Source organism: Paenibacillus jiangxiensis (assembly GCF_046098255.1).
Classification (GTDB): Bacteria; Bacillota; Bacilli; order Paenibacillales; family Paenibacillaceae; genus Paenibacillus; species Paenibacillus jiagnxiensis.
Genome location: NZ_JBJURI010000038.1, coordinates 1 through 57,671, shown reverse-complemented (window position 1 = coordinate 57,671; position 57,671 = coordinate 1). Strand labels below are relative to the sequence as shown.

General features: G+C 50.7%; 60 protein-coding genes, 1 pseudogene and 1 riboswitch (1 of these 62 running past the window's edge). Of the genes and pseudogenes, 3 read left to right on the top strand and 58 right to left on the bottom strand.

Translation table 11 applies throughout. The features are described from left to right. The 35 genes and pseudogenes from lysS to pth form a co-directional block, all read right to left on the bottom strand. Positions 1-516, bottom strand: the start of a protein-coding gene (gene lysS / locus ACI1P2_RS27455; protein WP_355325951.1) for a lysine--tRNA ligase. It extends 1,014 nt beyond the left edge of the window; 516 of the gene's 1,530 nt are visible here — the first part of the coding sequence; it begins with the start codon at positions 514-516; the stop codon falls past the left edge of the window. 105 nt (positions 517-621) lie between these two features. Then, the gene (greA, locus tag ACI1P2_RS27450; protein ID WP_355325948.1) at positions 622-1,098 is read right to left on the bottom strand and encodes a transcription elongation factor GreA; all 477 of its coding nucleotides are present in this window, start codon (positions 1,096-1,098) and stop codon (positions 622-624) included. A 275-nt stretch (positions 1,099-1,373) separates the two neighbouring features. Continuing rightward, entirely contained in the window at positions 1,374-2,366 is a 993-nt protein-coding gene (gene dusB / locus ACI1P2_RS27445; protein WP_355325945.1) for a tRNA dihydrouridine synthase DusB, read from the bottom strand. Between the two features lie 3 nt (positions 2,367-2,369). Then, on the bottom strand, positions 2,370-2,600 hold the full coding sequence (locus tag ACI1P2_RS27440; protein ID WP_355325942.1) for a helix-turn-helix domain-containing protein: 231 nt from the start codon (positions 2,598-2,600) through the stop codon (positions 2,370-2,372). Beyond that, positions 2,552-3,100 (bottom strand): 2-amino-4-hydroxy-6-hydroxymethyldihydropteridine diphosphokinase, encoded by a 549-nt coding sequence (gene folK / locus ACI1P2_RS27435; RefSeq protein WP_355325939.1) that lies wholly within the window; start codon positions 3,098-3,100, stop codon positions 2,552-2,554. Before folK ends, ACI1P2_RS27440 begins: the two co-directional genes overlap by 49 nt. An 11-nt stretch (positions 3,101-3,111) precedes the next feature. After that, positions 3,112-3,474: a dihydroneopterin aldolase gene (gene folB, locus ACI1P2_RS27430; protein ID WP_355325936.1), complete on the bottom strand. Its 363-nt coding sequence runs from the start codon at positions 3,472-3,474 to the stop codon at positions 3,112-3,114. A 75-nt stretch (positions 3,475-3,549) separates the two neighbouring features. After that, a complete protein-coding gene (gene folP, locus ACI1P2_RS27425; protein WP_355325933.1) occupies positions 3,550-4,407 on the bottom strand; it encodes a dihydropteroate synthase in 858 nt (285 codons plus the stop codon). Continuing rightward, on the bottom strand, positions 4,404-5,291 hold the full coding sequence (locus tag ACI1P2_RS27420) for an aminotransferase class IV (RefSeq protein WP_355325930.1): 888 nt from the start codon (positions 5,289-5,291) through the stop codon (positions 4,404-4,406). The genes folP and ACI1P2_RS27420 overlap by 4 nt, the downstream gene beginning before the upstream one ends. Continuing rightward, on the bottom strand, positions 5,292-5,867 hold the full coding sequence (gene pabA / locus ACI1P2_RS27415; RefSeq protein ID WP_355325927.1) for an aminodeoxychorismate/anthranilate synthase component II: 576 nt from the start codon (positions 5,865-5,867) through the stop codon (positions 5,292-5,294). A gap of 26 nt (positions 5,868-5,893) precedes the next feature. Beyond that, positions 5,894-7,441 carry an anthranilate synthase component I family protein gene (locus ACI1P2_RS27410; RefSeq protein ID WP_355325924.1) on the bottom strand — a complete coding sequence of 516 codons (1,548 nt, stop codon included), beginning with the start codon at positions 7,439-7,441 and terminating at the stop codon, positions 5,894-5,896. Between the two features lie 109 nt (positions 7,442-7,550). Further along, the gene (cysK, locus tag ACI1P2_RS27405; RefSeq protein WP_355325921.1) at positions 7,551-8,489 is read right to left on the bottom strand and encodes a cysteine synthase A; all 939 of its coding nucleotides are present in this window, start codon (positions 8,487-8,489) and stop codon (positions 7,551-7,553) included. A gap of 260 nt (positions 8,490-8,749) precedes the next feature. Then, on the bottom strand, positions 8,750-9,229 hold the full coding sequence (locus tag ACI1P2_RS27400) for an RNA-guided endonuclease InsQ/TnpB family protein (RefSeq protein WP_355325918.1): 480 nt from the start codon (positions 9,227-9,229) through the stop codon (positions 8,750-8,752). A gap of 7 nt (positions 9,230-9,236) precedes the next feature. Then, positions 9,237-9,293, bottom strand: a pseudogene (locus ACI1P2_RS27395) (helix-turn-helix domain-containing protein); the annotation flags it as partial. A gap of 272 nt (positions 9,294-9,565) precedes the next feature. Continuing rightward, entirely contained in the window at positions 9,566-10,516 is a 951-nt protein-coding gene (locus ACI1P2_RS27390; RefSeq protein ID WP_355325915.1) for a peptidylprolyl isomerase, read from the bottom strand. Between the two features lie 37 nt (positions 10,517-10,553). Continuing rightward, positions 10,554-11,438 carry an Hsp33 family molecular chaperone HslO gene (gene hslO / locus ACI1P2_RS27385; RefSeq protein ID WP_355325912.1) on the bottom strand — a complete coding sequence of 295 codons (885 nt, stop codon included), beginning with the start codon at positions 11,436-11,438 and terminating at the stop codon, positions 10,554-10,556. A 148-nt stretch (positions 11,439-11,586) separates the two neighbouring features. After that, entirely contained in the window at positions 11,587-12,354 is a 768-nt protein-coding gene (locus ACI1P2_RS27380) for a type III pantothenate kinase (protein ID WP_355325908.1), read from the bottom strand. A 243-nt stretch (positions 12,355-12,597) separates the two neighbouring features. Then, positions 12,598-14,631 (bottom strand): ATP-dependent zinc metalloprotease FtsH, encoded by a 2,034-nt coding sequence (gene ftsH, locus ACI1P2_RS27375; RefSeq protein ID WP_355325905.1) that lies wholly within the window; start codon positions 14,629-14,631, stop codon positions 12,598-12,600. A 97-nt stretch (positions 14,632-14,728) separates the two neighbouring features. Next, entirely contained in the window at positions 14,729-15,268 is a 540-nt protein-coding gene (gene hpt / locus ACI1P2_RS27370; RefSeq protein ID WP_355325902.1) for a hypoxanthine phosphoribosyltransferase, read from the bottom strand. A 44-nt stretch (positions 15,269-15,312) separates the two neighbouring features. Beyond that, positions 15,313-16,776, bottom strand: coding sequence for a tRNA lysidine(34) synthetase TilS (tilS, locus tag ACI1P2_RS27365; protein WP_355325899.1), 1,464 nt, complete (start codon positions 16,774-16,776; stop codon positions 15,313-15,315). Between the two features lie 44 nt (positions 16,777-16,820). Further along, positions 16,821-17,759: a serine/threonine protein kinase gene (locus tag ACI1P2_RS27360; protein WP_355325896.1), complete on the bottom strand. Its 939-nt coding sequence runs from the start codon at positions 17,757-17,759 to the stop codon at positions 16,821-16,823. Continuing rightward, complete coding sequence (locus tag ACI1P2_RS27355; RefSeq protein ID WP_355325893.1) at positions 17,743-18,492, bottom strand: vWA domain-containing protein; 750 nt, start codon at positions 18,490-18,492, stop codon at positions 17,743-17,745. Before ACI1P2_RS27355 ends, ACI1P2_RS27360 begins: the two co-directional genes overlap by 17 nt. 142 nt (positions 18,493-18,634) lie before the next feature. Further along, positions 18,635-21,139, bottom strand: coding sequence for a stage II sporulation protein E (gene spoIIE / locus ACI1P2_RS27350; RefSeq protein ID WP_355325966.1), 2,505 nt, complete (start codon positions 21,137-21,139; stop codon positions 18,635-18,637). A 378-nt stretch (positions 21,140-21,517) separates the two neighbouring features. Further along, positions 21,518-22,012, bottom strand: coding sequence for a S1 domain-containing RNA-binding protein (locus tag ACI1P2_RS27345; RefSeq protein WP_355325890.1), 495 nt, complete (start codon positions 22,010-22,012; stop codon positions 21,518-21,520). Between the two features lie 122 nt (positions 22,013-22,134). After that, entirely contained in the window at positions 22,135-22,467 is a 333-nt protein-coding gene (locus ACI1P2_RS27340) for an FtsB family cell division protein (protein WP_355325887.1), read from the bottom strand. Between the two features lie 3 nt (positions 22,468-22,470). Then, complete coding sequence (gene yabQ, locus ACI1P2_RS27335; RefSeq protein WP_355325884.1) at positions 22,471-23,049, bottom strand: spore cortex biosynthesis protein YabQ; 579 nt, start codon at positions 23,047-23,049, stop codon at positions 22,471-22,473. Beyond that, positions 23,046-23,330 (bottom strand): sporulation protein YabP, encoded by a 285-nt coding sequence (gene yabP / locus ACI1P2_RS27330; protein ID WP_355325881.1) that lies wholly within the window; start codon positions 23,328-23,330, stop codon positions 23,046-23,048. The genes yabQ and yabP overlap by 4 nt, the downstream gene beginning before the upstream one ends. Positions 23,331-23,462: 132 nt before the next feature. Then, positions 23,463-23,741, bottom strand: coding sequence for an RNA-binding S4 domain-containing protein (locus ACI1P2_RS27325; RefSeq protein ID WP_305756803.1), 279 nt, complete (start codon positions 23,739-23,741; stop codon positions 23,463-23,465). Then, complete coding sequence (locus tag ACI1P2_RS27320) at positions 23,741-24,013, bottom strand: HU family DNA-binding protein (protein WP_355325878.1); 273 nt, start codon at positions 24,011-24,013, stop codon at positions 23,741-23,743. Before ACI1P2_RS27320 ends, ACI1P2_RS27325 begins: the two co-directional genes overlap by 1 nt. Positions 24,014-24,577: 564 nt before the next feature. Continuing rightward, positions 24,578-26,077, bottom strand: a complete 1,500-nt coding sequence (gene yabN / locus ACI1P2_RS27315) for a bifunctional methyltransferase/pyrophosphohydrolase YabN (RefSeq protein ID WP_355325875.1) — start codon at positions 26,075-26,077, stop codon at positions 24,578-24,580. Between the two features lie 105 nt (positions 26,078-26,182). Beyond that, a complete protein-coding gene (locus ACI1P2_RS27310) occupies positions 26,183-27,943 on the bottom strand; it encodes a putative polysaccharide biosynthesis protein (protein WP_408976363.1) in 1,761 nt (586 codons plus the stop codon). A gap of 149 nt (positions 27,944-28,092) precedes the next feature. Next, positions 28,093-28,635 carry a stage V sporulation protein T gene (gene spoVT / locus ACI1P2_RS27305; RefSeq protein WP_355325872.1) on the bottom strand — a complete coding sequence of 181 codons (543 nt, stop codon included), beginning with the start codon at positions 28,633-28,635 and terminating at the stop codon, positions 28,093-28,095. A 458-nt stretch (positions 28,636-29,093) separates the two neighbouring features. Next, positions 29,094-30,242: a peptidylprolyl isomerase gene (locus ACI1P2_RS27300; RefSeq protein WP_355325869.1), complete on the bottom strand. Its 1,149-nt coding sequence runs from the start codon at positions 30,240-30,242 to the stop codon at positions 29,094-29,096. After that, a complete protein-coding gene (gene mfd / locus ACI1P2_RS27295) occupies positions 30,229-33,753 on the bottom strand; it encodes a transcription-repair coupling factor (protein WP_355325866.1) in 3,525 nt (1,174 codons plus the stop codon). The genes ACI1P2_RS27300 and mfd overlap by 14 nt, the downstream gene beginning before the upstream one ends. 120 nt (positions 33,754-33,873) lie before the next feature. Beyond that, positions 33,874-34,104: an anti-sigma-F factor Fin family protein gene (locus tag ACI1P2_RS27290; protein WP_355325863.1), complete on the bottom strand. Its 231-nt coding sequence runs from the start codon at positions 34,102-34,104 to the stop codon at positions 33,874-33,876. 95 nt (positions 34,105-34,199) lie between these two features. After that, positions 34,200-34,760, bottom strand: a complete 561-nt coding sequence (gene pth / locus ACI1P2_RS27285) for an aminoacyl-tRNA hydrolase (RefSeq protein WP_355325860.1) — start codon at positions 34,758-34,760, stop codon at positions 34,200-34,202. Between the two features lie 108 nt (positions 34,761-34,868). Here pth and ACI1P2_RS27280 point away from each other — a divergent pair, with 108 nt between their 5' ends. After that, positions 34,869-35,072 (top strand): hypothetical protein, encoded by a 204-nt coding sequence (locus tag ACI1P2_RS27280; RefSeq protein ID WP_355325857.1) that lies wholly within the window; start codon positions 34,869-34,871, stop codon positions 35,070-35,072. 77 nt (positions 35,073-35,149) lie between these two features. On the opposite strand, the gene ACI1P2_RS27275 is transcribed toward ACI1P2_RS27280, so the two are convergent. The 13 genes from ACI1P2_RS27275 to ACI1P2_RS27215 all read right to left on the bottom strand — a co-directional run bounded on the left by ACI1P2_RS27275 (position 35,150) and on the right by ACI1P2_RS27215 (position 47,898). Further along, a complete protein-coding gene (locus ACI1P2_RS27275; protein WP_355325854.1) occupies positions 35,150-36,103 on the bottom strand; it encodes a ribose-phosphate diphosphokinase in 954 nt (317 codons plus the stop codon). 114 nt (positions 36,104-36,217) lie between these two features. Beyond that, positions 36,218-37,615, bottom strand: coding sequence for a bifunctional UDP-N-acetylglucosamine diphosphorylase/glucosamine-1-phosphate N-acetyltransferase GlmU (gene glmU, locus ACI1P2_RS27270; RefSeq protein WP_355325851.1), 1,398 nt, complete (start codon positions 37,613-37,615; stop codon positions 36,218-36,220). 312 nt (positions 37,616-37,927) lie between these two features. Then, complete coding sequence (gene spoVG / locus ACI1P2_RS27265; protein ID WP_305756792.1) at positions 37,928-38,212, bottom strand: septation regulator SpoVG; 285 nt, start codon at positions 38,210-38,212, stop codon at positions 37,928-37,930. Positions 38,213-38,379: 167 nt separating this feature from the next. Next, positions 38,380-39,204, bottom strand: a complete 825-nt coding sequence (purR, locus tag ACI1P2_RS27260; RefSeq protein WP_355325847.1) for a pur operon repressor — start codon at positions 39,202-39,204, stop codon at positions 38,380-38,382. Positions 39,205-39,298: 94 nt separating this feature from the next. Then, the gene (gene ispE, locus ACI1P2_RS27255) at positions 39,299-40,153 is read right to left on the bottom strand and encodes a 4-(cytidine 5'-diphospho)-2-C-methyl-D-erythritol kinase (protein ID WP_355325844.1); all 855 of its coding nucleotides are present in this window, start codon (positions 40,151-40,153) and stop codon (positions 39,299-39,301) included. Positions 40,154-40,295: 142 nt separating this feature from the next. After that, positions 40,296-40,481, bottom strand: a complete 186-nt coding sequence (locus tag ACI1P2_RS27250; protein WP_355325841.1) for a small, acid-soluble spore protein, alpha/beta type — start codon at positions 40,479-40,481, stop codon at positions 40,296-40,298. A 152-nt stretch (positions 40,482-40,633) separates the two neighbouring features. After that, the gene (gene veg / locus ACI1P2_RS27245; protein WP_355325838.1) at positions 40,634-40,903 is read right to left on the bottom strand and encodes a biofilm formation stimulator Veg; all 270 of its coding nucleotides are present in this window, start codon (positions 40,901-40,903) and stop codon (positions 40,634-40,636) included. Positions 40,904-41,307: 404 nt separating this feature from the next. Beyond that, a complete protein-coding gene (yabG, locus tag ACI1P2_RS27240) occupies positions 41,308-42,198 on the bottom strand; it encodes a sporulation peptidase YabG (protein ID WP_355325960.1) in 891 nt (296 codons plus the stop codon). Between the two features lie 86 nt (positions 42,199-42,284). Then, entirely contained in the window at positions 42,285-43,169 is an 885-nt protein-coding gene (gene rsmA, locus ACI1P2_RS27235) for a 16S rRNA (adenine(1518)-N(6)/adenine(1519)-N(6))-dimethyltransferase RsmA (protein WP_355325835.1), read from the bottom strand. A 5-nt stretch (positions 43,170-43,174) separates the two neighbouring features. Further along, complete coding sequence (gene rnmV, locus ACI1P2_RS27230; RefSeq protein WP_355325832.1) at positions 43,175-43,720, bottom strand: ribonuclease M5; 546 nt, start codon at positions 43,718-43,720, stop codon at positions 43,175-43,177. A 127-nt stretch (positions 43,721-43,847) separates the two neighbouring features. After that, positions 43,848-44,987 (bottom strand): ubiquitin-like domain-containing protein, encoded by a 1,140-nt coding sequence (locus ACI1P2_RS27225; protein ID WP_355325829.1) that lies wholly within the window; start codon positions 44,985-44,987, stop codon positions 43,848-43,850. A gap of 281 nt (positions 44,988-45,268) precedes the next feature. Next, a riboswitch (cyclic di-AMP (ydaO/yuaA leader) is annotated at positions 45,269-45,525 on the bottom strand. Between the two features lie 186 nt (positions 45,526-45,711). Beyond that, complete coding sequence (locus ACI1P2_RS27220) at positions 45,712-46,503, bottom strand: TatD family hydrolase (RefSeq protein WP_355325826.1); 792 nt, start codon at positions 46,501-46,503, stop codon at positions 45,712-45,714. Positions 46,504-46,617: 114 nt separating this feature from the next. After that, the gene (locus tag ACI1P2_RS27215; RefSeq protein ID WP_355325957.1) at positions 46,618-47,898 is read right to left on the bottom strand and encodes an HD domain-containing protein; all 1,281 of its coding nucleotides are present in this window, start codon (positions 47,896-47,898) and stop codon (positions 46,618-46,620) included. Positions 47,899-48,224: 326 nt separating this feature from the next. Here ACI1P2_RS27215 and ACI1P2_RS27210 point away from each other — a divergent pair, with 326 nt between their 5' ends. Next, entirely contained in the window at positions 48,225-48,479 is a 255-nt protein-coding gene (locus ACI1P2_RS27210) for an AbrB/MazE/SpoVT family DNA-binding domain-containing protein (RefSeq protein ID WP_018888060.1), read from the top strand. 130 nt (positions 48,480-48,609) lie between these two features. On the opposite strand, the gene rsmI is transcribed toward ACI1P2_RS27210, so the two are convergent. From rsmI to ACI1P2_RS27160, 10 genes are all read right to left on the bottom strand, one after another. After that, positions 48,610-49,503 (bottom strand): 16S rRNA (cytidine(1402)-2'-O)-methyltransferase, encoded by an 894-nt coding sequence (gene rsmI, locus ACI1P2_RS27205; protein ID WP_355325824.1) that lies wholly within the window; start codon positions 49,501-49,503, stop codon positions 48,610-48,612. A 36-nt stretch (positions 49,504-49,539) separates the two neighbouring features. Continuing rightward, complete coding sequence (locus ACI1P2_RS27200) at positions 49,540-50,325, bottom strand: tRNA1(Val) (adenine(37)-N6)-methyltransferase (RefSeq protein ID WP_355325821.1); 786 nt, start codon at positions 50,323-50,325, stop codon at positions 49,540-49,542. Between the two features lie 72 nt (positions 50,326-50,397). After that, the gene (locus tag ACI1P2_RS27195; RefSeq protein ID WP_408976362.1) at positions 50,398-50,742 is read right to left on the bottom strand and encodes an initiation-control protein YabA; all 345 of its coding nucleotides are present in this window, start codon (positions 50,740-50,742) and stop codon (positions 50,398-50,400) included. A 66-nt stretch (positions 50,743-50,808) separates the two neighbouring features. Further along, positions 50,809-51,609 carry a PSP1 domain-containing protein gene (locus ACI1P2_RS27190; protein ID WP_355325815.1) on the bottom strand — a complete coding sequence of 267 codons (801 nt, stop codon included), beginning with the start codon at positions 51,607-51,609 and terminating at the stop codon, positions 50,809-50,811. 118 nt (positions 51,610-51,727) lie between these two features. Beyond that, entirely contained in the window at positions 51,728-52,723 is a 996-nt protein-coding gene (gene holB, locus ACI1P2_RS27185) for a DNA polymerase III subunit delta' (protein WP_355325812.1), read from the bottom strand. 136 nt (positions 52,724-52,859) lie between these two features. Next, positions 52,860-53,303, bottom strand: a complete 444-nt coding sequence (locus ACI1P2_RS27180; RefSeq protein WP_355325809.1) for a YaaR family protein — start codon at positions 53,301-53,303, stop codon at positions 52,860-52,862. 180 nt (positions 53,304-53,483) lie between these two features. Then, positions 53,484-53,813 carry a cyclic-di-AMP receptor gene (locus ACI1P2_RS27175; RefSeq protein ID WP_355325804.1) on the bottom strand — a complete coding sequence of 110 codons (330 nt, stop codon included), beginning with the start codon at positions 53,811-53,813 and terminating at the stop codon, positions 53,484-53,486. A gap of 83 nt (positions 53,814-53,896) precedes the next feature. Continuing rightward, positions 53,897-54,538, bottom strand: coding sequence for a dTMP kinase (gene tmk / locus ACI1P2_RS27170; protein ID WP_355325802.1), 642 nt, complete (start codon positions 54,536-54,538; stop codon positions 53,897-53,899). Positions 54,539-54,736: 198 nt separating this feature from the next. Next, positions 54,737-56,245: an aminotransferase class I/II-fold pyridoxal phosphate-dependent enzyme gene (locus ACI1P2_RS27165; protein WP_355325799.1), complete on the bottom strand. Its 1,509-nt coding sequence runs from the start codon at positions 56,243-56,245 to the stop codon at positions 54,737-54,739. A gap of 128 nt (positions 56,246-56,373) precedes the next feature. Next, the gene (locus ACI1P2_RS27160) at positions 56,374-56,559 is read right to left on the bottom strand and encodes a sigma factor G inhibitor Gin (protein WP_355325796.1); all 186 of its coding nucleotides are present in this window, start codon (positions 56,557-56,559) and stop codon (positions 56,374-56,376) included. A gap of 299 nt (positions 56,560-56,858) precedes the next feature. Here ACI1P2_RS27160 and ACI1P2_RS27155 point away from each other — a divergent pair, with 299 nt between their 5' ends. Beyond that, positions 56,859-57,383, top strand: coding sequence for a hypothetical protein (locus tag ACI1P2_RS27155; protein WP_355325793.1), 525 nt, complete (start codon positions 56,859-56,861; stop codon positions 57,381-57,383). The last annotated feature ends 288 nt before the right edge of the window (positions 57,384-57,671 follow it).

Here is a 57,671-nt window from a genome sequence, read left to right as displayed (position 1 = left end):
ACGCTGGCGGTAGCGCAGCTCCACGTCCTTCAAGCCATGGTATTTTTCCGGCAAAGGATACAGAGACTTGGAGAGAACCTCCAGATCCAGCACCTTGACGGTCGTTTCGCCTGTTTTGGTTTTAAATAGAACCCCTTTAACACCGACAATGTCACCCAGGTCCAGAATGGTGAACGCTTTATATTTTTCCTCGGCAACGGTATCCTGACGAACATAAATTTGAATTCGTCCGCTCAGGTCCTGAATATGAGCGAAGCTGGCTTTACCCATACCGCGTTTGGCCATAATGCGGCCCGCGATGCTGACTTCGACATGCTTTTCGTCAAGCTCTTCCTTGGTCAAAGCATCGTACTCACTCAGAAGCGCCCCCGCTTCACCTGTTCTGATGTATTTGCGGCCAAACGGGTCAATCCCGAGCGCACGCAGCTCGTCCAATTTGGCACGGCGAATCTGCAGCAGCTCACTTAATTCCTCGCGGCTCTCCTGCGGTTCTTGGTTCATGTTTTCATCCGACATTGTAAGCTTTCATCTCCTTCTTCTAAGTAGCGGAGCTATCCGCTATATATCCTAGAGAAAAAAGCTTCCCTAAGGAAGCTTTTTTGTTAACTAAAATCAGTTGCCTTATTTTTTGATATCCACAATTTTATATTGGATGACGCCTGCAGGCACATTTACGTCAACGATCGTTCCCTTTTTCTTGCCCAAAATCGCTTTGCCAACGGGGCTTTCATTGGAAATTTTATTTTGAAGCGGATTGGATTCGGCTGTGCCGACAATCGTATATTCCACGATATCCCCGAACTCCAGATCTTCAACCGTAACGATTGCACCGACTCCTACGGTATCCGTGTCAATCTCATCGCTGTTAATAATGCGTGCGTTGCGCAGCATTTTCTCCAACGTAATAATACGGCCTTCGATAAACGCCTGCTCATTCTTGGCATCTTCGTACTCGGAGTTCTCGCTGATGTCACCGTAACCGATGGCTATTTTGATCCGCTCCGCGACTTCGCGGCGCTTAACCGACTTCAAGTTCTCAAGCTCGTCTTCAAGCTTCTTGAGACCTTCCTGTGTCAGAATGACTTCTTTATCGCTCATCTCAACCGATTCTCCTGTCATGGAAAAAGTTAAATGTGCATAAGGATGCACGCTGTTTACACACTATATGCCGATCTGGGAGAATGAGAACATTCCCTGCTGCTGTAAGGGTGATACTTGCATCAAAGCAGCTCAATCAGAATTTTATACTGAAAGATTATATGGCAAGCATATGGAAAAGTCAATTAAACCCAGATGTTTACCCCCTATGCTTTTATCAAGAGGTAAGTTCACCGCCAGCCAAATGAAACAGCCTGCTCCATCCGACTGCACGATCAGGATACAAGAGTCGCCGGGTTGTCGAGCTCAGCAACGAAGTTTACTAAAATTTGCACCATTTCATCGCGCTTTGTTTCTTCCATTACCATGTCTTTCACACGCGCTGAGCCTTTCAGCCCTTTCAGGTACCAGGCCAGATGCTTGCGCATTTCCCGCACAGCCACCGCTTCGCCCTTCAAAGCAACGAGACGGTCCATATGCAGGATGGCCACACGGATTTTCTCTTCTGCTGCAGGGTCAGACAGGAGCTCCCCGGTCTCCAGGTATTGAATCGTACGATACAGCATCCACGGATTGCCGAGAGCGCCCCGTCCGATCATGACACCGTCGCATCCCGTTTCATCCAGCATACGGCGGGCATCCTCTGGTGTCACGACATCACCGTTGCCAATAACGGGAATGGAAACCGATTCCTTCACCTGCTTGATGTAGCTCCAATCCGCATGCCCGGTATAAAGCTGCTCACGGGTACGCCCATGAACGCTGACGGCCTTACCGCCCGCACGCTCCACTGCCTTGGCGTTCTCGACCACATAAATGTGCTCGCTGTCCCAGCCGATCCGCATTTTGACCGTAACAGGTTTATTGACGGCGTCCACTACAGCAGACACCATTTCGTAAATTTTATTCGGGTCCAGCAGCCAGCGTGCGCCCGCATCACATTTGGTGACTTTGGGAACAGGGCAGCCCATATTAATATCGATAATATCAGCATTGGTCTCCTGATCAACAACTTTGGCAGCTTCCACAAGCGATTCCCGGTCACCGCCGAAGATTTGCAGGCTGAGCGGCTTTTCCCGCTCATCCACGTACAGCATCTCGCGGGTGCGCTTATTGCCGTGAACGATGGCTTTGTCGCTGACCATCTCAGCGCAGACAAGCCCGGCTCCGAATTCCTTGGCGATCAGGCGGAATGCCGGGTTGCATACACCGGCCATGGGAGCGAGCACGACCTGGTTTTTCATTTCAATATCGCCGATTTTCAGCATAACTCAATTTTCACTCCTTTTTACATGTTCCGTATGAGGTTGAAGCTCTTGAGTTGTTATTCCCAGGGCCTGTGCAATCGTATCTAATATATCTTGTTCGGCCATCCGGTTACCGCGCTCGATGGATCCCAGCACGGCGAGGGATATGCCTGTTCTATCGGCCAGCTCCTGCTGGGTGAAGCCCTTCAGCTTCCGGAAGGCGCGGAGGCGCTGCGCCAGCTGCAAGTTTTCCAACGCTGTATGCCGTCCTTTCCATCCAGTTTTCTCATTGCTGACTGTACGATTTCTGTTAAACCAGACAGATCGTTTTCAATCAGAATGTCTGCTAAAGGAATCAGGACAAAGGCCCGCTCCTCCATCCTCGGATGAGGCAGCTCCAGCTCAGGGGTCTGAAGCGTAACCCCCTCCACAAACAGCAAATCCAGATCAACCGTCCGGGGGCCCCATCGTATGCTGCGCACACGGCCAAGCTCCTGCTCAGTATGCAGCATACAGCGGAGCAGCTCCTGCGGGCTTAATGTGGTTCTTACGGCAATAGCCATATTTATAAAAGAAGGCTGATCCACATAGCCCACCGGTTCCGTCTCATAGAGATCGGAGCAGCGCAGCACCAGAATATCCGGATGAGCATCCAGACGCCCGATCGCTTCGAGCAGGGTATGCTCGCGGTCCCCCAAATTAGCCCCTAAAGCAATATAAGCCTCTGATGGCTCAGAGGTCGTATGAGCATTCATGTCGCCCACCTTCACTTTCTTGTCCGATGGAGCTCCACAGTGACACCCTTGAAATGAATATCAAAAGGCGGATGCGGCTTCGTGACTTTAACTGTCAGTGCATTGACACTAGTATAAGTGTCCAGTAGGGAAGATGCAATACGTTCTCCTAAGGCTTCAATTAATTGGAACGATTGCTTTTCCACAATGCCCTTGACCAGCTCATGCACTTCGGCATAGTTCACGGTTTTGCCCAAATCGTCGTGTTCACCGGCTTCCCGCAAATCCATGCTTAACTCCAGATCGATATAAAACCGTTGGCCCAGCTTGCGCTCTTCGGGGAACACCCCGTGATAACCGTAATATTCCATGCCCTGGAGTATCATTTTATCCATACACTAACTCCTCCGCCTTTTAAAGGTTCGATTATTTTGCACGACTAATCTTTTATTAATACATATTTTCTAGGTTTATCTTCTCTGCAGCTCGGGAGATACATACAGCATGGCATCACACATCTGTACCGTACGCCGGATCAGACGTACATCATGCACCCTCACAATCTGACAGCCCTGGGCAATGCCAAAGGCGACCGTGGCAGCCGTGCCTTCCACTACGTCGTCAACCGGAAGATCTAGCACGGTACGGATAAATTTCTTGCGGGACGTCCCCAGCAGCAGCGGGTATCCCAGTCCACCCAACTTGTACAGAGAGGCCATCGTCCGCAGATTCTCATGAAAATCTTTGGCAAAGCCTATGCCCGGGTCCAGAATAATCTGTTCCGGCCTTACACCGGCATCTTCAGCGATTCGAACGCTCTCCAGCAGGTCGGACTGTATGTCTGCCATTAAATCCGTGTAATCGCGGTTGGTGCGGTTATGCATCAGAATGACCGGACAGCCATGGGCCGCGGCCACTCCCGCCATATCGGGATCAGCCTTGAAGCCCCATACATCATTAATCATATGGGCTCCTGCTTCAAGCGATTGCCGAGCCACCTCCGCCTTGTAGGTATCAATGGACAGCGGAATATGCGGCGCTTCGCGGTGCAGCGCTTCCACTACGGGAATCACGCGCGACAGCTCCTCGTCCAGGCTGACCGGTTCATGTCCGGGACGCGTTGATTCGCCTCCGATATCGATGATATCTGCCCCGTCCTCCATAAGCTCCAGGGCATGCCGAACCGCCTGTTCTACCGTATTGTGGTGCCCCCCGTCGGAAAAAGAGTCCGGTGTTACATTGAGAATGCCCATAATCAATGTTGAGTCACCCAATGACAGTTGAATATCCCCACATCCATAGTTGCGCTTGTAAATAATCGGATTCATACATTAACCCCTGCTTTCTGATGATAGGCCTTGAGAAGAAGCTCTGTAACCGGGCCATACTTTCCGCTCCCGACCTGCCTGACCTCCCCGTGCGGTTCAACCAGCCTAATCACGGGGGTGATTTCCTGAACCGAGCCTGTCAAAAACACTTCATCCGCCTCAATGAGATCATTCCAGGTATACAACCCCTCCAAGGCATGTTTTCCACAGCTGCGCGACAGCTCAAGAACAAATTCGCGGGTGATGCCCCCCAGTGCTCCTGTCGACAGCTCCGGTGTATGCAATACCCCATCCTTGACAAAAAAGAGGTTGCTTACAATCCCTTCACATAAAAAACCATCAGCAGTCAGCATCAGACCCTCCGCCGGAAGGGGAGAAGCTCCCTCGTATCCGGCCAGCTCACGTTTGGCCATAATATTGTTCATATAATGCAGCGATTTCAACCGCACCCCGCTCTCCGGGGTGTTGCGGCGGGTATGAAGCAGGTACAGCGCTTTGCTGCGCTTGGCCGGGTCAGGAGAAAGCAGAGGTAATGCACGCACAAATAAAATGTGATTTGGACGGCTGTAGCTCCCGGCAGGCAGGCCAAACGCCTCCTCTCCCGCCGAAACCGTATACCTGATATAGGCGTCCTCTAAGCCGTTGGCCTCCATTAAGCGGCTGATTAGCTCTGCCAGCCCTTTTTCATCCACTTCAAACGGAATGTCAAGCATTCTGCAGCCCTCGGACATTCTGCGCAAATGCCGGTCGAGCAAAAAAGGCTGGCGGTTATATGTACGAAAAGTCTCGAACAGGCCCATACCGTACAAAAAGCCGTGATCACTTACGTGAACCACGGCAGCGGCGGCATCGGTCAAAACACCGTTCATTCCGATATATTTCATTCAGGCGCCCACTTTACGCTTCAGGAAGTTGCGCAGAATTTGATGACCGTGATCCGTAATGATCGATTCCGGATGGAACTGCACGCCTTCCACATCGAATTCTGTGTGCCGCAGGCCCATAATTTCGCCTTCCGCCGTTTCGGCAGTGATCTCCAGGCAATCCGGAAGATTGCTTCGCTCCACCAGCAGTGAATGGTAGCGGGTAGCCGTAAACGGAGACGGAAGCCCTTCGAAGACCGAGCTGCCATGATGCAGAATCGGTGATGTCTTGCCATGCATAAGCCGCTCCGCTCGGATGACATTGCCGCCGAATGCCTGTCCGATGGCCTGGTGTCCGAGGCATACGCCGAAAATCGGAATTTTTCCCTTAAAACGCGAGATGACATCAAGCGTAATTCCCGCCTCGTTGGGGGTGCAAGGCCCCGGCGAGAGCAGGATATGATCCGGAGCCATGTCCTCAATCCCCTGCAAATCAATTTCGTCATTGCGTTTGACCGTAACTTCCTCACCCAATTCACCCAGATATTGCACCAGGTTATACGTAAAGGAATCATAATTATCGATCACCAGTATCATGTTCCGTCATCCCCCTGTTCGTGTCACTAGCTTGAAGCGGATTCTTCTTCACTGTACTGTACAGCCTTCATGACGGCTTTGGCTTTATTGCGCGATTCCCTGTATTCCCGGTATGGATCAGAATCGATAACAATGCCGGCGCCGGCTTGTATATATGACATGCCGTCCTTGACGGCGAGCGTTCTAATAATAATATTTAATTCCATATCGCCGTTATAGTCAATCCACCCCATGGATCCGGTATACGGACCACGGCGGACCGGCTCCAGCTCCTCGATAATTTCCATCGTGCGGACTTTGGGCGCTCCAGTAATTGTTCCTCCGGGAAACATGGCTGCAATGACATCGATCGCATTGCGACCCTTAGCCAGCCGGCCTTCCACCTGCGAAACGAGATGCATGACATGCGAATAGTATTCTACTGTCATCAGTTCCGGAACGTGAACGGTGCCATACTCGGCGATCCGGCCGATATCATTGCGCTCCAGATCAACGAGCATAATATGCTCGGCCCGCTCCTTCTCGCTGCTCAGCAGCTCCTCCGCCATCGCCGCATCCTCGGCAGGCGTCCGCCCGCGCCGCCTTGTCCCCGCGATCGGCCTGGCAGCCACCCGGCCTCCGTCCAGCTTCACAAGCAGCTCAGGCGAGCCGCTCGCCAGTGTGAAATGGGGAGTCCGAAGCATTCCCATGTAGGGAGACGGGTTCAGCAGACGCAGCCACTCATAGATGTCCTCAGGCATGGAAGTCAGCCTTCGCTGCTGGCGGAGCGACAGATTGACCTGGAACACATCGCCCTGGCCAATATACTCCTGGATGCGCTGTACCGCCTGTTCAAATTTGTCCTGCGGAAAGGCCGCTTCCCAATCCTCCAGCCCGGCATGGCCCCCGGCGTCCGGGTCCGCGCTGATCCGGCTTAGACGGACCTCCCTGCGAAGGTTTCCGGTCTCGCCCTTGAACAACTCCTGCCATAAGCCCAGCATCCCTTCCGTGCGTTGTACCGCTTCATGATACAACTCCGGAAGCCGAGCTTCCTGTGCAGCGGGCGGAACCGGAGTATGAACGGCACAGTAAAGCCTCCGCTCCTGATGATCATAGATCCATATCTCATCCATCCGCATCCACACATAATCCGGCAGGCCGGTATCATCCGCAGCAGACACAGGGAGGCGCTCCAGGGAACGGGCTACGTCGTAGGCGAGAAAACCTGCAAAGCCGCCGTGGAAAAACGGAAGATGCTCTAGTCGCGGCGCTTTGAAAGGGGCTGTCCATGCCCCCAGGACCTGCAGGGGCGGGCCCGTTAATCTGCCTTCCTTCCCGTTGTCGAGCTCGACCCACTTCGCTTCCTCGTCTTTGCCAGTCAGAACTGCCTCAGGCCTCAATCCCAAGTAGGTATAACGCCCCTCTTTTCCGCTCTCCAGCACAAAAGAATAGGGAGAAGCCGCCTGCCAGGCCTCCGTCCATTCCGCAGGAAGTCCTTCCTGCCAATCGGTTTCTGCAATCAACGGCAGCATGGTCCAGCCTTCCTGCAGCCATGCCTGCCAATCCGAGATAGGTATGGTCATCTTTTTTATCATTCAAATAAATCCCCTGTTCTGTGCTGCATCTTGTAATATTGTCCGCTTTGAGTATCCAAAAAAATCCCCCGCCCCTGCCCTGCAGGAGTGAGGGATTTCATCATGACAATTATGCTTCAAAATTGTATAAAGGAGTACTGAGGTAACGTTCGCCGTTACTTGGAACAATGACAACCACACGTTTGCCTTTGCCCAATTCTTTAGCCACCTTCAGACCTGCGAAAATAGCTGCTCCCGAGGAGATACCGGACAGGATGCCTTCCTCTTTGGCCACCTTGCGAGCCGTTTCAAAGGCTTCCTCGTTCTCGACATGAATGATCTCATTATAGATATCCTGATTTAGAATCTCAGGGATAAAGTTCGCTCCGATGCCCTGGATTTTATGAGGACCTGGTTTGCCGCCTCCCAGAATAGGGGAAGCTGCCGGCTCGACCGCTACGATTTTAATATCAGGGAATTCCTGCTTCAGCACTTCTCCAGCACCACTGATCGTACCGCCTGTGCCGATACCTGCTACAAAGGCATCTAGCGAGCCGCCGATGGATTGAATGGCTTCCACGATCTCCGGACCTGTAGTTTCGCGGTGAATTTTTACGTTAGCCTTGTTTTTGAACTGCTCAGCAGCGAAGTAATCCGGATTTTCGCTCAGAAGCTCTTCCATTTTCTTAACCGCACCGTTCATGCCTTCGGATCCTGGTGTCAGCACAAGCTCCGCTCCGTAAGCGCGCAGCAGATTGCGGCGCTCCAAGCTCATCGTTTCAGGCATAACAATAATGGCTTTGTAGCCTCTGGCTGCCGCTACCATCGCCAGGCCGATGCCCGTATTGCCGCTGGTTGCCTCAATAATCGTTCCGCCCGGCTTAAGAACACCTTCCTTCTCCGCTTCATCGACCATACTGATAGCGATGCGGTCCTTTACACTGGATCCAGGATTCTGATATTCCAGTTTTACATAGATTTCCGCGCTGTCTTCCGGCACGATGCGGTTCAGACGGACAAGCGGTGTTCCTCCGATAAGTTCTGTAACGTTATTGACGACTTTAGGCATACTAAGTACCTCCTTGGCAGATGGCTATATTTTCACTTCTGATTTCCGAGTAAATAGGTAGGTTTTACTAGTAATCATATCAATCCAGCCCGGATTTGTCAACCATGCTTCTGTGAATGTTCCCACCGCCTGAAGAGGCGGGGGCTTCTTGTTTCGACGATCGCTGCCTTTCTGTAGGAAAGGTCTGACTGGATCTCCACAAGCGTTCGATGCGGCACGCATCCCGTTCGGGGCAAACCCTCCCTACGGTATTCGGTCCATCACGCTACGATGTTCAAAGCCCGCTGCAAAATGACCTGGGCCGAAACGATGTCCCTGTCCTGCACCAATCCGCATTCTTCGCATTCATGAAGCCGGATGGCCAACGTTTTGGGAACATCCGCACCGCATATGCAGGTTTGCGATGTCCCGTGGGCGGGCACTTGTACGAGTCGCTTCCCCTGTCTTGCGGCTTTATATGACAGATAGGTGATGAACATTCGCCATCCGGCATCCGAGATGCTTTTGGACAGCCGGCGGTTACGGATCATGTTCTTCACTTTCAGCTGCTCCACCGCCATCAGGTCATGTTCCTGAACGATGCGATGCGATTGTTTGTGCAAGAAATCTTTTCGCTGCCGCGCCACTTTCTGGTGGGTGCTCGCGACTTTCCGTTTGGCTTTCTGCCGGTTGCGGGATAGCCGCCGCTGGGCTCGTCTGAACCGCTTCTCCGCTCTTCGCAGATGCCGCGGGTTGTCCACCTTCGATCATCAGTTCTTCCTGTCCGGGGGTCGGGTAGAGGCGAAATTGATACGTGATTTGCACGATGGGTCACCGCCTTAATGAGAACGTATATTCCCATCATATCACACAAACATTCGACTAGGAAAGCGCGCGCCTCATACAATAGACAAGTGCATTTAGGCTTCGCCTAACCGAGATTCATCCCCTACTCAAAGTTTTGTGAGCGCTGCTTCCTGAATAAACTTCAAACAAAACTCGCTTCGAAAGCATAGGCTCAGAGGAAGGGGACTTCTCACGGAAAGATGTTAAAAAACATGCCTCCAACCGGGATGAAACCGGGACAGTTTGTATCATCAAGAAGAAGGGAAATCAGCCGTAATTCTTGCGCCATACTTCGAGCGGAGGTTCTTTTCCAACTCATCAAGCGGCCCGGCCTGCTGCAGTGCCAGCTCCTTGCGGACCTCCTGGCGGATTTCCTGCGGAAGCTCGGTATCCTCCATTCGTATATCCTTAACATACACAATGGCATATCCATTAGGCACCTTCAGAGGCCCGGCGCTTTCCCCGGGGTTTATCCCTCTGGCCGTCTCCATAACGGTCTCAGGGAGGAAGGGATCGTCCTCGTCTGTCCACCCCAATGAGCCGCCGTTATCCTTGGAGAATTGATCTGTAGAGTAAGAGCGCGCGAGCTCCGCAAAATCCTCGCCTTTATCCAGACGGTCCAATATGTTTTCCGCCTGATCCTTTTTGTCAACGGTGATCCAGGCCAGATCCAATTGTTTATGGGAGCTGTATTCATCCGGATGTTCCCGGATATAGCTGTCAACCTGTTGATCATCAATGCGGATTCCCAGGGTCGCAATCTTCTCCAGGCTGATCCGGTACATAACTTCAAGGACTAAATCGTCTCGGGAAAGGCCGAACTGGTTTTGCATTTCTTCATAATAGGCTTCTTCCGACACGTATCCTTCCATTTGCTTCTTCAATCTTTCCTGAATTTCTTCCTCTGTAACCTGAATTCCTTGCGACTTGGCTTCCAGAGCGATCGCCTTACGGTTCAGCATCTCCAGAAGCATATTTTTTCCATACCGCTTCTTTAGCTCTTCTACCCATTCCTGTTCAGATATCGTGTCGTCACCGATGATGGCAGCAGCGTGCGATCCCTCATCCTTGAGATCCGCATCAGCCTCCCCGTTATCCCGCGCGGGCTGCAGTCCTCTGTAACCTATTAAACCGCCCAACACCAGAACGCTGATGGTCAAGACAACGACAGCCGCCAGTAAACCCTTCTCCTGTCTTGTCATCCCAATCGCTCACTCTTCCCCGAGTTATTGTACTTCTTTACGCTTTAGCTTGATCCAAAAGCCGCTGTAAATGATCTTTATCAAAACGGTAGGCCTCATTGCAAAAATGGCAAACAACCTCCGCCTGTCCTTCTTCGGCAATCAGCTGTTCCAGTTCATGCTGACCCAGGCTGATCAGCGTTTTCTCCACCCGCTCTTCAGAGCATTGGCATTGAAAACGAATATCCATGCTGTCCAACACCTGAACGTCAGGCAGCATCCAGCGCAGCATTTCTTCCAGCTCCAAGCCCTGGTCGAGCAGCGTGGTTACCGGTGGAACAGCGCCTACTGCGTTCTCAATTGCCGTAATTTCGTCATCGCTCAGCCCCGGCAGCAACTGGATGATAAATCCGCCCGCAACAATCACGGAATTATCGGTATCTACCAGAACGCCCAATCCAACGGCAGAAGGTGTTTGTTCCGATTTAGCAAAATAATAGGTGAAATCTTCCCCCAGCTCGCCCGATATGATAGGAATGCTGCCCCGGTAAGGCTCCTTCAGCCCCAAATCCTTCGTGATATGGATGAAACCGCTCGTGCCTACAGCGCCTGCCACATCCAGCTTGCCCATACTGTTGCTGGGCAGGTGAACATGAGGTTCTGCCACGTATCCGCGGACCTCCCCTTTGGCATTGGCATCCGCCACGATCTGGCCGATGGGACCGTCGCCTTTGACCTGTACCGTCAGCTTCTCTTCGCCTTTCAGCATGGCTCCCATCATGGCTGCCGCCGTTACCGTCCTGCCCATCGCGGCAGTCGCTGTAGGATAGGTATCGTGTCTGCGGCGCAGCTCTTCAACCAGCTCTGTTGTGCGGATGGCAAAAGCTCTGACGCGGCCATCCAGCGCCGTTCCCCGGATTAACCGGTCCTGTAGTTTATCCATTATGTGTGACAGCTCCTTTTATGTGAAAAGCCGTTTCCGGCTTTTACGTGTTGTTATTCTTTTTCCAATTATAGACGAAAAGCGCCGCCAATCCAAACCGGGCATAGGCCGGCAGGTTTGAGCGGCACCTGATTTTCCTTTATGCACACTAATCCTGATTCCGTTCGTAGATGATTCGCAGTCCTTCCAGGGTTAACAGCGGGCAAACTTCCTGTATGGACTTCGTTTCCCCGGCGATGAGCTCTGCCAGCCCTCCGGTCGCGATAACCTTCAGCTCGGCCCCCATTTCCTGCCTGATCCGCTCCACGATTCCGTCCACCTGACCGGCATAACCGAAAATGATCCCGGCCTGCATCGCGTTTACGGTATTACGACCGATCACCTTCTTAGGCTTCTCCAGCTCAATGCGCGGCAGCTTGGAGGCACGCTGGTACAGCGCCTCGGTGGAAATTCCAATCCCGGGCACAATAACCCCGCCAAGATAATTGCTGTGCGCATCAATGCAGTCAAAGGTTGTGGCCGTGCCGAAATCAACAACCACCAGCGGTCCCTTGAATTGATCCACCGCCGCTACTGCGTTGACAATCCGGTCAGCACCTATCTCACGCGGATTTTCATACTTGAGATTCAGACCTGACTTAATGCCGGGACCTACCACCAGCGGTTTCTTCCCTATATATTTTGCGCACATTTGTTCCAGCACCCTCACGAGCGGAGGCACAACGGAAGAAATAATAACGCCTTCGATCTGGTTGACGGAGATGCCCTTCATGTGGAACAGATTATAGATCAGCACCCCATACTCGTCCTCCGTTGCCTGTCTGGACGTGCTGATTCGGTAATGATGAAGCAGCTCACGGCCGCGGTACACACCCAATACGATATTGGTATTTCCTACGTCAACTACAAGAATCAATAGGGATCACCCTTCTTTCTTCCCGTTCTAACAACAGTAAACCTAAACATCCTTCAAATGTACACAACGTTACGCAGTCTGTCAATTTCTTTGAAGGTATCATTCCCGCTGAAAACAATTTGAAGTTTGGGGACAACAACAATGGGAGTAATGCTTCGTTCTCGGAGTGCCTTGGAACATTAAAAAGGAGCCCCAGGTCAATGGACCTTTTAGGACTCCTTGTGCACCCAGACTTTCCGGGGTTTATGCGTTGGTTGGCGGTGTTCCGCCGCCTGAGTTGCCAGTGTTGTCAGGATCTTGGCGGTTAGGCAGATCATTCGGAATGTCGTTCGTATTTCCTCCGGCCTTGTCATCCTGGCCTTGAATCCGTACGCGAACATCTCCAATGCTGTCGATGGTTGGCTGCCCATTATCAGGCTTTCCACCCTCGTCTCCACTTCCATCCAGAGAACCCGTTTCAATCAACTGCTTGATTTGATCCAATTCCAGTGTTTCTTGCTCAAGCAGGGTTTGGGCGATCAAATGAACCTCTTTGGAATGCTTGGTCAGCAATTCTCTGGCGCGTTCATAAGATTCCGTAACGAAACGGTTCATTTCCTGATCGATCTCATAAGCGATCTGATCACTGTAGTTCTGCTCATGGCCGATATCGCGGCCCAGGAAGACTTGACCTTGGGATGTTCCAAACTGCATTGGGCCAAGCTTCTCACTCATACCGTATTCCACAATCATGCTGCGGACAATGCCGGTTGCCTGCTGGAAGTCGCTGTAAGCGCCTGTTCCGATTTCACCGATGAACAGTTCTTCCGATACACGGCCGCCAAGGAGGCCGGTAACCTTATCCAACAGCTCTTGCTTCGTAGTCAGCATACGGTCTTCCTTCGGAAGCATGATCACATATCCTCCGGCACGTCCGCGCGGAATGATCGTCACTTTATGCACCATATCCGCATGCTCAAGGAAGTAACCGACAATGGTGTGGCCCGCTTCGTGGTAAGCGACAATCCGCTTCTCGCGATCGCTGATCACGCGGCTGCGCTTTTCGGTACCGACGATAACACGGTCAATAGCTTCATCAACTTCGATCATGGAGATATCCTTGCGGTTGCGGCGTGCTGCAAGCAGCGCGGCCTCGTTAAGCAGGTTCTCCAGATCCGCTCCAGTAAAGCCGGTAGTGCGCTTCGCAATGACGTCCAGCTTGACGTCCTTGGTCAGCGGCTTGTTGCGCGCATGAACCTTCAGTACCGCTTCACGTCCTTTAACATCCGGACGGTCCACTGTAATTTGACGGTCAAAACGTCCCGGACGCAGCAGGGCAGGGTCCAGGATGTCAGGGCGGTTGGTGGCTGCGACGATGATAATGCCTTCATTCGCTCCGAATCCGTCCATTTCAACAAGCAATTGGTTCAACGTCTGTTCGCGCTCGTCGTGCCCGCCGCCAAGGCCTGCGCCCCGCTGGCGTCCGACAGCGTCAATCTCGTCAATAAAAATGATACAAGGCGCGTTCTTCTTGGCGTTCTCAAACAGGTCACGCACACGTGAAGCACCGACACCGACAAACATTTCAACAAAGTCAGAACCCGAAATGCTGAAGAAAGGCACGCCTGCTTCGCCGGCAACAGCTCTGGCAAGGAGCGTTTTACCGGTACCCGGAGGGCCTACAAGCAGGACACCTTTTGGAATGCGTGCGCCCACCGCCGCGAATTTGCGCGGATCCTTCAGAAACTCCACCACTTCGACAAGTTCCTGCTTCTCTTCGTCTGCTCCGGCAACATCTTCGAACGTTATCTTTTTCTTCTCTTCGTTATACAAACGCGCACGGCTCTTGCCAAAATTCATGACCTTGCCGCCGCCGCCCTGAGCCTGATTAAACAGGAAGAAGAAGAGAATAAACATAATGATAAGCGGTATGATAGATGTCAAAAAGGTCAGCCAGATACTCTGTCCTTCCATCGGCTTCATCACAAAACTAAAGTCGTTCTGCTCACTCAAACTAATAATTTCGTTGACTGCCGCATCGGTAGGAGGAATATACACCGAAAAATTATCGGAAGTAGCATCAGCCGGCTTTTGTTTATACGTACCGGTTACGAGATAGGCATTGCCGTCAAATTGAACTGTGACACTTTTGATATTGTTATCTTTTATCTCTTGCCGCAGTTCATCATATCTAGGGAGATCGGCAGCTTCGTTACCATTGCTGACAAAATGTACGATGCCCACCACGACTAAAAAAAGAATCAAATAAAAACCAGAATTCCGGATGAACCGATTCATCCCCTACCTCCTCTCAAGACGCTCAAGTTATTTTACCATAGCCTGTCAGGGCTTCTCAACAAACGCTCCTCTGCCGGTCCTAGGACCTCAGGCTGGGTTAGCTGGAATAGATCTCCGGTTTCAAAATCCCAATAAAGGGCAGGTTGCGGTAATGCTCACTGTAATCCAGCCCGTAGCCGACCACAAACGCATCCGGAAGGGTGAAGCCGGTAAAGTCAGCTTCCAGATTGACAGTCCGGCGGGCCGGTTTATCAAACAATGTGACCACCGTCACCGAGCTGGCATTGCGGTTCTTGAGCAGCTCGATCAAGTGGCTGAGTGTCAGCCCGCTGTCAATAATATCTTCAACAATCAGGACATCGCGTCCTTCAACGGATTGATCCAGGTCCTTGATGATTTTGACGACACCCGACGATTTCGTCGAGGCCCCGTAGCTGGAAACTGCCATAAAATCAAGCTCAAGGGGTACAGTAATGGTTTTAACCAAATCAGCCATAAATATAAACGCGCCTTTAAGCACGCAAATGACCAAAGGATTTTTACCCTCGTACCGTTTGCTGAGCTCAGCGCCCAGCTCCTTGATTTTATTTTGTATTTCTTCCTCACTGATTAAAACTTCCTGAATATCATTGTGCAACTGAGTGAACCTCCTAAATGTATACTTATGTTATCCGCAACCGCTCAATCACCGGTCACCGTCCCACCTTCGGGTTGCCAAGACATATAAATAACCGAAGATGTATTTGCTTGCACGGCGGCATGTGGCGAGCGCCGGACACCTGGAATCCACAATACGGCTCCGGAGCCGTCACATACCAAGGGAATAAACGGCCTCAGGGAAGGAGGTATCTTGTCGTCGATAAAAATATCTTTCACCTTTTTACTGCCGTTTAATCCCATCAAGTGCATCGTGTCCCCCGGTGCGCGTGTTCGTATAATCAGCGGAAAGGTCAGAGATCCTTCATCCAGCATGGCCTCGTTAGGACCCATGGGAATACGGAATTCAGACGAATCTGCAAGCCTCTTCCAGGAAATCACACCCCTGGCATCGGGAAGCCGGATGAAACCGCTGTCCGGAGCACCATGGATTTCATGATGATATACAGCCGAAGCCGTCAAGGTCTGTTCCGCGCGGGTAAAAAAACTCGCCGTATCATATTCCCGTATTGCTACGGTCGTGCCACCCAAATCAAGGCTCCATGTCGTCGGATGATTTTGGATCATCCCACGCCTCACCGCTTCAATTTTGTGAAAATCCACATTTTCACTGTCCGAAGGCAGGTAGTTTAATATTAGTTTAATCAACCTCCGTTGTAAAGCGACGGTTAACTCCCGGAATGGGGACACCTTTATCGCAGAACGGCCTCCCTCATTGTGAACAAGCGCTTCATAGGCCCGATGGGCTTCAGTATCCATATGTTCGTCCTCAGCACTCATGATTTCAGCCATACGGTTCAGGGAAGGCACCAACTGTTCATTATATTGCCCCAAAAAAGGCAGCACATCCAAACGAATGGCATTACGCCTGTATTTTCGCTGCTCGTTGGTGCTGTCAATGGCATAAGTGAATCGCATCTCTTCGCAGGCCCGGATCAAATCCGTCTTGTACATACGAAGCAGCGGCCGGATGAGTTGCACCTTTTTTTCGCGGCGTACAAAACGCATCCCGGACAGGCCGCCCGGCCCGCTTCCCCGCAGCAGATGCAGGATGACAGTTTCCGCCTGGTCATCCGCATGATGCGCGAGGGCAATGCTTTGCGCCCCGTAGCGCGCTGCGGTCTCGTGCAAAAAGCGGTATCTGAGCTCACGCGCCGCCTCCTGCGGCCCTTTGCCCGTATCCTCCATATATCGGGGAACATCCACACGCGCCATCTCGAACGGAATGTTCAGCTTATCCGCCAGATCCCGGACCAGGTCAGCCTCCCTATCGGATTCTTCCGGTCTGAAGCCGTGATGGACATGGGCGCATATGAGGCGCAGCGGCAAATGCAGCCGCGAAATTTCCTCCATGGCATGCAAAAGAGCCACAGAATCCGGGCCGCCGGAAACTGCGACTACAATGCTGTCCCCAGGAGCCCACATCATATGCTCTGCTGAGGTGTTCAGCACATGTTCGATGATGCCTTGCCACGATCGTCCTTCCATTCCCAAATCCTCATTTCTGCCAATCGGTTATGTATTCAGCGCTGTCAGCGCAGCGCCATCCAGATTGCTCCAGCGAGCAATATCAGAGAAGCTGCGAATGCGAAGCCAAGCCAGTTCGGCTTGCTTTTGCGCCCTGCGGCCTTTCGTCCCCCGGCTCCGGCCAGCTGCGACCAAGCAAGGGCAGCCCGCCTGCTACTCTTGTGTTCTCCGCGCAGGGCTGAGTTCAGCCAGCCAGCGTAGGGGCGCAAGGTGCGGCTGCGGGCAATGATGCCTGTCAGCTCCGAGATGCTGCGCAGCTGAGGCAGCTTGGCTGCCGCAGCCTTCAATGCTTCGCCTTCAAGAATATGAATCGTGAGCAGAGCAAAGGAGAATAGATCGTACTGCGGGTCGGCACTGCGGCCCCCCGCATTCCAATACCCGCGGTCGTACCACTCCGTAAACTGCTTTACACTGTTCCCTGTTCTGGTAACTCCTCCGTAATCAATCAGCTCGGTTTCACCGAAGGAAGCCACCATAATATTTTGCGGCTTCAAATCCCCGAACACCCAACCGCTCTCATGAAGCTCTGCCAGCCGGTTCAGAACGCCGAGTCCGGCCACACCATGCCACTGAGCGCCCTTTCGCGCGATGAAAAGATGCAGCGGTTCCCCTTTGACATATTTCATTACATAAAAAGGAACATCCCTGTCCTTCAATCTGAAATCGTCAACCTCGTAAAGATAGGACGGTACTCCGTTGGTTTGAAGAGCGGCCTGTTTCCCCTGGTTTTGCAGGGTAGTCAACACATTGATTTCAGACTGAAGATCAAGCGCATCCTTTCCCAGCTTAAGCGCATACTGACGGCCTTGTCTGGCATCCCTTACCAGGTATACGGTTCCGTTTGCTCCGCGTCCCAGCATCCGCTGAATCACATAGCTTCCCCGCTTCCATTTGCCCATGACAACAGTGCCGGGTGCCAGACCGGGATCAGACGACGTAGTCACCGGATATCCCTTCTCCTTTGCCGTAAGTTTCTGCCAATCTTTGTTCTTTTTCTAGTGTAACATATCGGAAATAATCAATCACTTCCAAAATCGCAGGCCCTGTTGGCGTAGCCCCTCTCATTGGAAGCCGTCCGAACAAAGATTTTATTTTTCCTAGGTCATCCGTCCACTCTACATCACAGACTGCGCCATCTCCATATGGTGAGCCAGGAAAGTGAAAGACCGTGATGCGGCTCGGTCCCGTTCTGGCCTGCAGGCTGAGCATCAAATCCCGGATTGCCTCCTCTACCGCAGGCAGCTTTGGCTTCATGCTAGCACTGGCATCGATGACAAGCGCCACATCCAGTTCGCTGGTCTCCGATAGCTGGTCAACCACTTCCACCACTCGTGCCCGGTCATCGGGAGGCAGCTCTTCGAGTGTACCCGCGCTTTCGCTGCCAAGAATGTTCTTCAACTCTCTGTTTACTGCCTGCTGGATCGTCTGCACCACGGTTTTCCGTGTCATCATCTGCATCGTGTGCGCCAGCTGGCGTGTGCCGACAATGCGGCTGAAGCCACCTCCTGCTCTGGCGATGTCCTCAATCTCCCGGCTCCCCCATTCGCCGATCGTTCCGTAGTCAATAACACCGGCCACATTAACCGTAATGCCTTGCTGAAGGGCTTGAGCCGCTGCTGTCACCGGACTCGGTCCGACATTGGAACATCCGTCAGTAATGATTAGCATCTGCTTCATACAGATCAGCCTCCCGTTTGAACTCGATTCTTCCTCTATGACTCTAGCATTGCCTGGTTGAATCGATTTCAAACGGGAATATCGTTATCTTTCGCCAACTGATCACCATTTCCCGGGTAATGGCTCAATATGACAGGAACGGTCAGCTTACTGTGCGCGGTCTTTCCATTCGCTGCAGGCCAGGCATGTGAAGAGTTGACCACTCCGGCAGGAAATGATGAACCTGGCTTACCACCACGGTCATATCGTCGTGAATCTGGTGCTGCTGCTCCCGAAGCACCTTGTCCAGCAAGGCATCGGCCATCTCCTGCGGACTGTCATCCTCCAGTTCCAGAATGAGCCGCTTCATCCACAGCTCTTTATTTACAGCATGGCCAGGGGCATCGTATACGCCGTCAGTCATCATAATCAGAATATCTCCTGCCTGCAGCTGAACGGTAATTAAATCAATATCGATATCCTGAATAATCCCGATCGGAAGGTTGCTGGCCGATATCGGTATCACCTCTTTTCCCCGCTTGATGAAGCTTGGCGTGGAGCCAATTTTCATAAAAGTAGTTTTCGCGGAATATTGGTCTATTAAAGCCATATCCACGGTGGCGTACATTTCTTCCGGAGAACGCAGCATCAGCACGGAATTGACGGATTTGACCGCAAGCCGCTCATCCATTCCGGACTGGAGCAGCTGCTCCAATATATTAAGCGCGGTACTGCTTTCCTGCCGGGCCCGTTCCCCATTGCCCATGCCATCACTGAGCGATACGGCAAAGGTACCGTTTCCAAGCTCAAGCGAACTGAAGCTGTCCCCGGACAGCAGATCCCCCCCTTTGGCCGTATAGGACACTCCCGTGCTTACTTCATACGTTTTGGCTGAACCGAACGTTACCGTCGTAAGCCCCTGTTTTGAATGGGCAGACGCCTCGTGCAGAACGGTAATATGCTCATCCAAAATATCTGAAAGCAGCGGTGCTATAATTTTTCGGCATTCATCATATCCCTTCGTGTAGGCGTGAACAATCTCAATTTCTACTTGCCCGGCATCAAGGCTGACAATTTCAATGCCGCAAATGGACAGTCCAAGCTGCTCAAGCGCTTCACGGATCTGGTCCTCCTGGCGGTGCAAGGCATGGTTCTCCCGTTTGATTTCCTTTGCCAGATCGTCCATCACTTGGGAGACACCCGACAGTTGCTCCGCCACCAGCAGCCGGCTGTCATAAATCTGGCGCTTCCACTGTATATTATGCTGATGCAGTCCGTACTGCTGCTTCATGACATGCAGCACCGCATCAGTCTTGGCACAGGTTCTGCTCCACTGCGCAGGCATTTCCTGCGGCTGGAGGTCAGGGTTCTCTTCGATGGAGCTCATCATTTCAGTCATATATTGATAGGTTTGCATAAATTTTTTGTCCCAGCACTGCTCTCGTTTGAAGCAGGAGGCACAGGTGCTCTCGGCTACTGCGTTCATAAAATGCCCCATTTCCCCGTCCCCGGCGGTGCCCTCCCGGGCCGATACCTGCTGGAAGCTGCGCGCCAGCTGACGGAATACTTCCGAGAACTGACTAACACGCTCGGCTGTAAGGTCACGGATCCGCTTTGCATATTCATGCTGGGAGCGGGCATGCTCCTGCGTTCCGGGAATGTACCTTCCAATGCGCAGATACAGGCTTTTGGGGGTCAGCAGAAAGAGAAGAATGGCTGCGCAGCTTTCCCAGGTTGAGCGCATGACATCCCCGCTTCCGTCCATGTATATGGAAAGTATGGAGGAGCCAAGCAACATACCCAGCGCCACCGCAGGCTTGCGCCCGTCGCGCAGCATGCCTGCCAGCAATCCGGAAAAGCCAAGGAGACTCATCTGCAGCACAGCCCCCATGTCGGCAAGGCTTAGAATAAGCCCAGTTATGACACCGACAGACGCCCCAAGCGGCGCTCCTCCTACCAATGCAAATACTAGAATCAGATAGCGTGACAGAATATGATCCACCGACAGGCCTTGGAGGTTCCAGCCCACAGCTCCTGTCATCATCGAGGCAAGCAGGATGATAAGACACAGAATCTCTTCATTCTTCAGCTGGCTTGTCCGCTTCGAATGCGTAAGCAGCGGAATGGCCTGAATGAACACCAGGGTAAGCATAAAGCTTAATATAGCATCCGTAGTCATCATCAGCACAGAGTACCAGGTAAAAGACGGGCCAATCACGACACGGAACAAATTCACCATGAATACGGAGACAAAAACCATAAGCGGGGTAAAGGTCAGATCAAGCTTGCCATATGCGCTGAGCCCACGATGGACGAGGTAAAAGAGCAGCAGCTCCCCTCCAATAACAAAAAAGGCTTGGGAAGGAGCAAACAAGCTGCCAAGCAGCACGGAAGCTGCGACAGGAAGCATGAGATCACGGCGCAAAAATGATATGACAGCAAAATAAGCGGCGGCAAAAGGGGCCAATTCATTCAAAATGGTCGCTCTGCCGAGCAGAAATCCCATTGCAGAGAACATGAGAATCCATCTTTGTGCGTACACTGCCTGGATGGCTTTATTGGATTGTATGCGTTCTGATAATCTGTTCAGCCAGCTTGTGTGGGTTCCGGCTTTACGCTTGTCCGATTTGGTTCCAGGAAATTGTACGACATTCCACTTATTCATTATCAGGCACCCCATTCATCAATTTGATGCTTCCTATCTTACCCTGCCTTTCCGGGAAAGTTTGTCAGAAAGCCGCGGCCGCAAGTAAAAATATTCCGACAAAAAAGCAGAGTCCGCGAAACAAGGAGGAAAGCATGGCGAAGCATTGCCGCCGCCGCGTTCATCGTTCTTGAGCCTTTGCAAAAACAATAATGGCAGCCGCCTTCCTCTGACTCTCTTAAACTATTCATGCTAGCGATTGGCCCCATGTTTACCGGAATTGAGTTGGAAGTTGTCGGATGGTTCTGACGGCACGACAAAAAAACCGCAGCCGCCTTTCGGCGCTGCGGTTCTTCGCTATATATTCATCGGGACACCTAGTTACAGAAGACAATCAAGGGTTTAGACACGTTTGGCACCTCTGCCGCCGCGTTTGCCTTCCGTATTCTTCTTCAGTGAAGAGATACGTTCCTCACTATCTTTCAGGAAGCGGGACATTTTATCCTCAAATGAAGTTTTACTTGCTGCAGGCTTAAATGGTCTGCCTCCACGATCACGGTTAAATCCGCCGCGTCCTTGGCTGGAACCTCCACTGCCAAACCGATCTCCACCGCGATCCGGCCGCGGACCTCTCGGTGCCGCCGGAGCCTCCGAAGCCGGTCTGTCTACAGCCTGCTTAATCGAAAGACCGATCTTGCCGTCCTTGTCGACATTAATGACCTTAACCGTTACAACATCATTAATCTTCAGGTGGTCGTTAACATCTTTAACGTAATTATCGGCGATTTCCGAGATGTGAACGAGACCCGTGACACCTCCAGACAAATCCACAAATGCTCCAAAATGCGTGATGCCTGTCACTTTGCCCTCTAACTTGGTGCCCACTTCAATTGCCATAGAATAAAATGATCCTCCCTTAAAAATATACAACCCGATTTTTCGCAAAAAAATCCCGTTGTGGTGATTTGATTATACAGAAAGGCGCAAATAAGGTCAACTAAGCAAATGCCTTATTCCGCTTATTCATCACCGTTAATAATAGGTGTCTCTTCCGGAAGATAGAGACCGTATTTGCTGCGGGCCATCTCGCCGATGTATTCAGGGTCCTGCAGGCGGTTGACTTCATATTGCAGCTGCTTGTGAGATGCATCTGCCGCTTGCCGTTCCTTTTCCTTCTGCGCAAGCACCTTATTCTGTTCCGCCATGCTGAAAGCCTGAGTGAAAAAGGTAATGATTGCCCAGATGGCGAACAGCAGCACGACGATAAGCCAAATCATGACCCGTCTCCGCCCGCCGGCTTGCGGATTAGACGATGAAGAGGCCGATGAGTTGCTTGCAGACGAGTATCGCATGATTTACCTCCTAACGAAAAAGCGTTCTATAATTCCTTTTACAAACCTGCCTGCATGGTTAAGCCAGACGGGTGTCTTCCAACGGGAAGTAATGGGCCTTAGCATCCACAGAAGCAATCTGCCGAAGGGCCTTAACAGAATGAGAAGCATTTTCCCCAAAAACAAAAGGAGCGTTCCCATTCCGATCAGGCAGGCCATAGTGAACCGGTAAAGCCCAAACAGCGGCAGCAGGACCAAAACTCTGAATATATGATAAACAATAGCTGCTAACTTGCGTATGATCTCTATTAACTTTACCACAATTAGCTGCACTATAGCACTTAGAGTCCAAAAATAGAGCAATGCTCCCAAAATTAGCCCTAAAAATACATAAAACCGCAACTCGCCGTGATTGCTCGCATACAGCATGCGGAAAATGAACAATGCCGAAAGTACCCAGTACAGCAGATCGATAAAATGGATGGACCAGCGGGTTAACCGAAAACGGTACGACAGCACCCGGTAACTGTCAAACACCGCCCCCATAGCCGCTCCGGAGAACAGCATGTACATCAGTGTAAGCCACTGGCTGTAGGGACTCATTTAAACAGCTTGCCCAAAAGACCTTTGCCGCTTTTCGTCTGGGATCCGGGATCCAGATAAGCAAGAGAGCTGATCAAGCCTTCAATAGAGAGCAGTCCCTCTTCCAGATTAAGATTTTTAATATGCAGATTCTGTCCGCGGATCGTCAGATGACCGAGCTCGGTTTGCAGCAGAAACTCCTCGCTGTCGAAGCTTTCAACGTTTAAAACTCCGGTAAGGTCGAGCTGTTTCCGGTTTTGCATCCGCAGATCATGCTGTTTCGGCTTCCCATAGTCCGTCATGGCATGTACCCCTCCTTCTGTTAGATAGCTTATGAAGGGAGGTACAAAATAGAACTGTTTATGCAAAAGAGCATTACTTCACCGGAATGAAGAAATGCTCTTTCTCGAGTCATCGGCTGAGGATACGGGGCCTTACCACCCAAGTCCGTTGTCCTTGGGAATCGGCTCCTCCTTGATCAAGGTATACATGCCTGCAGCCTCATCTTTCCGTGTCGTATCCGCAAGCTTCTCGACCCGGACCGTTACCAGCTTCTGACCAAACTGGACGGTAATCTCATCGCCCACTTTAACCGTACTGCTTGGTTTGGCTTCACGGCCGTTGACCACGACTCTTCCCTGCTCGGAAACATCCTTGGCCACCGTACGCCGCTTAATCAGCCGTGATACTTTCAAAAATTTATCTAGACGCATTAATTAACGGCTTCTTTAAGCTTGTTGCCGGCTTTGAACGCAGGCACTGTGGATTCAGGAATCTCGATGGTGTTGCCTGTTTGCGGGTTGCGTCCCGTACGGCTGGAGCGCTTGCGAGTTTCGAATGTGCCAAAGCCGATCAGCTGAACCTTGTCTCCGCTAGCCAGAGCCTCGGTGATTTCGCCGATAAAGCCGTTCAGTACGTTCTCCACGTCGCGCTTGCTCAGACCGCTCTTGTTGGAAATGTTGTTGATCAGATCCGTCTTGTTCATAAATTAAAAGCCTCCTAGAATTCAAAAAATAAGGTTTGCGCAAGCGACATGCACCGTTCAACCCGTGCTGCCGCGGCGCTCATTTTTGGCACTGCAGCTAAGAAATAATGATCAGAGCCATCCCCCTTATACTAATACAACATAGAGGCATGATTCAAAACCATTAATCTTGTATTCTTGCTGTCTTAAAGAAAATCCTGCTAAACACCGTACTTTTTTTGCAATTTGCGGGTAAAAGCAGCCCTTTTCTCTTATCTACAGCATGGACAGTTGTAAATATTCCCAAACGTATGATAGAGAAAATATTTTTAGAAGTTGTTCAAAAAGTCATCTTTTGATCACGAAGTAAATCAGGAAGCGGACTCGACATCGAATCTTGAATTCAGCCGGGCCTAAGCGGATGCTTCCGAAGCATGTTTCCTGCGGAAACATTTCAGGTGCTCACGTACCCTAAGTACGCTCCGTTCCTCAGTCCCTGCTTCATTCAACTACAGCGTTTTGAAAAAACGCACTTCGGAAGCATAGGCTTCGGTGCTGAAAACCTGACTTTTTGAACACGCACTTTTAGTCATTCCCCAATGACTTCTTGGCCTCCTGCCAGTACAGCTCCATTTCATCGAGATTGCTGTCCTTCAGATCCCGCCCCTGCTCCCGCAGGCGGTCTTCGATGTAATGGAACCTTTCCGCAAATTTGCGGTTGGTCAACGTCAGCGCTTCTTCGGGATCAGCACCGATAAAGCGGGACGCATTGACGGAAGCAAACAGCAGATCTCCCAGCTCCAAGGTCTGCTCCTCGGCGGAATGCCCTTCCCGTACCGCCTCCTGCAGCTCATCCAGCTCCTCGCGGATCTTGTCAAACACGCCGTCAATGCTGTCCCAGTCAAAGCCTGTTTTGGCTGCTTTCTTCTGCAGCTTATATGCCTTCATGAGCGCCGGGAGATCACGCGGGACACCGTCCAGCGCCGATTGGCGCGCAGGCTCAACGCCCTTGAGGCGCTTTTCCTCCGCCTTCATCTGCTCCCAATTTTGCAGGGCCGCTTCCGCATCTCCGGCTTGACGATCCCCGAAAACATGAGGATGGCGGAAAATGAGTTTGTCATTCAGCCCCGCCAAGACATCGTACACCGTGAACGTGCCGAGCTCCTCCTCCATCTGGGCATGGAGCAGGATTTGCAGGAGTAAATCCCCAAGCTCTTCCTTCATGTGATCCGGATCGTCATCATCAATCGTTTCGAGCACTTCGTATGTCTCTTCGATCAGATTTTTACGGATGGACTGGTGCGTCTGCTCACGGTCCCACGGGCAGCCCTCGGGGCTGCGCAGGATCGCCACAATCTCATGCAGGCGGTCAAAAGAATGCCTGCGCAGCCGCTCGTCCTCGCTCCGCGGGACGTAGACCAGGGAGAGGTTGCCATAACCTTTCACCCGATCCAGCTCGAACAGCGGCACCTTATGAATGGCTTCCTCGCCGGCTACGCCCAGCGCATGGCCCACAATGACCTCGTAGTCATCGGGATAGCGCTCCATCAGGCAGAGCTTTACATCCGAGGCGGTGAAGCCGTCGTAAACCTGCCCGATCAGGGTGTGAAGCTGCGGCTGCAGCCAGTCCGGCTTCAGATTTCCGGCATCCAGCAGCTGAAAGCCTTCAATGGGATCAAATCCGAGCCGGACGAACGCCTCATCCAGAAAGCTTTCCCCGCCCAGGATGGTCAAGGGAATGCCCTGTTCGCCACACTGCTGCTTGAGCAGCCCCACGGTGGCTTCAGCCACCATCGGGTGCCCCGGCACGGCATAGACAATTTCCTGCCCCGGTTGTCCAGCAGCAGCCTTGGCTACGAGACGGGCGGCAATCTCCCGGTACACTTCAGGAAAGGAATCCTTTAGCTCGTAGACTTCATCGAAGGATTCAGCCTGCACGCCATACTCCTCAAGAGCAGCCAGCACCGGGTGCTCTTTCGTGCGTAAATACAGGGTATCCGCCTTCCGCAGTTTATTTAAAATACCGACTGTAAGCTGGTCCGGATCTCCCGATCCGAGACCAACCACTGTCAGGGATGCACTCATCCTGAACCCTCCGTTTCGCGGCACATATCGCCCGCCTTGTCATCGGCTCTACTATAACACATTGGAACTATTTACACGAATCCGGCGCTGCTTCGGCAGTCCGCTCTACCCCAGCAGCCGCGCCTTGCGCAGCAGCTGCACCAGCGGCGGCCCGAGCTTCGGCAGGGCCGCCAGCTCCCCCTCCGTGAGCAGCCGCAGCCTGACGGCGGCGAGCATGAACACCGCGGCGCCTGCGAGCACGCCGAGCAGGCTGGCCGCCGCCGCGGACGTGCGCGCGCCGTCCGCAACCCCCAGGGCGCCGAGCACAGCACCGGCACCCCAGGCCGTGCCTGCCGCCGCCACAGCCATGGCGGCGAGGGCGAGCGCCGGCTTCAGCACGACGGCGCTCCAGGTCAGGCGCAGCCCCGCCAGGCGGGCGAGCAGCGCGATGTTGAGCGCAGCCGCCATCAGATAGGCAGCTGCGCCCGCGATGGCGGCGCCGGTCGTGCCAAGCATTGGCACGAGCAGCCAGTTGAGCGCCGCCTTCGCCGCGGCGGCGGCGAGCATGTGCACCGCCGGCACGCGTACGGCGCCCAGCCCCTGCAGGAGCGCCGCCGAGATGATGCTGACCGAGCCGCCGGCCGCGGTCAGCGCCATCCAGCTCATCACCGTGCTGCCGCTGTTGTCGGTGTAGAGCATGATATTAATGGGCTCGGCCAGTACGGCGAGCCCTGCCGCGGACGCCAGTCCCAGCAGCCAGAACCAGCGCAGCGACAGCTCGCATTGCTTCCGGACCAGCTCATGTTCCCCCTTGAGCCTTGCTTCCGCCAGCGAAGGAATAAAGAGCGCAGACAGCGTCGTTGCAAACATCATGATCAGCTGCACAAGCGGCAGGCCCCTGTTATATATGCCGAACGAAACCATGACACCCGCCTCATCCAGCCCTTCCCTTTTCAGAAGGCGTGGAACGGTAAATGTATCGACCAGATTGATCAAAGGCACCGCCAGCGCGCCGAGACAGACCGGAAGTGCATAACGGAGCAGTGCGGCGGCAAGCTCCCTGTTGCCTGCCGGACGCGAACGCATCCCAAATTCGGCTTGTCCAGCGCTGATCTCTGCCCGCGCAGCAGCCTCTTCTGCCGGCATCATGGCTGCGGTCCCCCCTCCGGAAGCAGCCGTATGATGAATCTCCGCAGCCATTCTTCCCCGTCTTCTGTTGTGCGCTCTCCAGTAAAGCAGCATCACACCCAATCCGGCCGCCCCCCCTGCCGCGGAGCCGAGGATAGCTCCCGCTGCAATCCATTCGGGACCCCATCCCTGCCTGATCATCACGAGCAGCAGAACGATCATCACCGCCACCCTTATGATCTGCTCCGTCACCTGAGAGACAGCGGTAGGGACCATATTTTGCAGCCCCTGAAAATAACCGCGCAGCGCCGACATGACCGGAACAAACAGAAAAGCGGCTGCGGCCGCCCGAATGGACGGAATGACATGCGCATTGTCAATCAGCCTTCCCAGCAGCGGAGCTCCTATGTAGGTGAGCAGACCGATCAGCAGCCCGAAGCTCCCAAGCAGCAGCGAGGACAGTCTGATGACCCGTTGACCTGTCTCCCTGTCCCCTGCTGCTTCATATTCCGCTACGAATTTGGAGATCGCTACGGGGAAGCCTGCTGCAGCAATGGTAATAAGTATTGTATAAAAAGGGTACACCGTGTTGTATATGCCAAATACACCGTCGCCCCCAATGTTCTGCATCGGGATTTTCTGCAATGTGCCGATCAGCTTGGAGATGACTGCCGCCGCGCTTAAAATCAATGCGCCCTTCAGCAATCTGCCCGCCGTTTCCCTGTCTTCTATGATAACCACCCGATTTCCATCATCCATGGTGCTGACCCGAAAATGCATCCATACGCTTCCGGACCGCCCGATAATTAACCTCCCCTATTATACCCGGTCTTCCACACCAAAAAAACTCCCGGGCATCCGCGTGCTTTCAGCACCTTGCAGATACTCCGGGAGCGCGATTTTACTTCTTACTGTTCCATCTGCTTTCCGAGGAAAGCAGCGGCGGTTTCGGCCATTTTCGTTTCCATTTCGGACATGGTTACCTGATCATCCTTGTTGAAGAGGACAACAGCACCGATCGGGTCCCCGCCCGAAATAATTGGCGCTGCGACAAAGGACGAAACTGCTTCGGCATGATCTTTTGTAATTTCATAACTTCCGCTGTTTGTTTCCAATACCGTTTTACGGTTGTCCATGCAGCTCTCAATAATCGAGCCAATCGATTTGTCGAGATATTCCTTTTTGGAGCCCCCGGCCACCGCAATGAAGGTATCGCGGTCAGAAATCAACGTCGTATGGCCTGTGCCTTCATACAAGGATTCTGCATATTCCTTCGCAAAATCGCCCAATTCCCCAATTGGTGAATATTTCTTCAAGATGACTTCGCCGTCACGGTCTACAAAAATCTCCAGCGGATCTCCCTCACGAATTCGTAATGTACGGCGAATTTCCTTAGGGATAACCACGCGTCCAAGATCGTCAATGCGGCGAACAATACCAGTAGCTTTCATTTCACAAGTTGCCCCACTTTCTCTAGAAGATTTGTTAAAACTACTGATTCTGCGGCCATAACATCCTTCCTGAAGCTGTTTAAAGCACCAGCCGGCCTATGCATATCAGCGTTAACGAAGGGACCCGCTTCATCCATATACCGTAAACGGCGAGTACATTTTACCATAATCGCCGGTAAGAAGTATGGTTCCGCCCTCCTACGGAGGAAAGGACGTATTGCTCAAGACCATCGTTGTGATTTTTCTGACCATAGTATTCATCGGCTCCCAGTTTCTTATTCACAAACAGGCAGGTCCAGGAACAACACAAGCAGCGGGTATGACACCAGTCCTAATTTTAACAAAAATTTTCCCGGGAGCTATAGAATTGACCACATTATCCGAAAATATACAATTATAATAATATGTAGAAAAAGACGCTGGTTTTCAGCGTCTTTTCCTTGTTTCCAATATAACGTTTATTTGCCGTCCGTAGCAGCGCTGCCGCCTTCAGAGCTGCTGGATTTCTGGTCTGCCGATCCGGTCGATGAACCCGTACCCGCATCGGCTCCTTTATTGTCCGCTGCAGGTGCCTCCTGGGAAGGCGTTCCTTCTTTGGCCCCATCCGTGCCCTTCTCAGCCGCAGGAACAGCAGGAAGATCGACTTTCGTAATCAGGGCATCCAGGTCTTTCGTCATGAAATTCGAAACATTGCCGGAAACGATTGAATTCATGAGACTGTCCTTCTGGGCAGCCGTCAGCTTCGCGTAATCAGCCATCGTACGGGATTCCACTTTAATGATATGATATCCATATTCGGTTTCCACCGGATCGCCAATTTCATTGATTGGCTGGGTCTTGGCAGCCTCTTTGAATGCATCAACCCACTGGCCGACAGGCGTATCCTTATACAGCCCGCCCTCCGAAGCGGAACCCGGGTCCTCCGAATATTTCTTGGCAATCTCGGCAAAATCCGCTCCATTCTTCAGCTTGGTTTCCACTTCCTTGGCCAGCTTCAGAGTCTCTTCTTTGGTCCGTTTTTTATTGGTTTTCGGATCCGTAAAGTTGATCAGAACATGGCGGACTGTAGCCGTTGTAAACTGATCCTTGTTTTTCTCGAATTCGGCTTTCAACTGCTCGTCCTTCACTTTGGCCTTTTCACTTTCCGTAACAGTCATGATGTTGGTCAGGTAATCCTTTACGTCATTTTCCGTCAGCTTTTGCTTATCCAGCATCGTTTTGAATTGGTCGGCCCCCACCGAGCTCTTGAACTGGTCAAATTGCTCTTGTCCGCTCTTCGCGCCGGCCGTCTTGGCAGCGTCGTTAGCCTGGGTTGCCAAATATTCATATGCAATTTCCTGTTTGACAATGTTTTGTCTCATTTCATCCGTATCCAGCGCTTGTTCATAGCCGGGATACAGCAGCTTCATCATGCCGATCTCCCGATTGAATTCTTTCTCTGTAATTTCTCCGCCCTTATAAGTAGCGACCACCTTGCTGGTGTCCTTTTGCTTCTCGTCCGCAGACTGTCCGCCGCTCTTGCCGCATGCCGCGAGCAGAGATACAGTCAGCACAACTGCCAAGCTCAGCAGCATCGTTTTCCAAGACCTGGCTTTATTTGGCAACATCCTGAAGTTCCTCCTTCGATTTAAAAGCATCTTTCAATGCTTCCAGAAATTGCTCGAGCAATCCCACAAGCTGAGCATCCTCGAGACCCCGGCCCTGAATACGGGCTGTTATTGGCGTCCCTTGTTCAAATTGTACACGTCTTTCGAACCGATTGCCAACCTGCGCCAGTTTGGAAGTTTGCACCGCCTGCTCTTGCCCCCCGTAGAAGCGGACGACCACCTCGTCCTTGCGTTTGGCAATGGACTCGATTCCATACATTTTGCCGTACACCTTCATCCGGGCCACAGCCATCAGATTGCTCACTGCCTCCGGCAGATCGCCAAAACGGTCAATAAGCTCCTCCTCAAGCTCAGCTGCTTCTTCAAAAGAGCCGATCGCAGCTACTTTCTTATAAATTTCAATTTTTTGGATGCTATCATAAATATAGTCTCCGGGCAGATAAGCGTCAAAATTAATATCGATGGATGTCTTCCAATGCTCGGCTGGAACCGCTCCCTCGCCAAACATCGTAATTTTACGCTTGTTGATCTCCTCGGCCAGCATTTGCGAATACAGATCGAACCCTACAGAAGCGATAAACCCGTGCTGTTCGGCGCCAAGCAGGTTGCCCGCTCCCCGGATGGACAAATCGCGCATCGCGATTTTGAAGCCGGAGCCCAGCTCCGTAAACTCTTTGATGGATTGCAGACGCTTTTCGGCCACCTCGGTCAATACCTTATCCCGCTGATAGGTAAAATAGGCGTAGGCGATACGGTTGGAACGCCCAACCCTCCCGCGCAGCTGGTACAGCTGGGAAAGTCCCATTTTATCCGCGTCATGGACGATCAGCGTGTTCACGTTCGGAATATCCACGCCGGTTTCGATAATACTCGTGCTGACCAGCACATCATATTCGCCATCCAGGAAATCGAGGATCGTCTTCTCCAGCTCGGATTCCGACATCTGTCCGTGCCCGATTCCTACTTTCGCATCAGGGACAAGCGCGTTGATTTCGGCAGCCATTTCCTGAATCCCCTGCACCCGGTTATACAGGTAGTATACCTGTCCCCCGCGCGCCATTTCACGCTCGATAGCCTCTCTGACGAGAGCCTGACTGTGCTCTACGACATAGGTCTGTACAGGAAAACGGTTTTCCGGCGGCGTCTCGATGACAGACAAGTCGCGGACGCCCAGCATGGACATATGCAGCGTGCGCGGAATCGGAGTTGCCGTCAGGGTGAGCACATCCACATTCGTTTTCAGCCTTTTCAGCTTTTCCTTATGAGTTACACCGAAGCGCTGCTCTTCATCCACAATCAGCAGTCCGAGATCCTTGAACACCAGATCCTGCGACAGCAGACGATGGGTACCGATAACGATATCGACCGTTCCCTGTTTGAGTCCTTTTGTGGTCTCATTTTGCTCCTTGCGCGAGCGGAAACGGCTTAACACCTGAATGTTGAACGGATACCCGGCAAACCGCTCACGGAACGTCTCATAATGCTGCTGCGCCAGGATGGTGGTCGGAACGAGCACAGCCACCTGCTTGCCCTCAATCGCCGATTTAAACGCCGCCCGGATAGCCACCTCCGTCTTGCCATAGCCTACGTCTCCACACAACAGCCGGTCCATGGGACGGGCCATTTCCATGTCCTTCTTGATTTCTTCAATGGCGCGGATCTGGTCCCTTGTCTCCTCATAGGGAAACATGGCTTCGAATTCCTGCTGCTCAGGCGTATCCTTTTCAAATTTGTATCCAGGCGTAGACTGGCGATCGGCATAGAGCTTGATCAAATCGTCGGCAATATCCTGCACCGAGCTGCGGACCTTGTTCTTCACCCTCGTCCATTCATTGCCGCCCAGTTTGTAAATTTTCGGCTCTTTCTCTTCCGAGCCCACGTATTTCTGAATCAGATCAATTTGCTCGATCGGCACGGACAGCTTGTCGCCGCCCGCATACATAATGTGCATATAATCTTTGTGGATTCCCGCCACTTCCAGCGTGCCGATCCCCATGTATTTGCCGATACCATGATTCTGGTGCACGACATAATCGCCGACTTTAAGCTCCGTATAGCTTTTGATCCGTTCCGCATTGTCCATGTGCCGTCCCTGCTTGCGGACTCTGCGCTGCTTCTGCGAGAACATTTCCCCTTCGGTAATGACGGCAAGATGAATAGACGGCAGCTCAAAGCCGCCCTGCAGGCTGCCGATCATCATCGCCGGCTCAGGAATATCGTAGTCCTGCAAAACTCTCCGCATGCGGTCAAGCCGGTCTTCTCCGCCCGCCAGCATGATGACTCTGGTTCCCGCTTTGATCCATCTCTCCATCTCCGACTTCAACACATTCATTTGACCGTGGAAATCCTGCATTCCTCTGCTGATAAAGTTCAGAATATTTTGCGGCTGGGTATGAGGAACCTGGCGCAGGAATAGAGACATAAACAGCGTCTGGAAAGAACGCTGGTACAAAATGTTCTCCGAATCGGCCGACAGCACAAGCTGGGGCAATGTCTTCCCGTTCTGAAGAAGATGCAGATTCCACTCCGATTCGTCCCGTTCAAGCTGCTTGGCTGTTTCCAGCATCCGTGCAGGCTCATCGATGACCAGGATCGTATCCTCTGCCATATAGTTCATAAGCGTTGTGCATTCAGGATATAAAAGTCCGATATATTTATAGATTTCATCAAAATAGACATGCTCACGCAGCATTTCGATCTCTCGTTGAATTTCTTCCTTCAACCGCAGCTTCGCCTGCCGGTCTGTCGTTTTCGCAATCTGCTCCTCGAGCAGTTGGACCGCTGCGTCGGCCGCCTTATCCATACGGCTGCTGTCGGCAATCAGCTCCCTGCATGGAGTTACCGTAATTTCTTTAATCTTCTCAACCGAACGCTGGTCCGCAGGATCAAAGGTACGGATCGAATCAATTTCGTCATCAAAAAGCTCCACACGGTAGGCCAGATCTGTCGTCATCGGGTAGAAGTCGATAATGCCGCCCCGTACACTCATCTCTCCCCTGGACTCGACCCGCTCCACCCGCTGATAACCGAGTTCAATCATACGCAGCAGAAACGGATCGGTCTCAATCGTCTTGCCAGTCTCCAGGTGAATCCGGCCGTCTGCAAAAACCTGAGGGGCGGGCAAATAACGGCGCACACCCGAAAAAGGCGCAACCACAATGCCACGAAAGCCCTGTGCGCATTTGATCAACACATCGATACGCTGGGACACCGTTTCAGGGCTGGACACTGCCGCTTCCGCCGCAACCAGCTCATTAGCAGGATAGAGCAGCACCCGGTCTGAAGTAAGCGCTTCCTGCAAATCATCCGCGATTTTCTGGGCTGCGAACATATTATGTGTTAACACAAGAAGGGGCCGCTGCGTCTGCTCTACGATCGCAGCCATCAATATTTGGCGCGCCGAACCGGACAAGCCTGAAATCAGCTGCTCCTTCATACCCGATGCGATTCCAGCCGTGATCGAACCGAAATCCGCATCCTTGGAAATTTCCTGAATAAGTGCTTGTAACAAAAAAGGCACCCCTTTTGCGTACTTGATTTCAAAAACCATTCTATGTGCAAACTGCAAAAGAAGCCTCAGCAACGTGCCAAGGCTCCACAAGGCCAATTATATAGCTGTTAACAGCCTATATCATTGTAGCGGATTTCCCAGCAGGCTGAGCTCCGGATGGGATTTCAGCGCCTCCGTACAATAGTCGCAGGTAATCCGGACCGTAATCTCTCCGCCTGAATTATAGGCTATTATATCCCGCCGCTCGGCGGGGGTCAAGAAATGAAAGCCCAGCTTTTCCTCACTGATCTGGTCCGACTCGATCCGGCCAATGAAGGTCCGGCAATGCCTGCATACATAGTTTACTGCCATCTATATGCCTCCCGAAAGTGGTCTATTCCTCTCAGTATGTCCCCGTCAGGCTTCATTTAGCCCTGTGCAGGAAGATTCCGCCGGGAGGCAGGCTATTATTTGTTAAATTTGGCCATCGTTCTTTCAAACGTATTGTTCAGACTATGCTCCAAAGCATCGCATGTTTCGCTGATCATGCCCTCCAGAGCTTCCTTCTCTTTTTTCGGGAAAACGCCCAGCACATAGTCCACGATAGCGTATCCGGGCTCAGGCCTCGATATCCCCATGCGAATCCGGTTAAACTGCTGAGTGCCCGTATGTTGAATAATCGATTTGATCCCGTTATGACCGCCGGCACTGCCTTGATAGCGGAGACGGATTTTCCCGACATCGGTATCCAGATCATCATAGACGACGATTAAATCGTTTAAATCGGCCTTATAATAATCCATATAGGCACGCACCGATTCACCTGATAAATTCATATAGGTCATGGGCTTGATCAGCACCGTTTTCACGCCGTCAATAACACCTTCACCGATCAAAGCCTTGCATTTGCTCTGATTTATGGCAATCCCATGCCGTGCAGCCAGCTGATCCAGAGCCATAAAACCGACATTATGTCTCGTTTTCTCATATTGAGGACCCGGGTTGCCGAGGCCGACAATCCATTTCATCGCGGCTTCACCTCTCTGTGCATTTTTCATTTTTTTGTTAAAATAATTGATAAAATAAAAATCCCTAATAATTACGCTGTTCTGAAATGAGGAAGGTGAAACCGATCTATGCGTGATCAGGGAGATGTACTAGTTTACGACAGCCACTTTCTGTACCACTTAAAACAGACCGTTCCTGTACAGGTGTACGATCAGACTGGTGCACACGTCGGTATCGGGCTTGTCGCTCGTTTTAATGAGCATTTCGTCGAAATTGACAATACCTTGTACAATCGGCTGCGCTTTACCTTTGTGTCACGTCCGGGGTATTGAGGGAACGGGCCGGACATGCCGACAGGGGTTACTTTTTCCACATGGAAAAGGTAACCCCTCTAGTCTGTGCCGGCAGGTTATTCTATTTCGAACAGCTTGCTGATAGACAGTTCTTCATGGACGCGAATAATAGCCTCACCCATCAAAGGTGCTACGGACAACACTTTCAGCTTGCTCGTAGGGTTAGGATGTACAATAGGGATGGTATCGGTAACAACGACTTCCTTCAACGGCGCATTCTCCAAGCGCTCCATGGCCGGTCCGGACAATACCGGATGGGTACAGCATGCGTATACTTCCTTCACGCCGCCTTCCTTCAATGCGTTGGCCCCCAGCACGATGGTTCCCGCCGTATCGATAATGTCGTCAATAATGATCGCTGTTTTGCCCTCAATGTTACCGATAATGTTCATAACTTCGCTGACGTTTGGCTCCGGACGGCGCTTATCGATAATGGCCAGGGGAGCATTCAGGAAATCAGCCAGCTTCCGGGCGCGTACTACACCGCCGTGGTCAGGGGACACGATAACAGGATTCTCGATCTGCTTGGAGCGGAAATACTGAGCCAGAATCGGAACACCCAGCAGATGATCCACTGGAATATCGAAAAAGCCCTGAATCTGCATAGCGTGCAAATCCATTGTAATGACCCTGTGCGCTCCCGCTGTTTCGATCAGGTTCGCCACCAGTTTGGCTGTGATCGGGTCACGGCTGCGGGCTTTACGATCCTGCCGCGCGTATCCATAATATGGGATGACTACGTTTATGCTTTTGGCCGATGCCCGCTTGAGCGCATCCACCATAACCAGAAGCTCCATCAGGTTGTCGTTCACCGGAAGGCAGGTGGACTGGATAATGTATACGTGACAGCCCCGCACACTCTCTGACAGTTTAACCTGAATTTCACCGTCGCTGAAGGACGTCGTATGGGATTCCCCCATAGGGATTCCGATATAGTCCGCAATCTGGTGGGCTAATTTCGGATTGGAGTTACAGGTGAAAATCTTGAGTTTGGAATCACAATAAGTCATTAATAGAAACCCTCCGTGCTGGTTCGTCCATGGGAACCTTATTACCGCTTCGTGGACGGCATATCCGGGAAATCCGGGGGAATTATAATATGAATAAGATGAATGTTATGCCTGCTAACCGTTTAGCCTGTCTTTCTTCGCCTTGGCCCGTGTCCTGAGTTTGTCGGCATAGCCTGTCTTGTTCTCCTGGCGTGTTCTGGCAATCGCCATATCGTTGTCTGGGACATCCTTCGTAATGGTTGAGCCTGCAACGACGTATGCGCCCTGGCCAATCTTGACCGGCGCAATGAGATTCACATTACTTCCTACAAACGCATGATCTTCGATTTCGGTAATGGATTTATTATAACCATCATAATTGACCGTTATTGCTCCACATCCTATATTCACATGTTTACCCACTCTGGCATCGCCGATATAGCTCAAATGGGACACCTTGGAATGATCATCAATCGTGGCGTTCTTCACTTCTACAAAATCGCCGATTTTCACATCATTTCCAAGCTTGGCCCCCGGACGCAAATACGCAAATGGACCAACAGAGGTATTTTCACCGACTTCAGCTTCTGCCAGCACTGAATATTTGATCTCGGCTCCGCTCTGAACGATGGTGTCCGTCAGCTCGGCATTCGGTCCAATCGTGCAATCTTCGGCAATTTGGGTGCTGCCTGATAATACAGTACCCGGATATAGGACTGTATCCGAACCGATTACCACATCGCTCCCGATATATGTCGACGACGGATCAATTACGGTCACTCCATTCAGCATATGCCGGCGTACGATGCGTTCCCTCATTAAGCGCTCTGCTTCGGAAAGGGCAACCCGGTCATTCACACCAATGGATTCTGCAGGGTCATTCGTCATATAAGCTTCGATATTATCTCCATCACCGCGCATGATGCCGATGACATCCGTCAGATAGTATTCCTGCTGTGCATTTTGGTTGGTAATTCGATCCAAGGCGCTGAACAGCTTGGCATTGTCAAAGCAGTAAGTCCCAGTGTTAATCTCTTGAACGCGGTCCTCTTCAGGAGAGCAGTCCTTCTGTTCCACAATTTTGGTAACCGAGCCCGACGCATCGCGGATCACCCGGCCGTATCCCTGAGGCTGATCGAGGTGTGCGGTCAAAATCGTGGCAGCAGCGCCGCGCTCTTCATGCAGCCGGATCAAGCTTTCCAGAGTTTCCGCCGTCACAAGCGGTGTGTCTCCGCATATTACGATCGTCGTTCCGTTCTCCTGCGCGAGCAGTTCCTTTGCCATTTTCACCGCATGACCGGTTCCAAGCTGCTCTGTTTGCAAAACATACTCAGCCGCATCGCCCAAATAAGCTTTAACGGCTTCCGCCCCATGGCCGACAACGGCAATGCTGCGGGACACACCCACTTGACGAATTGTATCGCTGACATGACCGACCATCGGCTTGCCGCATACCGGATGCAGCACCTTATAAAGTTTGGATTTCATACGCTTTCCCTGCCCTGCGGCAAGGATCACAGCCAACCTTTTCAAAAGAATTACCCTCCTATTCTGAAAACAACCGGCATCTCTTGTTCAGCGTCGCCTGGTTTTCAGACCAGCTTTGTGCTGGACCTCCTGCTAAATAAGAAACCACATTGATTGTGCCGGACTGCTGTCATTTCCGCCCGCGTCATCGTTCGATGCCGGCGGCAAACTATGTCGTCACTGCCTTGCGGCATTATTGAAATTTGCATAGAGTTTACAACTCCATTAAGAATATATCTTATTCTAGAGAAAAAGAAAAGAGAGCCACAGTTAGTGGCTCTCTTTTCTTTAAAACCCCAATCGCGTCTCAAGTTACCCTTAAGCGCCTTCTTCAATCACTTCTTCCTCGACGGCAGCGCGTTCGTACTCAGCGAGTACGGCATCCTGAATTTTCTCGCGCGTGCCTGAGGAAATCGGATGAGCAATGTCGCGGAACTCTCCATCCGGAGTCCGTTTGCTTGGCATCGCAACGAACATTCCATTGTTCCCGTCGATAACCCGTATGTCGTGTACGACAAACTCGTTATCAATGGTAATGGAGGCTATCGCCTTCATTCTTCCTTCGGAGTTTACTCGGCGGAGTCTGACATCCGTAATTTGCATGTGTGTATTCACCACCTTTTTCCATTGAGGACTTGGTGTATAATTCCACACAACGAATCAAAATCCTTCTTTTTTTGTACAATTTGTATCCTGGATTAAGGCAATTTTTTCAAAACACTAAATTTTTATTGAATTGATGCGGTTTTTTCAAGTATTTTAACTTATTGTCAGCAGAAGTAGTTCCCAAGTTTCACTTTTATCTGCTTGCTTTTGGAGTCGACCGCTGTTAGATTCGCGAGCGATACATAATCATGCAAAAGTCTTTCTTCTGTATCGACTTCGCCTGATTCTACAAGCACTCCTACTCCTGATACGGTGGCATTAAATTCCACCAGCAAATCAACCATTCCCTGAACGGTTCCACCCGCTTTCATGAAATCATCCACGATCAGAACTCTTGACTTCTCAGGGAGCGCTCTTCTCGAAAGCGACATCGTATGAAGGCTCTTCTGCGATCCCGACACATAGTTAATGCTCACAGCCGAGCCCTCGGTCACCTGATGGTCGCGCCGTACGAGAACGACGGGAAGGTTCAGCTGTGCGGCTGTTGCGTAAGCGAGCGGGATCCCTTTCGTTTCCACCGTCATAACCACATCAATGGCACGATCCGCAAATACGGTGGCAAAGATCTTACCCGCTTCATTCATCGTAGCAGGCTGTCCGAGCAAATCGGACATGTACAAATACCCGCCCGGCAAAATCCGGTCAGGCTGCTCCAGCTGCTTGCAAAGCGATTCGGCAAATGCCAAAGCGTGCTCCCTGGACAGTCTGGGAATCAGCTTCACCCCGCCGGCCGCTCCCGCCAAGGTCTGCAGCTCTCCTGTTCCGTCTTCCTCAAAGACTTCTTTGATAATAGCCAAATCCTCGCTGATGGATGACTTGGCAGCCCCATAACGGTCAGCGAAATATGTAAGGGGTACAAGTGTATGCGGCCTTGCCAATAAAAATTGAGTCATCTCAACCAGGCGTGCGCTTCGTTTTAATTTTTTCACAGCAATTCCTCGCTATCTGCGATTGTTCAAAAACCGAATATTCTCATTAAAATATATCATTTTTGTACGTATATACACAAGGTTAACCGTTTTTTTATGTTAAAAGCCGTACTGCGTACACTTCTTTGCAAAAGCCCCGCAGCCCGTTGTATATGCGTGGGATTTTGGCCTCCTTCGAGACCAGGCCGAAAACTGTAGGGCCGCTGCCCGACATCAGCACGCCATCTGCCCCGAGCCGGATCATGGACTCCTTCAGTTGCTGTACTTCCGGATACAGCTTCAGGGTCACGTCCTCAAGCACATTGCCGAGCTCTCTGCAGACAGCCGCAAATGAATTCCCGCGTATCGCCTGTTCCATTCTCGTGGCGGACGGATGATGCTGTATTCTGTCAGCCCGTATTCGTCCGTAGACATCTGCGGTGGATACATTGATCGGCGGCTTCGCCAATACAACCCAGCATTGCGGCGGATTAGGCAGCGGAGTCAGCACCTCTCCACGGCCGGTCGCAAGCGCTGTGCCTCCCGTTACGCAGAAGGGCACATCCGATCCCAGTTCGGCGCCAAGCTCGCACAACTCTTCAACGGATATACCGAGCTTCCACAAACGGTTCAGGCCGCGCAGCGTCGCGGCCGCATCACTGCTGCCTCCTGCAAGGCCTGCGGCAACGGGTATCTTTTTATCAAGGTGAATATAGACACCTTTATTTACGTTATATCTGTCCTTAATCAGCCTTGCTGCCTGAAAGGCCAGGTTCTTCTCATCCAGCGGTATGTAACCGGCCTGACTTGATATGATAATGGTGTCGCGCGGCAGCTCGGACATTTCCAGCCTGTCCGCAAGATCAACCATGGTCATGATCATTTCCACCTCGTGGTATCCGTCAGGGCGTTTGCGCAGCACATCAAGCATTAAATTGATTTTAGCCGGAGCCTTCTCGTATATTCTCAAGGAGTTCACCCATCCTTACTCTTTCGCTCAAGACAATTTAACATATTATATCAAACCGAGCGTGTCAAGCATAGGAACAGGTAAAAAGCGGGGGAATCCGGCGCCCTGCCAAATCCCCCCGCTTCTGGAGCATGCTGTTTTGTTACTGCCGCGGATTACGTGAGGCGGCTTGTTCTGCAAGCTGGATCGCCCTTTTCACCATATTGCCGGCATCCTTGGCTTTAATACCGCCCCAGCCTTCCTCACGCACGGTATCGTAAAACCCCAAATCCTTGGCGAGCTCGTACTTCAGCTCCTCTGACATGATTCCTCTTTTTCTTCGGCTCATTGTGACCGCCTCCTTGAAAATGGAAACAGGGTGAATATTCCCGTTCATAGTATGCTCCCTGGGGCGATATCCTATCCTGAGCATGTATCAGGCAGCAAAAAACGGCGGAGCCATAAGCCACGCCGCTTGTTTGTGATAAATGGAAAGCTGCATTAGCGAAACTCGACGACCATCGGTCCATCGGCATCGTAAATGGTAACTTCCACGGATTCTGTAAGGATGTCAGCGTAACTGTAAGAAACACGCTTACAGCTTTGCTGCTCTTGGTCAAGCTTCACAATAAAAACAGAAGGGTACGTTTCTTCCAATACACCAGTTCGTTCAACGGTCTTGCGCCGACCGCCGTTAGCCTTCAGCAAAATCTTTTGCCCTACATGTGCATCGAGACTGCGTTTGATATCCAATAGCGCATTTTTAGCCATTGTTAACGACCACCTCTTTCCTAGCCCATTATAATGGATTTGGCGGTCATTGTCAAACCAAAGGAATTAATTATAACAGCAGACAAATTGTGTTGTCAATTTAATTTTTCCTGAAAAATAATGCACAAAAAAACCCCTGCAAGCAGGGGTGCGGCACATGCCGGTTTCAAGCCATATACATCTTATAGAGGTAGTTCAAAAAGTCATCTTTTGATCACGAAGTAAATCAGGAAGCGGACTCGACATCGAATCTTGAATTCAGCCGGGCCCAAGCGGATGCTTACGAAGCATGTTTCCTACGGAAACATTTCAGGTGCTCACGTACCTCAAGTACGCTCCGCTCCTCAGTCCCTAGCTTCATTCAACCTTCTCGGTGCTGAAAACCTGACTTTTTGAACTTGCACTTATATTGCAGAAGGAGTCACCTTCAATGTTGACAGGTTTTCCAGGCGCGGCAGACCCATCCGGTAGCTTCCCCGGGTCTCCACTCCCCCTACTCCCTGACTTCCACTGATCGTATGGTTAAATATGTCCCCCATATTGACCGTGTCCTTTATCGATGTAAAAGAAGCCTTGGCCGCAACGTATACCGGATCCAAGGCATGAATCAGGATACGGCCCGGGGAGCTGGCAAAATTCGCTCCTGCCCGGAGCAGCGCCTCAAAATGGGACTGGCATGCCCCTGCCACAATCGTAAGCGAGTCCAGATTCCTGTCGTACTGTCTTGCCACCTGAATGGCGGATACGAAGTTCTGTGAATTTTTGTAGCTGGACAGACTGTACAAATCATAAGGCTGACGCTTTTTGAGCACACCATCATGCCCAGTGATGACGACAATATCGGGGCGCGAGCGCGGCAGCAGCTTCAGCAGAGCATCCGCCATGGTGGACTCATGTACATGATACCCTTCGGCCGGAACCCTGAGCTGTTCATACAGCCTCATGCTTTTATGCAGATAATTGACATCCCCATCCAAATGGAGCACCTTGCCGGGCATTTCAAAATAGGATGCATTCCCGGCCTGGCTTTGGTTTAGCAGCTCATGCCCCCGCTCCGCCTGCTGCAGCCGTTCCTGCTTCAGGGAAGAGAGGGATTGGTGAGCTTTAATTTGCGCCTGCTTGGTTATGCCGTTCATCGGATCGGCCGGCACTTTGACCAGATCGCTCATAGGAGAGTCTGCCAGAAGCCGGAACTCTGTCCCTTTAATAATGGCATTATTGCGCCAGACTTCCTCTACGCGGAACGTCACGTCCCCGCCGTACGATTTGCGAACGACCAAGTCTCCAATGATCATCAATGTGTATCACCCCTGCTCCATCGTATGGGCAATACCCCGCTTTGGTTCCGGCCGTCTGAAATCAGGTATGGCAGGGCCGGTGGTTATCTATAGCCGGCTTCCAGCAGCAGCGTGCTCAGACGCGCGAATTCACCGATGCTGAGCGTCTCTCCCCTTCTGGAGGGTTCAATGCCTGCAGACCGCAGCAGCGGCTCTAGCGCGTCCTTATTCTCTTTTGTGAAGAAGCGGCTCTTCAGGTTATTGGCAATCGTTTTGCGCCGCTGGGCAAAGGCGGCCTGCACGACTTCAAAAAAATGCTGTTCGTCCGGCACCTGGACCGGCGGCTTCGGTCTTACACGCAGCCGGATGACCGCTGATTCCACATTGGGCTGCGGAATGAATACCGTGTGTGGCACGATGCATACCAGCTCCGGCTCACTGTAATACTGCACCGCTATGCTCAAGCTGCCATAATCCTTGGAGCCCGGGGATGCGGCCATTCGTTCAGCCACCTCCTTTTGAATCATAACGACGATATTCTCCAAAGGCAGCTTGTCCTCCAGCAGCTTCATCAGGATGGGAGTTGTAACGTAATAAGGCAGATTGGCCACCACACTAACCTTATCCACATCCGCAAAGTCCTCCGCAAACACCCCTTTAAGGTCCAGCTTCAGCACATCCCCATGACGCACACGCACGCGGTCGTACGGGGCCAGAACTTCGTCCAGAATAGGTAATAGCCGCTGATCAATCTCCACAGCCGTTACGCGTTTGGCGGAACGGGCCAGCCGCTCCGTCAGCGCTCCAATCCCCGGACCGATCTCAAGCGCTCCCTTTGTCTCATCCAATCCGGCGGCATCTACGATTTTTTGCAGTATATTCTGGTCAATCAGAAAATTCTGGCCCAGGCTCTTCTTGAACGAGAAACCGTGCCTTTGAATAATTTCCTTGGTCCGGCGTGGAGTCGCAATATCTTCAAACCCCTTCATGCCCATCACAATCCTTCGTTTTCAATTTGCTGTAATGCTTCCACGAATTCCTCGCGGCTGATCTGGAACATCGTCAGACGTTTATGAAGCTGCTTGCCGTTGCAGTAACCGATGCCCAACAGGTTGCCCAAAGCCATCCGGCGGGAGGCCGCCCTTGGATGTGTGATCAGGCCTGCGTTAATAAGGTCTTCCCAATCGATCAAGGGGCTGGCACCCTCCACCGTCGTGTGAACCCTGGCGAGCGCATGGCGAATTGCTTCCGGGGAAGCATTCTCCACTCCTATATCCCCTTTTCGGGTCGCTTCCGCTTCCGGAATAAAAGCCTGTTTGCAGCCCGGCACCTTGGAGGCAATAATCTTCCGTATCCGTTCCCCGGCATGATCGGGATCGGTCAATATAATGACACCGCGCCGCTTTTGAGCCATTGCAATTTTGCGAATGGTCATGGCATTGATGGCAGAGCCGCCGGTTTCAATGGTGTCGGCTTCAACCGCCCTTTTAACGGCAACCGTATCATCACGGCCTTCCACGACGATGACTTCCTTGATCATTGCTTCTTTCTTCCTTCCTGAACAAAAAATAAGAAGAGGATGATCATCCTCTTCTTAGCATGGCATCTTTATGATCTTAATACTATCCTAATCAGCGATTGAAATACAACCTTCAATCTGCCGATGGTTAATTCAATTCCGGCTTAACCGGCCCGATGACATATACCGTCATCCCGCTTTTACGGCCAAAGTTCATCGCTTTGTTTAAGCTCTCATAATACACATCAATTTTGTTACCTTTGATGGCGCCGCCAGTATCCTCTGCACGGCGGAAGCCGAGACCTTCAATATATACCCACCAGCCGATTGGAATCACGTCGGGATCCACGGCAATGGTCCGTCCTTCGGTTACGCGCGTACCGGAAGATGTCCGGGTACCAATGCCGGGCTGCTGTGAGGAGTAGGCTGTCATGGATACATCGTTTAACACTTTTGTATATTTAAATTCTATTCCTGCCCGGCTAATCGTACTGGCACTGGCCGTGCTTGCGGAATCGGAAGGTCCGGTAGATGCCGCCAGTACAACAGGCTTCTTCTTTGTGCCTACTGCAATAACCTTATCAACACGGTTCGTACCGACCTCTTTGCTGACCATGTGCTTTGAAACCAGTTTCCCGTCATGATACACCTTCTCGATATTCTGGATCATGACTCCGTCTTTACCGCTCACCAGGACACGGTTATCTCCCTTGTACAAGCTTGGGTCGGCCGTCTTGACGACTCTGTAAGGGATCTCTGCCTTTTGCCGAACCTGCTGCTTCGTTACACGGACGATTTTTATATCCATGTTAGAAGAGATTTTGGTCTCGAGGGAAGGGGAAACCTTATCTTCCGGTGACAAATCATAGCCCAAGGTTTGAACAGCGTCTTTTACTGTATTTTCGGTAGTGTACAGCTTTTTGGTTTCATAGCCTGCGGATACATTCACTTGGGTAGCCCGTGTAATGACTACACGGTCACCATCCTGGATGGCTCCGTTCACCGGCATGGAAATCTTATCATGAGGTGCCAGTGTAATGGAATGCTCTTCCAGAACATCCTGCAAACTTTCCCCGCGGGTTTCCACCGCTCTTGTCTGGCCGTTGACGACCAGAACCACTTGTTTCTTTGTCTGCGTGTACACCAGAATAGAGATCATGATTGTTAGTGCGATTAGAAAAATAGCGACCAGTGATGCGCGGCGCAATTTTTCATGCTTCCATCGCAACGCGTAAGACATGCTGGATGAGCGTGACTCATGGGCATCCCCTTGCTGGAAAATTCCCACTTCTCCGTCCTCCTTCATAGCCTCGCCGTCTAGAGTAATGCATGATTGAAATTGACGCGACTATACCAGATTTTCTACAAGACAAGCCTGACTGCAGCCTGCCCTGCATCATGTTCCCGTCTTCGCAGCATGGCGCCCCCCTTTACTGGTTCATAACTCCGTTATGTAACAGTATGTGGGCAAGTTCTCCCATATTCATAAACTAAAAAAGCCAGGAAAGAGTTAAGAGAGCTCTTTCGCGGCTTCCGTCAATGATTACGCGGAAAATCCATGCACGAGGTAGCTTCTCTCTTGATACGCTTACGGGGTTAGCTGTCGGGTTCGGACGTAGAGAGTCGCCCTAGTTCCAGTCACCCGCTCATGGCGGTTGCCTTCACATTCACCCCTAAGACCCAGAAAAGAAATCGAACTATGATGTCAGAAAGGAACAGCACACAGCAGCGTGTCTATGTCTGTAGGCTCCGCTGCAGCTCCCTTTCGGCCTGCCATCATATCGGTTCCCCCGTTCTCCATTACGGAGACTAAGCGAGACTGGTCCATGAAATGAACTATTGATCTGCTCCTTTACACGGCCTCAATAATTCACTGAAACGATGATATCCTGTTTATATGCATGTTGTAAAGCAGGTTTCAAGTGTTTTTCTCTAAATAATCGGTTAAAATATTGTAATAATCGCCGTTTTCCCGAAACATTTTTATGTTTAACTCCGTCTGTCTTTCTTTTTTAACGGTTTATCTCGTGTTTTCTCCCGATGTAAAATCGTTCCAGCCCATTTTGGGTCGTGACAGCCGCCAAATCCTCCACGGGGATTCCCTTAATTTGGGCAGCTGCCTCAGCCACCAATTTCACATAGGACGACTCATTTCGTTTGCCTCTGTAGGGGTGCGGAGTCAAGTAAGGGGAATCGGTCTCAATCAATAAACGGTCCATCGGCACCTGCGCCAAAACCTCTTTCGGCTGGCGCGCATTTTTGAACGTAATCGGTCCGCCAAAAGACAAATGAAATCCCATATTCAGACATAATTTAGCAATTTCCCAGCTGCCGGAGAACGAATGCATCACTCCACCAACCTCATGTGCTTTCTCTTCACGCAAAATTTTCACGATATCCTCATGCGCATCCCGATTGTGAATGACAATAGGCATTCCCAGCTCCCGGGCAAGTCCAATTTGTCGGCGCAGCACCTGCTGCTGAACATCCTTTGGAGAAGTATCCCAATGGTAATCCAGCCCAATTTCTCCAATGGCCACAACCTTCTCATGTTCGCAAAGCGATGCAATCCATTCCAAATCCCCATCCTGCATGGTGATGGCATCCACAGGATGCCATCCGACAGCTGCATAAATAAAATCATACATTTCGGCAAGCTTCATTGTACTGGGAATAGTCTCTCTATTAAAGCCGACATTGATCATCCGCGTAACTCCCGCTTCGACGGCATTTGATATGATCTGCTCTCTGTCTTCATTAAATTGTGGCGAATCTAGATGAGTGTGTGTATCAAATAATTCCAAGGATTGTTCCTCCTTAATTGGATTTAATTTAGATTAATTTCTTTCTTTGGCAATTTTCTATTTTTGCAACCTTTTATATCATGATGCTTAAGGCTGAAACAAATGACTTGAAGGTTATTTTACAAACAATTTCTGGACATCCGGCGGCAGTATATCCTTGATTTGCTCCAATTTATTCTGCGGGTAATACAGATGGTATTTCCCCCGGTGAATACCGCTGATCGAGCGGACGATATCCGATACTTCGGAAATTTCACGCACGTCGCCCTCACGATCAAGCAGCAAAATCTGGTTCTCTGTCGATCCGTCCTTCCGGAATACATCATAAGGAAGGTCTGTCGGAAAATCAATTTCCAGGTCATATTCGGGGTGGAGCCCGGCCTTCGCCAGAGCGTCCCGCAATTCATCAATCATAGCCATATCCATGGAATCGATTTGTACATATTTATATAGCCTACGATCTATAAAACGAGAGCACAGGTCGCTCAGAATAGGGTCCTCTTCTTTCTTCCATAGATTGAATACGGTTTGTATCAGAGATTCATCCAGCATCAGATACTGGCTGACTGTCAGATCACCGCGGATTAAATCCGGAAGAGGATCAAGCAGAAATCCGAAGGTATATCCCTGGTCCATAAGTTCCTTGGCCCTCCGGAAAATAAGCCGCAGTATGATTTCCGAGCTGCGGGTCACCGGATGAAAATAAATTTGCCAGTACATCTGGTAACGGGACATCAGGTAGTCCTCCACGGCATGCATTCCAGAATCCTTGACGACAATACGGCCCTTATGAGGGCGGAGCAAGCGCAGAATACGGTCAAGGTCGATGGTGCCGTAATTTACGCCAGTCTGGTAAGCATCCCGCAGCAGATAATCCATTCTGTCCGCGTCAAGCGGACTCGTTACGAGGTTGACTACAATCGGTTTGTCGTAGGTTTTTGAGATCACGGCAGCGACCTTCTCCGGAAACCCGGCTTCCACCTGGCGGAGGACTGTATTGATCTCCGTGTCTCCCAAAATGATGCGGCAGGTCCAATCCTCATGATTCATGCCAAAGGCTTCTTCGATGGAATGGGAAAACGGTCCATGCCCCACATCATGCAGCAGGGCGGCACACAGGGCGACCAGTTTTTCTTCTTTGGGCCAGTCTGAATATTCACCGCGTTCAAATTGGGAAATAATGCGCCGTGTAATCTCGTATACACCCAGAGAATGGGAGAAGCGGCTGTGTTCAGCTCCATGAAAGGTTAAATAGGAAGTTCCCAGCTGACGAATACGGCGCAGTCTTTGAAATTCGGGAGTATTAATCAATCGCCAGATGACAACATCCTGAACATGAATGTAATTGTGGACCGGATCTTTAAATACCTTCTCTTCCGTAAGCGGCTGCTGCATGAAATTCATTTGGCCTCAGCTCCTTCAAAATATTGTATATGTAAAGCAGACTGGATCGCATACAATTCGACACGAATGTCGAATTACGTCGTATTTAGGCTAATTTTGATTTCCAAATCGACAAATTCATTTAAACTTATTTAATGATATTAATCGTTGATTTCTAGTCATATTAGCAGGTTTGATTTTGAAAATTTAGGTTTCATGCCTAACTTTTAGGTTGACTGATTTGGGAATCGTTGGTATAGTTAAAATCAGAAAACAGAAAATTATGTCGAATGATGACAATTGAAACTTTTTATATGGCGAGAGGAGCCTGATTTATTATGATGAAATCTACTGGTATTGTAAGAAAAGTTGATGAACTTGGACGTGTCGTTATTCCGATCGAGCTGCGCCGTACACTGGGCATTGGTGAAAAGGACGCTCTGGAAATTTACGTTGACGGTGAGCGTATTATGCTCAAAAAATACGAGCCTGCGTGTATCTTCTGCGGCAATGCGGAAAATGTTACTTACTTCAAAGGCAAAATTGTTTGCAACGAATGCATTTCCGAAATCCCAACACCTGTGACAAAATAAGATTTATAGTATATAATAAAAAACAACAAACAACTGTTAATTCTAACCTTTTCATATCTCCTTGCTGCCTTCCGCGGTTGATCCCTGCCGTCGGAAGGTTTTTTTTGCATAAAATTCGGATAAAATTCATTTATTCCCCGGAAGACAACAGCGCATTATACACATCCCTTTTTGAAAGCGAGCGATCAGCAGCCGTACGTTTCATGGCCTCTTTCCTGCTGATTCCCTCAGACTCATAATGCTTTACGTGCTCCTGCAACGTTAATTCTTTCCACCATGCTTGTTTTTCCTCAGCTTCTTCCTGTGCGCTCTTTCCTTCAACAACCAAACAGTATTCCCCCAGAGGCGGATGCTCCTCCAGCCAAGCCAGGCAATCTGCTGCAGTCCCCCTCACCCATTCCTCATGAAGTTTTGTAAGCTCTCTGGCAAGCACGACTTGACGGTTTCCATATGCCTCCTGAATGGTGGCAAGCGTCTTGACAACCCGATGCGGCGATTCATAAAACAATAACGTGCCATGGGAAGCTTCAAATTTTTCTAGAAGGGAGAGCAACTCCTTCCGTTCCCGCGGCGGAAAACCGGCAAAGGTAAACCTTTCCGTATTCAATCCGGAGGCAATAAGCGCCGACAGAGCAGCATTGGCTCCCGGTATAGGGACAACGGCAACCCCTGCACTCAGCGCAAGTCGGACGAGATCTGCCCCCGGGTCCGAAATGGCCGGCAGGCCGGCATCGCTGACGAGCGCCAAATTTTTTCCTTCCATTATATAGCGTATCAGTTCGGGCCCGCTTGCCGACTTATTATGCTCATGGTAGCTGAACAGCTTCTCAGGAATAATGTCGAAATGAGTAAGCAATTTGCGGGTTTGCCTCGTATCCTCGGCTGCAATGATGCTGCACTCCTGCAGTGTCCTTACAGCGCGGAAGGTCATATCCTCCAGATTGCCAATCGGCGTACCTACCAGAAATAACGTTCCATATCCGTTAGTGCGGTCCGAATAGCTTTTTTGTACTGCTAATTTCATATCCATATATCTCCTTGGAGTTTATAGTTAATCAGCCTACCCTTCAATGTCAGGTTTGCTTTCCACTTGTGTCCCTGATTCCTTGCCAAAGTATATTTCCTGCATTTCAGCTGTGTATTGATTGCGTCCGTTGCCATCGTACACGATCAGCGGCGACAGCAGGCGTACATCCGGCTTCGCGTCCCGCATAGCCTCAATAAGCACCATATTGGCTTCCAGATGAGCTCGTGGATGCACGAAGCGGATACGCTTGGGCTCCAGTCTATGCATACGCATAAGAGATATAATCTCAGCAAGCCGTTGCGGACGATGTACCATGGAGACCTTGCCCCCGGTCCGGATGAGGCGGGTACAAGCCAAAATCACTTCCTCCAGCGTGCAGTTCAGCTCATGCCTTGCTATAGCCTGATGGGGATTCAGCTTGATATCGCTGCCATTCAGAGGCATATAAGGAGGATTGACCGTTATCGCATCATATACCCCATGTCCTGTTACTTCAAACAGGGTTCTCAAATCCCCTTCACGGATCGTAATCCTGTCCTCTAACCCATTCATGGCTACGCTGCGGCGCGCCATATCCGCCAGGCGGGGCTGAATTTCGATCCCTTCGATGGCCGCCTTCGTTCTTGTCGTCAGCAGAAGAGGCACCACGCCGTTGCCTGTACACAAATCGAGTATTTTTCCACGCACAGGTATGCCTGCAAATCTGGCCAGCAGCACGGCATCCATGGAAAAGCTGAACACTTCATCACTTTGTATAATGCGCAAATTATGAGTTAACAGATCGTCAATCCTTTCGGATTTATGCTTTTCTTCCATCATTTCGGTTTATCCATCCTTTTAAACTATATGGCTAAAGAAAAAGCCGCAGGCACGTGCCCTACGGCTTTGTATTTATTTATTCAAAAATGACAAGCAGAACAGGCAGTCGCCCTCTGTCCGCAAATGTCCGTAATACACATTGCATATATGAAAACCTTCATGATACAGCCTTGCCAAATTGTCATAGCCTTCACCCACAACCTCTCCAGACCCGGACTCTTCAGTCTCCGCGTCCTTCGCAGAAAGGGGTACAGGCTGCTCCGTTTCCGGCTCTTCCGCTCTTGCGTTATCGCGAATGAGCATTTTGCGCAGCTGTTCGTTTTCAATCGTAAGCCGCTGGTTTTCTTCCAGCAGTTCCTTCACTGCAAGCTTCAGCTCACCCAGGTCATTATGCATCTGTCCCATTTGTGTTTCCATTTCGTGAATACGCGCAAAAACATTTAGTTTTTTATCCAAGATTCCACCCCGAAGCAACCTAATGGTTTACTTGACGACGACGTCGTCCATTGGAAGTTCCTTGACCTTGCTGATCTCGAATAGCTGTACATGCACCGTACGATGCTCTGCATTTATACCGACAACCTTGCCCTCTCCAAGAGAAGTAACGACCAGCTTGCCAACCTGCGGCAGCTCTTCCTTGGCGCTCTCATAGTTATCATGCTCAAACTTGAGGCAGCACATTAATCTGCCGCACAAACCGGAAATTTTGGTCGGATTCAGGGACAAACTTTGGTCCTTGGCCATCTTGATGGACACGGGTTCAAAATCACCCAGCCATGATGAGCAGCACAGCACGCGTCCACACGGTCCTATGCCTCCAAGCATCTTGGCTTCATCCCGAACACCGATCTGTCTGAGCTCAATACGCGTACGGAAAATACTGGCTAAATCCTTTACAAGCTCGCGGAAATCAACTCTTCCCTCGGCCGTAAAGTAAAAGATGATCTTATTGCGGTCAAATGTAAACTCAACGTCAACAAGCTTCATTTTAAGGCCATGGTCTTTAATTTTATTTAAGCAAATACCGAATGCTTCCTGTGCCGCTCGTTTATTCTCCTCAACAATCAGCGCATCCGCTTCTCCGGCAATACGAATTACTTTCTTTAGGGGCAGCACGACGTCCGAATCATTTACTTCCTTCTTGCCTACAACCACCTTACCATATTCGATACCACGCGCCGTCTCTACGATCACGCAGTTATCCTTCTCCAAAGGAAGCTCCAACGGATCGAAATAATACGTCTTACCCGCTTTTTTAAAGCGGACACCCACTACACTATACAAAAATAAACCTCCTTGTATGCCACTAGAACCTTAACTGAAGCCGTAACGTAATGGCCGCCATGGAAAGTTTAACGTTGCCTTATTAACAGCTCCGTCACATACGAAGAGTCCGCTGTCTTTAGGCGGTAATCGTACCGCCTGAATCCGACATGCCGATCAGAAGCTGCTCCACACACAGCTGACCGTTTACATTGTAGCGGAGCTTCTTCCTGCATTCCGCCGCCAAATCCATATACGAGACCCATTGTTCGGTGCTGCGGGTGATTGCCAGCTTGGAGATGCTCTCCAAGTGATCTATGAAAACAATGCTTTCTTGCCTTCCGTACTGGAAGTGCAGCATATCCTTGAACAGCAAATGTAACACCTGAAAAAAAGCGTCCAGATGCTCGGAAAGTCCTGTTTTAAAAATCTTCTGTTGAGCAAGTATAATCGAAGAATTTCCTCTGCTCATGGACTCCTTCACTAATTGTAACACTACATTTCTAATTTCTGCAAACCAATTCTGCTGGATAATTTCTCTGCAGGAATCCAGCCCAGAGGCCAAATGAACGGCACAACGAACCAACGCAGCAGGATGTCCCTCACGGATCAGCTCCTGCATCAATACTTCAGGTGACAATGGTGAAAATGGTACACGCTGTGTTCTTGATTGAATCGTGGGAAGAAGAGCCTGTCCATTATCCGAGATCAAAATGCCCACCGCCGGCACCTGGGGTTCTTCCAGAAATTTCAGCAGACTGTTGGCTGCCTGAACGGTCATCGTATCCGCTTGACTGATAATATAGACTTTCGGATTTTCGGTTCCGGCACGATAAGAAAAAAGCCGCTGCAGTTCTCGTATCTGATCTATTTTTATGCTCGCACCATCCGGTTCTATAACATAAAGATCAGGATGGTTGCCATGCTCTATTTTTCTGCACTCCAGACATTTTCCGCAAGCATCATCCTTAAGCTCCCGGCAAAATAAAGCCTGGGCGAAAGTAACCGCCATCTGCATCTGCCCGCTTCCGGGCGGGCCGCTAAACAGGTAGGCATGACTTACTCTGCCGGTACGGAGCGCATTTTGCAGCAGCCGCTTGGGCACATCCTGTCCGACAATTTGTTGAAAAGACATTATATATCCTCGCTTTCGGCGAACGGATCTATGATCCGGTATGCTCGGCAAAAAATAATCTGCCGACCCGACAGGCAAGCAGATTGTACTGGTAACCGGTCTAAGCCGGCCGTTAAACAAAATATAAGGGGGAATTCTAAAAAGCCAGATTGATCAGCAGCCCGCGAATTTCTCCGACTCCCTGCAATAGTTCAATTTTTCCCTGCTCTGTCTCTAATAATTCCTCGGCCATACGCAATAAAATGGAGTCAACCTCGTCAATCAATTTGTAGCGCTTGCTCCGCCCACGCCGATCCCATCCACGCGTATCCTTCATCGCTACTCCACGCCGAACCGTATCCTCCAGAAAACGTTTGACGAGCATTCTATACGCCTTCAGCTCCCGTACTGTCATGGATCGGGCCAGCCGGTCTCCCTGCATTTGTATTTCCTTGAAGCGCCGGTTCAGTTCTTCCTGAGTAGCCTGCTCTCCATTCTGGTGCATAATATCGGAGAAGCTTTTACTCTGAACAGGCTTGGAAGTCGAGTCGCTGGATGACAGGCTGCTTTGCAGCGGGCGGTAACCTGGATTGATTTTCATAACAATTGACCTGCTTTCTCCTGCTTCATTCATGCGGCAGCAACAGCGTAAATTTGAAAAACAGGCCGCATAAACAGCTTTGGGGATGCATATAACGCTGTGTGACTAAGATATCGGCATAACAGCAGTGAATTTATAGAGGTTGTTCAAAAAGTCATCTTTTGAACACGCATTTATAGATTAGAAATGTTCGAAACGGTCGACAGGCATGACGAACACAGTAGCTCCTCCGACCTGAACCTCTACAGGAAGCGGCAGATAGGAGTCGGTGGTTCCGCTCATCGGTGTGACCGGTGTAACCAGCTGTTCCCGTACCTTACAGCTGCTGCGGATGACCTCCATTACGGCTTCGACCTGGCTGTCATCTACCCCGATCATGAATGTCGTATTCCCAGCCCGCAGAAAACCGCCTGTACTGGCAAGCTTCGTCGCACGGAAGTTCGCCTTAACCAGTCCACTGGACAGTCTGTTGCTGTCTTTATCCTGTACAATCGCAATGATCAGTTTCATCCTGTTTTCCCTCCTTAAATTCGTTACAAGGAACGAATCAACCGCATTTTGTCCCTTATACCTATATAATTAAACAAAGATGCTCAATAATCCTCCAGGACCCGTTTGGCAAGGACCCCTGTCATCTGCTGCAGAACCTGTTCAGGCTGCTGTGCTGCATCAATTACAACGATGCGTTCCGGATACTGATGGGCGAGGTGCAAATAACCTTCTCTGACTTTATGGTGGAACGATATATCCTCCAAATCGAGCCGGTTCACTTCACTTCCCCGGTGAGCAGCTATTCTGGCCAGCCCAACCTCCGGTTCAATATCCAGATAGAAGGTTAGATCAGGCTGCCAGGAATCCACGGCAAAACGGTTAATGGAGCCCACCTCTTCCATGCCCAGTCCACGTGCGTAGCCTTGATACACCAGGCTGCTGTCTACAAAACGGTCGCACAGCACGAGCATCCCGGATTCAACGGCAGGTGCGACCTTTTCCACTAGGTGCTGGCGGCGGGCCGCTGCATACAGCAGAGCCTCAGTACGGGCATCCATATTGGTGTGCGCTCTGTCCAGAATTACAGACCGGATTTTCTCTGCTATTTCAATACCGCCCGGCTCCCTGGTCGACAAATAAGGCAAACCCCGACTTTCCAGGTACTTGGCAAGTTGCCCGATCATCGTTGTTTTTCCGGAGCCCTCGCCCCCTTCCAATGTGATAAATCTGCCTCTGCCCTTCATACGTTCCCTGCTTTCTTTATCTTTAGGTGTTAGAAAATTCTCATCCTCTGCAGCATCGTAAATCATACAACTATCTGACTTCCGGCGCTGAAGCGGAAGCTAAGCTGTCGTTACGTGAGCAATCTCCCCGCTACCTTCAATGGTGAGAGAGTTCAACATGCTTGTTCTTATTATAGTATACATTGGTCCCGTCTTACATCAAAGATATACCCGAATCGTGTTAAGCTTCTCATCGGTCGCTCCCTGACATTTCGCTCCCTGATCACGCAGCAGTTGAAGCCGTGCGGCAATCTCTTCTCCAATCTTTTCCCCTGGATAGAGAAGTGGAATTCCTGGAGGATAAGGGATGATCATTTCTGCAGACGTATATCCGGCACAGGCTTCGATGGGAACTGTTTTAATTTTTTCCGGGGATACAGGGGTTAAACGAAACGGTACCGGTTTGGAGACCGCAATTGCGGGTTCATTGTTCCACGTGGAAACCTTTTTAGGGTAAGAATCTATACCTGGAAAAGCACTGGGCATTGGCGGATTTTTATCTTGCTTATGTATATGCACAAATGCCTGCACCAGGTGATTAACGTCCGCTTGAGTAGTGCCCAGTGTGAATAAAAGGACAACATAACGCTCATCACTCATCTCAGGAACGCATCCTTGCTCCTCAAGCCTTCGCTGCAGTTCATATCCGCTCAAACGGCCGTAGCTATCCCAAACCACAACCTTAAACGGATCCTGTAAGGTATAGCCTTCAATATCCGATCGGGCTTCCGTCTGCAGGAGCTGAAACCTCGGTATCTCCCTAATCGCTTCCTTGAAGGCTTGTACGGCCGAAAGGCCCTTTGTAAAAGCGGAGGTACCGTTCATATGGAGATAACGGCGTGCCAGGTCAAGCGATGCCATTAAAGGATAGGATGGACTTGAACTCTGAATCATCGCCAAACGTTGACGGACAATTTCCCGGTTCAGGTACTTCCCTTGAATATGCAGCATCGCTCCCATGGTCATAGCGGACAACATTTTGTGCGTAGACTGCACAACCCCGTCTGCTCCGTACGACATCGCCGAAGGCGGCAGATCAGGATGCTGGCTGAAATGCGCCCCATGGGCTTCATCTACGAGAAGCGGGATACCGGCATGATGGCAAAGTTCAACGAGTGGCGCCAAACTGGATCCCATGCCGTAATAATTTGGTGAAGTGACAAGCAGCCCCTTTGCCTGCGGATAAGCGGATATGGCGGCCGCCACCGTGTCTGCTGAAGGCAGTGTGGATAGTCCGCTCGCCTCGTCTACATAAGGTTCCAGAAAAACAGCATCCGCACCCGCGAGCATTAACCCGTGCAGCACCGATTTATGAACGTTTCTTTGCACCAGTAAAATATCCCCCGGTTCTGCACATACCGTCAAAATTAAAGCCAGATTGCCACTGGTGCTGCCTCCAACGAGGAAATAGCTTTCCTCAGCCCCAAAACAATCCGCAGCCAGCTCCTGTGCCTGCCGAATCACTCCTTCCGGGTGATGGAGATCGTCCAATCCTGTAATCTCCGTAGCATCAATTGACATGACCTCTGCCAATAAACCAGCTATATCTGTTTGATCATATAATTGGCCATTTTTGTGTCCAGGAACATGAAAGGATATCTTTCTTTGCTCCCTGTATTGAATCAGGGCCTCCATAAGGGGAGCCAACTGTTTATTGATCTTTGGCATCGTGCATTCCTTCCGCTTATTCAAATTTTCGCACAGAATTGTACTGCCTTCCATTTTATCGTATACCGTGGGTAAATCCTATCTTCAGCAGAACTCATTCAACAAAAAAAGGCCTTAATAGGCCTCTGCTAAGCGTTTTTCTCCACCCAAAGCTGTTTTAACTGATGAATAAAAAAATGATATTTGGCATCTGTCGCATCCGTCTGTACCATTTCCGCCTCACAAGCATCACATATATATTCCGACAAGATTAATATACCTTCCGACTTGTAATGCCCGCAAATAATACAGCGATGCCCTTGTTCCTCTTGCATATCGAATCCCACCTTGATCCATTTACTATCAGTATTTGCTATCAGTATGGTGCAGTTTCTATTATTTTATACCTTTTCATAGCTGCAGTCATATTTATATACCTTATTCCAAGGCGGCAAAAGAGGTGTTTGTACCTGTAGGGCATTTAAAAAAATACATACTTTTTCCGATAATAGAAGAAAAGCGATTCAATTTTTGGGGCTGATATCTTACAATAGGCTTAACTTCCTCCTGCCTTTCTTTGGCTGAAGAAAGCAAGGGACATCCTGAACTAGAATGAAGGGAATGACTGTTTCCAATGCTGGAAGACAACGGTACCAAAGCCACGTACTATCATTACAAGTTAATTAGAAAGGTGAATATTCACCGCCCCCTCCTATGGAGCTATCTATCACTGCCTATATTAATGCTTCTTTTTCTTATGGCCGCCCTGCACTGGACGAGTTTCTTTCTCTTTGCGCTTGCTCTCCCCGTGATGATGTGGGTTCATTTTGTAATAACCCGTTCTTTTCTGGTCATTAAGGGCTCACCCTTCCTTAAGCGTTGGTCCTACAATTGGAGGCTGCCTTGGCAAGGGTATATGCCGGAGCAATATGTAGGCTATCCTACGTTCAGTGCCATACAGTTTCATGTGATGTGGATCGGGTTCTGCTTTACAATCGTTTTTCTCTTCTTTTCACCCCCGTCCTTCACCCTTTCCCTGCTGTTCTGGCACATATGGCTGGCAGGCCCGCGCTTGTTGGCCCTATATTTGCTGAAAAGGGAACGTAAAGACGGGATGATCAAGTTTAATAAGCAGGACGTATCCTACTATCAGCAATAATAAGCCCCGGTCACTCTCTTCCATCCTCGCCTGATACATACAAGTTGTTGCTGTAGAATGGTTCAGCTCCGACGAAACCTGATACATTCTATAACGAAAAAGAGAGCACCTAATGGGCAATGTCATTAAGTTTAGCTCAAAGACAAGAGCGGAAAATAAAATGGAATCGGAAACGGCATGGGGAAAAAGCCCTGTGCCGTTTGTTTTTTGATGCAAGCAAGGAAAAAGCGTACAGCAAACAAAGCAGATGGAATATCCGCTTAAAAAAGTGTTCATGTGAACCGAATT

What these genes read in the sequence shown, in the direction of transcription:
- greA (WP_355325948.1), bottom strand. Translation starts at nt 1,098, where the DNA reads ATGAGCGATAAAGAAGTCATTCTGACACAGGAAGGTCTCAAGAAGCTT.
- dusB (WP_355325945.1), bottom strand. Translation starts at nt 2,366, where the DNA reads ATGCTGAAAATCGGCGATATTGAAATGAAAAACCAGGTCGTGCTCGCT.
- folK (WP_355325939.1), bottom strand. Translation starts at nt 3,100, where the DNA reads ATGAATGCTCATACGACCTCTGAGCCATCAGAGGCTTATATTGCTTTA.
- folB (WP_355325936.1), bottom strand. Translation starts at nt 3,474, where the DNA reads ATGGATAAAATGATACTCCAGGGCATGGAATATTACGGTTATCACGGG.
- folP (WP_355325933.1), bottom strand. Translation starts at nt 4,407, where the DNA reads ATGAATCCGATTATTTACAAGCGCAACTATGGATGTGGGGATATTCAA.
- ACI1P2_RS27420 (WP_355325930.1), bottom strand. Translation starts at nt 5,291, where the DNA reads ATGAAATATATCGGAATGAACGGTGTTTTGACCGATGCCGCCGCTGCC.
- pabA (WP_355325927.1), bottom strand. Translation starts at nt 5,867, where the DNA reads ATGATACTGGTGATCGATAATTATGATTCCTTTACGTATAACCTGGTG.
- ACI1P2_RS27410 (WP_355325924.1), bottom strand. Translation starts at nt 7,441, where the DNA reads ATGATAAAAAAGATGACCATACCTATCTCGGATTGGCAGGCATGGCTG.
- cysK (WP_355325921.1), bottom strand. Translation starts at nt 8,489, where the DNA reads ATGCCTAAAGTCGTCAATAACGTTACAGAACTTATCGGAGGAACACCG.
- ACI1P2_RS27390 (WP_355325915.1), bottom strand. Translation starts at nt 10,516, where the DNA reads ATGACAAGACAGGAGAAGGGTTTACTGGCGGCTGTCGTTGTCTTGACC.
- hslO (WP_355325912.1), bottom strand. Translation starts at nt 11,438, where the DNA reads ATGGATAAACTACAGGACCGGTTAATCCGGGGAACGGCGCTGGATGGC.
- ftsH (WP_355325905.1), bottom strand. Translation starts at nt 14,631, where the DNA reads ATGAATCGGTTCATCCGGAATTCTGGTTTTTATTTGATTCTTTTTTTA.
- tilS (WP_355325899.1), bottom strand. Translation starts at nt 16,776, where the DNA reads ATGGAAGGACGATCGTGGCAAGGCATCATCGAACATGTGCTGAACACC.
- ACI1P2_RS27355 (WP_355325893.1), bottom strand. Translation starts at nt 18,492, where the DNA reads ATGAAGCAGATGCTAATCATTACTGACGGATGTTCCAATGTCGGACCG.
- ACI1P2_RS27345 (WP_355325890.1), bottom strand. Translation starts at nt 22,012, where the DNA reads ATGGCAATTGAAGTGGGCACCAAGTTAGAGGGCAAAGTGACAGGCATC.
- ACI1P2_RS27340 (WP_355325887.1), bottom strand. Translation starts at nt 22,467, where the DNA reads ATGCGATACTCGTCTGCAAGCAACTCATCGGCCTCTTCATCGTCTAAT.
- yabQ (WP_355325884.1), bottom strand. Translation starts at nt 23,049, where the DNA reads ATGAGTCCCTACAGCCAGTGGCTTACACTGATGTACATGCTGTTCTCC.
- yabP (WP_355325881.1), bottom strand. Translation starts at nt 23,330, where the DNA reads ATGACGGACTATGGGAAGCCGAAACAGCATGATCTGCGGATGCAAAAC.
- ACI1P2_RS27325 (WP_305756803.1), bottom strand. Translation starts at nt 23,741, where the DNA reads ATGCGTCTAGATAAATTTTTGAAAGTATCACGGCTGATTAAGCGGCGT.
- ACI1P2_RS27320 (WP_355325878.1), bottom strand. Translation starts at nt 24,013, where the DNA reads ATGAACAAGACGGATCTGATCAACAACATTTCCAACAAGAGCGGTCTG.
- yabN (WP_355325875.1), bottom strand. Translation starts at nt 26,077, where the DNA reads ATGAGTGCATCCCTGACAGTGGTTGGTCTCGGATCGGGAGATCCGGAC.
- ACI1P2_RS27310 (WP_408976363.1), bottom strand. Translation starts at nt 27,943, where the DNA reads ATGGATGATGGAAATCGGGTGGTTATCATAGAAGACAGGGAAACGGCG.
- spoVT (WP_355325872.1), bottom strand. Translation starts at nt 28,635, where the DNA reads ATGAAAGCTACTGGTATTGTTCGCCGCATTGACGATCTTGGACGCGTG.
- ACI1P2_RS27300 (WP_355325869.1), bottom strand. Translation starts at nt 30,242, where the DNA reads ATGTTGCCAAATAAAGCCAGGTCTTGGAAAACGATGCTGCTGAGCTTG.
- ACI1P2_RS27290 (WP_355325863.1), bottom strand. Translation starts at nt 34,104, where the DNA reads ATGGCAGTAAACTATGTATGCAGGCATTGCCGGACCTTCATTGGCCGG.
- pth (WP_355325860.1), bottom strand. Translation starts at nt 34,760, where the DNA reads ATGAAATGGATTGTCGGCCTCGGCAACCCGGGTCCTCAATATGAGAAA.
- ACI1P2_RS27280 (WP_355325857.1), top strand. Translation starts at nt 34,869, where the DNA reads ATGCGTGATCAGGGAGATGTACTAGTTTACGACAGCCACTTTCTGTAC.
- ACI1P2_RS27275 (WP_355325854.1), bottom strand. Translation starts at nt 36,103, where the DNA reads ATGACTTATTGTGATTCCAAACTCAAGATTTTCACCTGTAACTCCAAT.
- spoVG (WP_305756792.1), bottom strand. Translation starts at nt 38,212, where the DNA reads ATGCAAATTACGGATGTCAGACTCCGCCGAGTAAACTCCGAAGGAAGA.
- ACI1P2_RS27250 (WP_355325841.1), bottom strand. Translation starts at nt 40,481, where the DNA reads ATGAGCCGAAGAAAAAGAGGAATCATGTCAGAGGAGCTGAAGTACGAG.
- veg (WP_355325838.1), bottom strand. Translation starts at nt 40,903, where the DNA reads ATGGCTAAAAATGCGCTATTGGATATCAAACGCAGTCTCGATGCACAT.
- yabG (WP_355325960.1), bottom strand. Translation starts at nt 42,198, where the DNA reads ATGATCATTGGAGACTTGGTCGTTCGCAAATCGTACGGCGGGGACGTG.
- rsmA (WP_355325835.1), bottom strand. Translation starts at nt 43,169, where the DNA reads ATGAAGGGGTTTGAAGATATTGCGACTCCACGCCGGACCAAGGAAATT.
- rnmV (WP_355325832.1), bottom strand. Translation starts at nt 43,720, where the DNA reads ATGATCAAGGAAGTCATCGTCGTGGAAGGCCGTGATGATACGGTTGCC.
- ACI1P2_RS27215 (WP_355325957.1), bottom strand. Translation starts at nt 47,898, where the DNA reads ATGCAGCAGCCGCTTACGGAAGAGAAGGTATTTAAAGATCCGGTCCAC.
- ACI1P2_RS27210 (WP_018888060.1), top strand. Translation starts at nt 48,225, where the DNA reads ATGATGAAATCTACTGGTATTGTAAGAAAAGTTGATGAACTTGGACGT.
- rsmI (WP_355325824.1), bottom strand. Translation starts at nt 49,503, where the DNA reads ATGAAATTAGCAGTACAAAAAAGCTATTCGGACCGCACTAACGGATAT.
- ACI1P2_RS27200 (WP_355325821.1), bottom strand. Translation starts at nt 50,325, where the DNA reads ATGATGGAAGAAAAGCATAAATCCGAAAGGATTGACGATCTGTTAACT.
- ACI1P2_RS27195 (WP_408976362.1), bottom strand. Translation starts at nt 50,742, where the DNA reads ATGGAAACACAAATGGGACAGATGCATAATGACCTGGGTGAGCTGAAG.
- holB (WP_355325812.1), bottom strand. Translation starts at nt 52,723, where the DNA reads ATGTCTTTTCAACAAATTGTCGGACAGGATGTGCCCAAGCGGCTGCTG.
- ACI1P2_RS27180 (WP_355325809.1), bottom strand. Translation starts at nt 53,303, where the DNA reads ATGAAAATCAATCCAGGTTACCGCCCGCTGCAAAGCAGCCTGTCATCC.
- ACI1P2_RS27175 (WP_355325804.1), bottom strand. Translation starts at nt 53,813, where the DNA reads ATGAAACTGATCATTGCGATTGTACAGGATAAAGACAGCAACAGACTG.
- tmk (WP_355325802.1), bottom strand. Translation starts at nt 54,538, where the DNA reads ATGAAGGGCAGAGGCAGATTTATCACATTGGAAGGGGGCGAGGGCTCC.
- ACI1P2_RS27165 (WP_355325799.1), bottom strand. Translation starts at nt 56,245, where the DNA reads ATGCCAAAGATCAATAAACAGTTGGCTCCCCTTATGGAGGCCCTGATT.
- ACI1P2_RS27160 (WP_355325796.1), bottom strand. Translation starts at nt 56,559, where the DNA reads ATGCAAGAGGAACAAGGGCATCGCTGTATTATTTGCGGGCATTACAAG.
- ACI1P2_RS27155 (WP_355325793.1), top strand. Translation starts at nt 56,859, where the DNA reads ATGCTGGAAGACAACGGTACCAAAGCCACGTACTATCATTACAAGTTA.